Genomic DNA, 54,278 nt, shown 5'->3' with positions numbered 1-54,278 from the left:
ATGATCCTGCTGACCGTGGCGGCGGTGCTGGTGCAATGGCGGCTGATCCGGCGCTACCGTGCCTTCTACCGGCTCTGAGCAACCGTCGCGGTCTGCCCGGACGGTGGGCCTACCGCGCCGCTGGCCCGGGCACCGAGCTCGCGAAGGTAGCCGACAAGTTCCGGCGGTTCGTGCACCTCGAACGCGCAGCCGAGCGTCAGCAGGCGCCACGCCAACCACTCCAGCGTGTCGCTGTGGCTGTGCAGCCGGCAGCTGTCCGCGTCGATCGGCTCCAGGTCGGTGGGCGCGTCGCCGAGCCGGCCGGCGACCCGCTCGACCGGCGCGTGCAGGGTCGCCACCGCGCGGTAGACGGGGGTCCGTTCGACCAGCTTGCCGGCCACGTACGCGGCGGCGTCCGGAGCCGGCAGCGTACGGGGTGCGGTGCGTCGCCCGGTCGGCCGCTGCCCGGTGATCCGATCCACCCGGAAGATCCGCCAGTCGGCACGGTCGTTGTCGTAGCCGACCAGGTACCAGCGGCGGCCCGCCGACACCAGCTTGTGCGGCTCGACCAGCCGCTCGCTGTCGGCGCCGTCGTGCCGCCGGTAGCTGAACCGCAGTTGTTCGCGGCCGGTGACGGCGGCGGCCAGCGAGGTCAGGTGCTCGGGCTCCACCGTCGGCTGCTCCCAGGTGAGCAGCGGCACGGTGGCCCCGCCCAGTGCGCCGATCCGGTGGCGCAGCCGCGACGGCAGCACCTGCTCGACCTTTGCCAGCGCCCGTACGGAGGCGTCCTCGATCCCGGCGACCGCGTGTCGGGCCGCGGTACGCAGCCCCACGGCGATCGCCACCGCCTCTTCGTCGTCGAGCAGGAGCGGCGGCATGGCCTTGCCGGCGACGAGGCGGTAGCCGCCGAGCGTGCCCATCGTCGCCTGCACCGGATAGCCGAGGTCGCGCAGGCGCTCCACGTCCCGCCGGACGGTGCGCAGGCTCACGCCCAGCCGGCCGGCCAGTTCGCTGCCGGGCCACTCGCGTGGGGTCTGCAACAGCGACAGCAGGCTGAGCAATCGGGCGGCGGTGTCGGACATGGAGTTCAGGATGCCACCGATGTGTGCCAGGAACCGACCTACATCGGTCGTAGCGTGCTCGGCATGCAGCCATTCCGCATCGACATCGCCCAGACGGACCTCGACGACCTGCGCGACCGGCTCGCGCGCACCCGGTGGCCCCGGCAGTTGCCCGGGGCCGGCTGGAGCCGCGGGGTGCCGCGGGACTACCTGCGCGACCTCGCCGACTACTGGGCGAGCGGATACGACTGGCGGGTGCACGAGGCCCGGTTGAACGAGTTCCCCCAGTTCGTCACGGAGATCGACGGACTGGACGTGCACTTCCTGCACGTGCGCTCGGCGGAGCCCGGCGCGCTGCCGTTGATCCTGACCCACGGCTGGCCGAACTCCGTCGTCGAGTTCACCGAGTTGATCGGGCCGCTGACCGACCCGCGGGCACACGGCGGGGATCCGGCACACGCGTTCCACGTCGTGGTGCCCTCGGTACCAGGCTTCGGGTTCTCACAGGCGCCGCCCGACACCGGCTGCACGGTCAGCCGGGTCGCCCGGATGTGGGTGGAGTTGATGCGCCGCCTCGGCTACGACCGCTACGGCACCCAGGGCGGCGACCTCGGCGCGTACGTGGCGCCGGAGGTGGCCAGGATCGCGCCGGAGCACGTGATCGGCGTGCACGTCGACGGTGGATTCGGCTTCCCGACCGAGGCCGACGTGCCGGACATGGACGAGCAGGAGCGTGCGGTCTACGCGGAGATGCAGCAGTGGATGAGCGGCGGGGTGGATCACCACTCGCTGTTGCGGGCCGCGCCGCAGACCTTCTCGTACGCCTGGAACGACTCACCCGTCGGGCTGCTGGCCTGGATGACACAGAAGTTCAAGGAGTTCACCATCACGGCGCCGACGCCGGAGCGGGCGATCGCCCGGGATCAGATACTGACGAATGTGACGCTCTACTGGCTGACCGCCACCGCCGGCACCTCGTCCTGGTTCATGTACGACAGCACGCACTTCGCCTGGCCCCGGGGGCAGGCACTGGTGCCCAGCGGCGTCTACAGCGGCGGCCCGCCGCTGTTCCGCCGTCTCGCCGAGCGACACAACAAGATCGTCCACTGGCCGGCGGGAAACCCCGGCGGCCACTTCGTGGCGATGGAGGAGCCCCAGGCGCACGCCGCCGACATCCGGGCCTTCTTCGGGACCTTGCGGTGACCCGGCTGACCTGGTCGCAGGTGTGCGCCCGGCGCCTCGAGCGGCATGCGCTCGCGGCGCCGGCGCCCGCCCCGGTGGGTCCGCGTGCCGACCCGGTGGGTTCTGAGCCGGGTGCCGACCCGGTCGCCACCGTGGTGTCCGCGATGTGTGGCGCGCACGCCCAGATCGCCTCCGCCGCCGAGCTGTCCGTCGGGCTACGCGTCCCGGCCGCCACCCGCGCCCACGTGCGCCAGGCACTCTGGACGGATCGGACGCTGGTCAAGACCCGGGGGCCCCGCGGCACCGTGCACCTGCTCGCGGCGGCGGACCTGCCGATGTGGACCGGCGCGCTGGCCGCGACACCACCTCCGCCGAACGAGCAGGGCCACAATCTGCTCACCGCCGAGCAGACCAGGCAGGTGCTGGCGGCCATCGCGGACGCGCTGCGCGACGACGAGCTGACCACCGCGGAGCTGACCGAGCAGGTCGTCGCCCGCACCGGTCCCTGGGCCGGGGACCGGGTCATGGAGGCCTTCCAGGACAAGTGGCCGCGCTGGATCGTCGCGTCGGCGGCCGCGATGCGGGGCGGTGTCATGTGCTTCGGCCCGAACCGGGGCCGCCACACCACCTACACCAGCCCGGCGCGCTGGCTGCCCGGCTTCACGCCGATGAGCGGCCCGCAGGCCCTGGCCGAGATCGTCCGGCGCTATCTGTACGCGTACGGGCCGGCCACCCCGGCGCATTTCGCCCAGTGGCTCGCCGTGCCCAAGCCGTGGGCGGCGAAGCTCTTCGCGTCGCTCGACCTGGCGTCCGTCACGGTCGAGGGTGTCCAGGCGTGGGTGGCGGCCGGCGACACCGACTTCCCCGATGAGGGGCCGTCGGGACTGCGCCTGCTGCCCTACTTCGACGCGTACGCCGTCGGCTGTCACCCACGGGAGCTGCTCTTCCCCGGCAAGGCCACCGAGCGGGCCCTCGCCCGTGGCCAGGCTGGCAACTACCCGGTGCTGCTCGTGGACGGGACGGTGAGCGGGGTGTGGCACCAACGGCGCTCCGGCCGCACGATCACGGTGACCGTGGAGCCGTTCGCGGCCCTGAACGCCCGCCGGCGGCGGGCGTTGGACGAGCAGGTCGAGCGGATCGGCGAGATCCTGGAGGGCAGACCGTCGTTGACCATCGGTACGGTCGGCGTCGGCCCACATGCCTGACCGCCGCCTCCCGGAACCGTCGGACCGGGTCGGTCGTCCAACTCGTGGAGGTGTCGTGCGATGCGTCGAGCCGGGCTCCTGCTGACCGCCGTCGGTCTGGTGTGCTGGGTGACCGCCTGCGCCTCGTCCGACCTGCCCGAGGCGGGCCAGTCGCCGGCCGGGTCCACGGCTCCGGCCGAGACCACGCCACCGGCGGCCGCGAGCCCGTCACCGCCGGCCGGGTCGACACCGCCCCCGCCCCCGACGACTCGTCGACCCGTGCCGAGTCGACCGGCCGCCCCGCTGCCGTCCTCGGGCGGGGATGTGCCCGCGCCCCTGCCCTGGGGTGGGCGGACCCTGACCGGCACGGTCGAACGCGCCGGCGAATGCACGATGCTGCTGGTCGGAGAGCATCGCTGGGCGCTGACCGGGGCGGCGGCGGCCGACCTGCGACCCGGCGACCGGGTCACCGTGCACGGCAACGTGGCCCCCCGATCGGCGGCCTGCGGCGAGCGGGCTCTGCCCCGGGCGGTGGCCGTCAACCGGGTCGAACCGGCCTGACGCCGGATCTCCCCGCGAGCGGCGTCCGGTGAGAGCTTCGATCGCGGGCGAACCCGCGGGGGACAGGTGTAGGCGCGGGTATGCCGGGTAGCCGCCGGGGATGCAGCTGGTGGAGGAGTCGCCGTACCGGTTCCGGATCGACCGGCACGACCCGATGCGGGTGCCGGGTGTGGTCTTCGCGACCCGGGAGCTGCTGCCCGACTCGGGCGCGGACAAGTCCCTGGAGCAGGTGGCGAACGTGGCCACCCTGCCCGGCATCGTCGACGCCTCCTACGCCATGCCCGACGTGCACTGGGGCTACGGGTTCCCGATCGGCGGCGTCGCGGCCACCGACGTCGAGCACGGCGGCGTGGTGTCCCCGGGCGGGGTGGGCTTCGACATCTCCTGTGGCGTACGCCTGCTCGCCGCCGACCTGGACCGCGACGAGCTGGGACCCCGGCTGGACGCGTTGATGGACGGGCTGGCCGAGTCGACCCCGCGCGGGATGGGCAAGGGCGCGGTCTGGCACCTGTCGGATCGGGCGGAGCTCGACGGCGTGCTGCGCGGCGGCTCCCGGTACGCGGTGCAGCGCGGCTTCGGCGTCGAGCGGGACCTGGAGCGCTGCGAGGACTACGGCGCGGTGGACGACGCCAACCCGGCGCAGGTCAGCGAGCGGGCGGTGGAGCGGGGCGCCCGCCAGGTCGGCAGCCTCGGCTCCGGCAACCACTTCCTCGAGGTGCAGGCCGTCGCGGAGGTCTACGACGACAGCGTCGCCGCCGCGTTCGGGCTGCACCCCGGCCAGCTCTGCGTGATGATCCATTGCGGCTCGCGCGGGCTGGGCCACCAGATCTGCACCGACTACGTGCGGGGCATGGAGAAGGTGATGGCCCGCTACGGCATCGAGGTGCCGGACCGGCAGTTGGCCTGCGCGCCGGTCTCGTCCCACGAGGGCCGCGCCTACCTCGGCGCGATGGCCGCCGCGGCCAACTACGCGCGGGCCAACCGGCAGCTGCTGACCGACGCCGCCCGCAAGGTCTTCGCCCGCCAGACCGGGCGCGACCTCGACCTGGTGTACGACATCTCGCACAATCTCGCGAAGATCGAGAGCCATGACGTCGACGGCGTCCGGCGCGCCCTCTGCGTGCACCGCAAGGGCGCCACCCGGGCGCTGGCCCCGGGACACGAGGACCTCCCCGCCGACCTGCGCCCGGTGGGGCAGCCGGTGCTGATCCCCGGTTCGATGGGCACCGGCTCGTACGTGCTCACCGGCGTGCCCGGCTCACCCGCCTTCGCCTCCACCTGTCACGGCGCCGGCCGGGTGCAGAGCCGAAAGCAGGCGGTCAAGGCCGAGCGGGGCGCCGATCCGCGCCAGCAACTGGAGGCGCAGGACATCGCCGTACGGGGCGCGTCCCGCCGTGGCCTGGCCGAGGAGATGCCGGCGGCGTACAAGGACGTCTCGGCCGTGGTCGAGTCGGCCGAGGGCGCCGGACTGTGCCGAAAGGTCGCCCGGCTGGTCCCGGTCGGCGTGGTCAAGGGCTGACCGGCCCGGTCAGACGTCCACCGTCACCGCGCACGACCAGCCGGCGCCGTCCGGGCCGAAGCGCAGCTCGTGCAGGGCGACCGCCTTCGGCACCGCGCCGATGAGTTCCACCGCGTCGGTCTCCGTCATCCGCCAGCGCACCAGCAGACCGCCCGCCGGGTCGTCGGCCACCTCGGTGGTGACCGGCAGCTCGCCCGCCGTCTCCATCCGGTAGATCATTTCGTCGAGGACGCTCACCAGCAGGTCCTCGTCGTCGGCGGCGGGCACCTGGTATTCCCGTTCGGGCCCGGGCCGCACCCCGGCGGTGTCGGCGAAGGTCTCGACCAGCCCGGTGACCGCCTCGGCCAGGCACGCCGCCCGGGTCGGCGCCCACGCCTCGATCCGCACGTCGGCGGTGTGCGGTACGCGCCGGTGCCCGCGCCGCGCTGGCTGCTCCATGCCCCCGATCATGCGCCACGGCGGAGTCACCGGGTGGCTGGTCTACGGTCGTCGAATGCGAATCACCAAGTTCACCCACTCCTGCGTCCGGGTGGAGCACGACGGCGCGGTACTCGTCATCGACCCGGGAACCTGGAGCGAGCCGACCGCGTTGGCCGGCGCGGACGCCGTGCTGGTCACCCACGAGCACGCCGACCACGTCGACGTGCTGCGGCTGGCCGCCCTCGGCGTGCCGGTGTACGCCCCGGAGGGCGCCCGCCTGCCCGACCGGGCCCCGCTGCCGGTGACGCCGGTCCAGGCGGGGCAGCGGTTCACCGCCGCCGGGTTCCCGGTGACCGCGGTCGGCGGCCGGCACGCGGTCATCCACGATGGCCAGCCGGACTGTGCCAACCTCGGCTACCTGGTCGGCGACGGCCTCTACCACCCGGGTGACTCGCTGCACGTGCCGGACGAGCCGGTGCAGACCCTGCTGATCCCGGGTCACGGTTCCTGGATGCGGCTCGGTGAGGCGATCGACTTCGCCCGGCGGATCGGCCCGAGCCGGGCGTACACCATCCACGACGCGCAGATCAACGAGCGCGGCCTGGCCAGCGTGACCGGGTGGTTCGAGGAGACCATCCCCGGCTACCGCCACCTCACCCCGGGCGAGACCGCCTGACTCACCCGCGCGGCGGCGGGTCGGCCGCCCAGGCCGGGGTGCCCGGCACGTCGTACGCCGGGGCCGGCCCGGTCAGCACCGCGTGCCCGGTCGGCACGGACCAGGTCCCGGCCAACTCCGCCAGCAGCTCGTCGAGCAGGTGGGCGATGTCCGCGGCGGCCGTGGCGTGCAGAGCCTCCGTCACGATCAGCACGCTGGCGGTCTCCGCCCGGACCGCCGACAGGCCGCTCTGCCGGTTGGTCCAGCGCCGAGCGTGCGCCCGCCCCGCCGCGTCGGCGAAGATCACCTCGCCGGGCTCCGGCCGCTCGGTGCCGCCGGCGAAGGTGACGTACTCCTCGTCACCGCGGGCGGGCCGCACCGTCAGGTCGCCGGCGATCCGGTCGGTGTCCAGCACGGCGACCGGGATGCCGTACCCGACGGAGATCGCGTTGCAGAGGTCGACCAGCGGGTGCAGCCGGGGCAGGGTGCCGTCGAGCCGCAGCCGCCGCAGCAGCGCCTCGGCCGCGCACCGGTACTGGGTGGGCTTCAGACCCATCGCGGCGAAGGCGCGCCGCCACGCCTGGATCTCCGGAAACCCGCCCTCCGGGCCGGTCGCCAGTCGGGCCCGCGCGCGAGCGGTGAACTCCTCGACCCGGGCCGACACGTCGACGTGCGGGGTGATGCCGGTGACGGCCACGACCCCGGCGACGAGGTGCGGGTACGCCGCCCGGACCGGCGCGGAATGCTGGAACCGCACGGATGCTCCTAACGGCCGGAGAGGGCGAGTGAGATGCCGAGTGCGACGAACGTGCCGGCGACGCTGCGGCGCAGCCAGGCGGTGACCCGGGGCCGAGCCAGCACCCGGTCCCGGACCAGGGCGGCGGCCATCCCGTAGCCGCTGAACACCACGAGGGTGAGCAGCATGAACACCGCACCGGCCGCGAGCATGCCCCGGGTGGCGCCGGCGCCGGCCGGGTCGACGAACTGCGGCAGGAACGCGACGAAGAAGAGCGTCGGCTTCGGGTTGAGCAGGTTGATCAGCACCGCCTTGACGATCACCCGCAGCGCCGAGTGCGGCGTCGCGTCGGCCGCCGGGGTGAACGCGCTGCGGTCCCGGATGGTCGACCAGGCCAGGTAGAGCAGGTAGCCGACGCCGACGTAGGTGACCGCCCGGAAGGCGGTGGCGCTGGCCGAGAGCAGGGCGGCCAGCCCGGTGACCGACGCGAGGAGGTGCGGCACGGTGCCCAGCGTGCAGCCGACGGCGGCGACCACGCCGGCCCGGGCGCCTCGGGACAACCCGGCCGAGAGTGTGTAGACCACCCCGGTGCCCGGGGTGACGACCACGACGAGCGTGGTGACCAGGAACGCGATGCTCACGATGACCCTCCGGTGCGACGGCGGCGACGCCCTGGCGGGCTCACCCCCTCCCACTCTGATGGCAGGATGGTCTGATGAGCAGGGCCAAACCGCCGCTTCCCGAGAGGTCCATAACTGCCGGGTCGGACTTCCTGCACCTGGACGTCGCCGACGCGCCGCCCGGTGGGCGCGCCGACTGGCTCGCCGCCCGCCTGCGCGCGGCCATCGCCGACGGTCGGATCCCGGTGGGGGAGCGACTGCCCTCGTCCCGGGTGCTCGCCGGCGACCTCGGCGTCTCCCGGGGCGTGGTCACCGAGGCGTACCAGCGGCTGGTGGAGGAGGGTCGGGTGGCCGGCCGCGGGCGCGCCGGCACCGTCGTCGTCGCCGCCCCGCCGGCGCCCGCGCCGCCGCCCGGCCCGGCCGCCGCGCCCGCGCCGGCCACGCTGTTCCCGTCCGCGCCGAGCAGCGACATCTTCGACGCGGTACGCACCGCGCCCGCGCGGATCGATCTGACCCCGGGCGTACCGGATCTGGCCGCCTTTCCCCGCGCGGACTGGCTGCGCGCCGAACGGACCGTGCTGCGCCACCTCGCCGCGGCCGACTTCGGCTACGGCGACCCGCGCGGGGCGCCCACGCTACGGCGGGCCGTCGCCGGCTGGCTGGCCCGCAACCGGGGCATCGCGGTCGACCCCGCCGACGTGCTCGTCACCGCCGGTGTCTCCCAGGCGCTCGGCCTGCTCGCCCAGGTGCTGCGCCCGCACGGGATCGATCGGGTGGCGGTGGAGGAGCCGGGTTCGCTCGGCGTCCGGCAGCACCTGAACAACTGGGGTCTGGCCACCCCGCCGGTCGCCGTGGACGCCGCCGGCCTGCGGGTCGACGAGCTGGCGGCCAGCGGGGCGGGCGCGGTGATGCTCACTCCGGCCCACCAGTTCCCGACCGGCGTGGTGCTCGACGGCGAGCGCCGCCGCCGGCTCGTCGCCTGGGCACGAGCCGGCGGGCTGATCATCGAGGACGACTACGACGCCGAACACCGCTACGACCGGCCGCCCGTGCCCGCGCTGCGTGCCCTCCTGCCCGACCAGGTCTGCTACGCCGGCAGCGTCTCCAAACTGCTCGCCCCCGCGCTGCGGGTGGGTTGGCTACTGGTTCCGGCACGGCACCGGGACGCGGTGGTCGCCGCCAAACGTAACGCCGACCTCGGCAACTCGGTGCTGCCGCAGCTGGTGCTCGCCGAACTGATGACCTCCGGTGCGCTGGAGCGGCAGCTGCGGCTGCTCCGCCGCCGGCACGTCCGCCGCCGCGACGCGATGGTCGCCGCGCTGCGGCGTCGGCTGCCCGCCGCGACCGTGCACGGCGCGGCGGCCGGGCTGCACCTCATGGTCACCTTCGACGGCGACGTCCGGGACACCGAGCTGGCGGCGGCGGCGTTGGCCGGCGGGGTGAAGGTGCAGCCGCTCTCCTGGCACTGTCAGCGGCCCTACCGGCCGGGCCTGGTCCTCGGGTACGCGGCGAACACCCCGACCGACATCGAGGACGGCATCGCCACGATCGCCGCCGCCCTGCGCCGGCTGTCGTCCTGACCGACCCCGTCGGGCCGCCGTCGTTCCCTGCCGACGCCCCGGTGCTCAGCGGCGAAGCTCGTCGAGCAGCGCCAGCACCCGGGACCGGATCTCGTCGCGGACCTCACGTACGACGTCGATGGACTGGCCGGCGGGGTCGGTGAGCTGCCAGTCCTCGTAGCGCTTGCCGGGAAAGACGGGGCAGGCGTCCCCGCAGCCCATGGTGACGATGACGTCGCTGGCCTCGGCGGCGTCCCAGCTGAGCCGGGCCGGCGTCTGCTCGGTGATGTCGATGCCGGCCTCCCGCATCGCCTGCACGGCGACCGGGTTGATCTGGTCCGCGGGCTCGGAGCCGGCGGAGCGGACCTCGACGCTGTCGCCGGCGAGGTGGCGTAGCCAGCCGGCGGCCATCTGGGAACGGCCGGCATTGTGGACGCAGACGAAGAGGACGGAGGGCTTGTCGCGCATCGTGGTCTTTCCTGTCAGACGATGGTGGGACTGCGGCGTTCGAGGAGGATGACGTCGCGCCAGACGCCACCATGGCGTCCGAGGCGTTGCCGGGTGCCGACGACGCGGAAGCCGCAGGCGGCGTGCAGGGCGAGGCTGGCGGCGTTCTCTGGGAAGACGCCGGACTGGATCGTCCAGATGCCCGCCCGCTCGGTGGAGTCGATCAGAGCGTGCAGCAGGGCTCGTCCGACTCCCCGGCCGCTCGCCTCGGGGTGGACGTAGACCGAGTGCTCGACGACCCCGGCGTAGACACACCGGTCGGACACCGCCGAGCAGGCGATCCAACCGAGCGGGCGGCCGAGCCGGTCGACGGCCACCCACCGATGACCGGCCAACCGGCCGGCGGTGAAGCTTGCCCAGGTGGGCGGCTCGGTCTCGAAGGTGGCGTGGCCGGTGGCGATGCCGAGCCGGTAGATGTCCAGGACCGCGTCGGCGTGCTGGTCGCCCATGGGCACGACCGTGACGGCGGCCGGGTCGGTCTCCGGGTTCATCGCCGCCTCGCCTCCTCTGGCAGCTGGGGCACGACGACGGCGCCGGCGGTCTGCTCGGCCTGGGGGTACCAGGCGGCGAGCGCGGCGACCGCGACCAGGGCGCCGACGAGCTGGGCGGCGACGAAGCCGGGCACGGACGTCGGGGCGATGCCGGCGAACGTGTCGGTGAACGCTCGGCCGATGGTCACGGCGGGGTTGGCGAACGAGGTCGACGAGGTGAACCAGTAGGCAGCGCCGATGTAGGCGCCGACCGCCGCCGGCGCGGCGGCGCCCCGGCCGCTGCGGGCGAGCGCGAAGATGAGGACGATCAGGCCGGCGGTGGCCACCACCTCGGCCAGCCACAGGTTGCTCCCGGTGCGGTCGGTCCGCGACCAGGTGACGGCCGGTAGCCCGAACATGAGGTCGGCCAGGACCGCGCCGGTGACCGCGCCGCCGATCTGGGCCGGCACGTAGCCGGCAAGCTCGCGGCCGGTCAGGCCGGTCGCGGCACGCCGGCCGAGCCACCAGTCCACCGCGGAGACCACCGGGTTGAAGTGCGCGCCGGAGACGGGCCCGAACGTCAGGATCAGCGCGCCCAGGGCCAGCGCGGTGGCGATAGCGTTCTCCAGCAGCTGGAGCCCGATGTCGTTCGGGGAGAGCCTGGCGGCGGCGATCCCGGAGCCGACGACCGCGGCGACCAGCATGGCCGTGCCGGCGAACTCGGCGGACGCGCGCCGGGCCAGGGTGCGGCTCACCGGGCTGCCGCGTCGGCCGGCGCGTCCGCGGCGGAGAGCTCGAGCAGCGCGCCGAGCTGTCGGAACGCCTCCGGTCTGACCTTGTACCAGACCCAGGTGCCCCGGCGGTCGGAGTCGACCAGGCCGGCCTCGCGCAGCACCTTCAGGTGGTGGGAGATGGTCGGCCCGGAAAGGTCGAACGCGGGCGTCAGGTCGCAGACGCAGATCTCCGGGACCGAGGCGATCATCGACATCAACCGCAGCCGGACTGGGTCGCCGAGGGCCTTGAACATCGGCGCGACCAGCACTGCCTGCTCGGCGTCCATCGGGCGGACCGCGATCGGGGCGCAGCAGGCGACCGCTCGTAGGTCCACCACCGGAAGGTCTTGCTTTGACATTTCTCTACCTTGACAGATCTCGAAACAGGCTGCAACAGTGAGCTTGCTTCGATAATCATCTAGGCAAGGACGAAGCCATGATCAAGCTGTTTCGCCGCCGTCCCGTCGCCGGCGCCCAGGGCGTGACGCTGTGCGAGTCGTGCGGGCAGGTCTGCACCTCGGCCTGCCGCGCCGACGCCCGCTACGAGCGCAGCCGCACCGCCGTGCTGAGCCACCTCCACGTCCGCTGAACGAACCCGACAAGAGGAGTTCCGATGTCCCGTGTCCAGCTCGCCCTGCGCGTGTCCGACCTCGAAGGTTCCGTCGCCTTCTACGCCAAGCTCTTCGGCGTCGAGCCGGCCAAGCGTCGCCCCGGCTACGCCAACTTCGCCATCCAGAACCCGCCGCTGAAGCTCGTCCTGCTCGAAGGCGAGCTCGGCCAGCCCACGGTCATGGACCACCTGGGCGTCGAGGTGTCCGACACCGACGAGGTCAACGCCGCCACCAGGCGGCTCACCGACGCCGGCCTGATCACTCTGGAGGAGAACGACACCGAGTGCTGCTACGCCCTGCAGGACAAGGTCTGGGTACGCGGCCCCGGCAACGAGCCCTGGGAGGTCTACACCGTCAAGGCCGACTCCGGGCAGCTGAACAAGGCCGTGGAAGGGGAGTGCGTCTGCGGCACCCCGGACGGCGAGAAGATGCCGGTGACCAGTGGAGCCACGTCGAGCTGCTGCTGACGCGAGGTCTGCGCGCTGGCCGTGACCGACGGCGGCCAGCGCGCCCGACCGGTCCTGCCGTCAACGAAGGGCGGCGAGCGGAATGAGCACAACCGCGGCCACACCGACCGCCGCGGCGCCGACTGCCCACCACCAGAAGAAGCCGGAGAAGGCCGAGGCCAGCACCAGACCTGTTCCGAGCCCGGCCAGCGCACCGAGGCCGAACAGCGCGCGGGGTGGCAGACGCAGGGTCGGCAGGCGCCACACCACGAGAACTTCCAGCCACGTGCCGCCAAATGTCAGCGCGACGGCGCCGACGAAGTCCAGGACAGACAGGCCGTGCCCCGCACTGATAGGCACTTTGACCGGTCCTTCAAGGCTGGCCGGGACCACCAACACCACCAACCCGGCCAGCACCAGGAGGACGGCCGAAGCAAACTGTCGACGCAGGTGCCGGGGGCCCATTGGGTCAGGGTATCGACGCGTCGCAACGCCCTGCCTCACCCGTGCGCGAGCGGTATGCGTCGTTCCTAGACTGAGCACGTGCGCAGGAAGCTCGACGACGCCTGGTCCATCGACCTGACCGGCGCGTGGCAGCGGGAGCGTCCGGTGGCCGGGCTGACCACGTGGCGGACGCCCGGCCGGAGCATGCGGGTCGGCGGCGTCGTCTGGCGCTGCGCGAGCGCCGCCGACATCATCGCCTCGATCGACCTCGAACTGCCTGCCGATCCGGTGGGCAAGGTGGGGGAGGGCGGCAGCGGCGGTGTCGGCGCCCGGGCCGCGTGGCTCTACCGCGACACCGGCGACGCGCACTACACCCTCTACGGCTACAACTTCACCGATGGCGAGGGCCTGGAGACCGTGTTCGTCAGCGCCGACACCGCGGACACGGCGTGGGCCTTCGCCGCTTGGCGGTCGGTGACCCATGAGGGGTCGCAACACGCCGGCCGGTGAGGGCTGGCCGGTGGACAATGCCCGGATGAGAGAACGCCTTGCTCCTGTGTTGCGGGTCACCGACGCGAGCGCCGCCGCGGCCTGGTACGCCCGGCTGGGCTTCGGCACGCAGTGGGAGCACCGCTTCGCGCCCGAGTTGCCGCTCTATCTGAGCATCGCCCGGGGTGACATCGAGGTCCACCTGTCGGAGCATTCCGGGGACGCCCGGCCGGGGACCCTGCTGTACCTCTACGTCGACGACGTCGACGCGGCCGCGGCGGCATGCGGCGTCACCGACGTACAGCAGCAGGACTGGGGACGCGAGTTCGAGCTGACCGACCCCGACGGCAACCGGATCCGGGTCGGAACCGTCCAGGGGTGAACAAAGCCCGGTCGGGCGGGTGTGAGCTGGCTTACCTCCGGCCCGGGCGGGAATGAGATCGGCCGGTGAGGATTTGCAGCCAGGTGTGATCGCAGCACCGCCCCTTACCGGGGCCCACCCCGACCGACCGGAGGCGGCCCGATGACCGCCATTGCCGAAACGACCGAGGCGGACTCGTCGCCGCGGATGCCCGGCGACCTCATGACCTCCCGCCAGCGGCTGCGACTCGTCCTCGTGCTCGGCTCCCTGATCGCGATCGGGCCGCTGACCATCGACATGTACCTCCCGGCGCTGCCGACCATCGCCGCCGACCTGCACACCACGTCGGCGGCCGTGCAGCTGACGCTCACCGGGACGCTGGCGGGGCTCGCCTTCGGGCAACTGCTCATCGGCCCACTCTCCGACGCGGTGGGGCGGCGCCGGCCGCTGCTCGTCGGCACCGCGCTGCACATCCTGGCGTCGGTGCTCTGCGTCGTCGCGCCGAACATCGGGCTGATCGGGACGCTGCGGGTGTTGCAGGGCCTGGGCGCCGCCGCCGCGTCGGTGGTGGCGATGGCGGTCGTACGCGACCTGTTCAGCGGCGCCGCCTTCGCCAAGCTCTTCTCCCGCCTGATGCTGGTGATGGGTGTGGCGCCGATCCTCGCGCCCACCCTCGGCAGCCAGCTGCTGCGCTGGTCGCAGTGGCGAGGCGTCTTCGTGGCCCTAGCCGTGCTCGGCCTGGTGCTGCTCGTCGTCGCGGCCGTCGGGCTTCCCGAGACCCTGCCGGCGGCCCGGCGTCAGCGCGGCGGCGTCGGCGCCACCCTGCGCGTCTACGGCGGGCTGCTACGCGACCGCGTCTTCGTCGGGCTCGTGCTGGTCGCCGGCCTGGCGATGGCCGCGCTCTTCGCGTACGTGTCCGGGTCGTCGTTCGTCTTCCAGGAGCACTACGGACTCGACGAGCAGGAGTTCGGCATCGTCTTCGGCGCCGGCGCCGTCGGTCTGATCACGGCCACCCAGCTCAACGTACGGCTGCTGCGGCGGTACTCGCCGCAGCGGATCCTGGTCAGCGCGCTCGGCGCGGGCACCGTCGCCGGGCTCGCCCTGCTCCTGTTCGCCGCCACCGGAACGGGTGGCCTGGCGACCGTACTCGTGTCGCTCTGGACCGTGCTCGCCGCGGTGGGGCTCGCCCTGCCGAACGCTCCCGCGCTGGCGTTGTCCCGGCACGGCGAGGCGGCGGGCACCGCCGCGGCGCTCCTCGGCGCGGTGCAGTTCGCCGTCGGCGCGCTGGCCGCGCCACTGGTGGGCGTGCTCGGCACCGGAAGTGTGGCGATGGCCGTGGTGGTGGCCGGCGGCATGGTGGCGTCGATGATCGTCCTGGTCCTGGTGGTCCGGCCCGGCCAGCTCGGCGACATCGAGCCGGGCGCGGTCGCCGTGGCGGTGCACTGACGACGAGAGCCTCCGGTGCCGGTTGGCGACAACCGGCACCGGAGACCTCACGACCCGGCTGGCAGCACCGGATCAGGCGAGCGTCGCGCGGCGGTCAGTGGCAGTTGCCGGTACCGCTGTCGCTGTAGCTCTGCCCCGCCACCGGCACGAACTGCCAGTCGTAGCTGTTGGCGTGCAGGGTGAACTTCAGTACCCCGTACGCCGAGCTGTTGCGGGCCTCGCTGTTGGGCTGGATGGTGCCGAAGCTGTAGTGCCCGGCACCGCCCATCCCGGCGACGAAGCTGCGCAGACCGCGCGCGGCGTCGGCGCCACCGTTCGGGTTCATCGGGCCGAACCGCTCGTAGACGTGGTTGTGACCCCACACGGCGACATCGGCGTTGTAGTCGTAGAGCGCCTGGTAGAGCGGGCGCGTCGAGGTCGACGGCGCGTGGTTGGAGCTGGACGTGAAGAGCGGGTGGTGCCAGTAGGCCAGCGTGCACGGCTTCGTGCTGGCCGCCAGGTCGGACCGCAGCCACTGCTCCTGCGCCGAGCCGGCGGACATGCTGACGTTCGAGTTCAGCGACACCACGTGCCAGTTGCCGAGGTCGAAGGAGTAGTAGCCGCGCCCACTCGGGCCGGCCTGCGTCCCGAAGTAGTTGTAGTAGCCGGTCGCCCCCGACGTGTTGTAGTCGTGGTTGCCCGGCGACGGGCGGGTACGCGCCTTGTGCCGACCCCAGGTGGGGGCGTAGTAGCTGTTGAACTCGGACGCGGTGCCGTTGCTGTAGACGTTGTCGCCGGTGGTGAAGACCGTGCCGGAGATGTTGTCCAGCAGCGCGGCGGTGGCGGTGTCACCGGAGCCGGAGTCGGAGATGTCACCGGCGCCGACGAGGACCGGGTCGCCCGACGGGGGCGTCGTGGTACCGGTCGTGAGGACCAGCTGCGGCGCGTCGGCACCGCTCTCCCGCGAGTCGTAGTAGGCGCCGTCGGTGCTGGACGAGCTCGCACCGAAACTGACCGTGCCGTTGCCCTTGACCTGCGACGTCACGTTGACCTCGTACCAGCCGTCGGCGGTGACCGAGCCGATCGAGCCCAGCGTCGCGCCGTCGATCGTCGGCTGGTTGTTCCAGGTCGTGCCGGTCTCCGACCAGGTCGTGTTCGACATCGCGCGGAACGTGCCGCCGTTGTTGCTGCCGTCGTTGCCGCTGATCGTGCGCAGCCGCAGCTTGGCGCTGGTGACCGTGCCGCTGACCCCGCTCACGGTGAACCGCAGGAACATCCGCCGCACCGGCGAGTTGTCGACCGTGATCTGGCTCGACGTGCCGTAGTTGGTGGACGCGGCATCAGCCTGGACGTAGGTGTCGGCGACCGGCTTGACGGTGACGGTGGCCGCCGAGGCCGAGGTCGCGCCGGTCACGACGACGGCGGCGGTGGCGGCGAGCAGCACCGCGACCGTCCCCAACGTCACCGGCGGACGGGGGAATCGAATACCCATCCAAGAGCCCTTCTCTGGGGGTGTGTAGAGAGCGGATGGAATGTAGGGAGGTCGATGGGCCGGACGGCGACGGTCGGGTGAACGCCGAGTCCAAATAGGAGAACAGCTCGGAGTTGCCGAGATGTTCAACTGGCGCACGCCCAAGCGGCACGCGCGGTCCGTTGTGGCCGATTCGGCCAGGACGCACGATGGCTGACCGTCAACCGCGAACCGAAGGGCACGCTTGTGTACCTGTCGACCGTCTCCCGTCCGGCGACGGATCCGCCCGATCCCGGCCCGGCCCGGCCCGGACGGCGGATCGCCCTGGTCAGCGGCAACGTCATCGCCCTGGGCACGGTCAGCCTGATCACCGACGTCTCCGCCGAGATGGTCACCGCGGTCCTGCCGCTCTACCTGGTGCTGGGCCTGCAGCTCAGCCCGCTGGCCTTCGGGGTCATCGACGGCGTCTACACCGGTGCGACGGCACTGCTGCGGGTCGTCGGCGGCTTCGTCGCCGACCGCTTCCGGCGCCGCAAACTGGTCGCCGGCGTCGGCTACGCGCTCTCCGCGGTCGCCAAGCTCGGCCTGCTGCTCGCCGGCCGGTCGGTGCCGGCGATCGGTGCCGTCATCGCGATCGACCGGCTCGGCAAGGGCGTACGCAGCGCGCCGCGAGACGCCCTCATCACCCTGTCGACGCCGCCGGAGTCGCTGGGCCGGGCGTTCGGGGTGCACCGGATGATGGACAGCGTCGGCGCGTTCCTCGGGCCGCTGGTGGCGCTCGCGGTCCTGCTGGCCGTCGGCCAGTCCTACGACGCGGTCTTCGTCGCCAGCTTCTGCATCGCCGCCCTGGCCGTCGTCGTGCTCGTGCTCTTCGTCCGCGAGCGTCCACCGGGCACGGCGGCCGACGACAGCGACCAGGTGCGGGTGAGCGTCCGCGAGGCTCTCGGCCTGCTGCGCGAGCGGTCGACCCGCCGGATCGTGCTCGCCGCCGGCCTGCTCGGGCTGGCCACCATCGGCGACGGCTTCGTCTACCTGCTGCTGCAACGCCGGGAGGACCTGGATCTCAGATGGTTCCCGCTGCTGGCGGTCGGGACCAGCCTCGCGTACCTCGTGCTGGCGGCCCCGATCGGCATGCTCGCCGACCGGGTCGGACGGCTGCCGGTGGTGGTGGGCGGATACGCCGCCCTCGGCGCCACGTACCTGCTGCTCGCCGGCCCGGTCGGCGGCTGGCCACTGCTCGCGCTGGCGCTCGGACTCTACGGCCTCTTCTACGCCGCCACCGACGGCGTGCTCATCGCCCTCGCCGGGCCGGTGCTCCCGGCCCGGCTGCGAACCACGGGCATCGCCCTGGTCCAGACCGGGCAGGCGGTGGCGTACCTCGGCTCCTCGGTCCTGTTCGGGCTGGCCTGGCAGGCGTGGGGGCCGCAGACCGCTATCCAGGTCGCGGCCGCGACCGTCGCGGCCATCCTGCTCGTCACGGTGTTCCTGCTGGCCCCTGGTTTCCGCCTCGTCACCCGGAAGGTGTCCTGATGACCGCGCTGTCGACCCGAGCCAAGCTCGTCGTGGCGACCGCCTCGGCCGTGCTGCTGGGGGCCGTGGCGGCCGGCTACGCCGCCGTCGCCGCCGAACCGGCCCCGCCGCCGACCACCGTGGCCGGGGCCGCCGCGGTCACCCTGGAACCGGGCCCGCGCCTGCTCACCGTCACCGACCGGCGCGTCTCCTCGGTCTCCCTGGCCGACCCGTCCGGGCCGCGCACCGTCTCGACCCGGGAGTGCCTGCGGGTGTACGCCGCGGGCGGCACCGGCGTCTGCCTGGGGCCGGAGACCGCCTGGTCGTACCAGCTCGTGGTGCTCGACGCCGCGCTCGGCGCCACGCGCACCTTCGCCATTCCCGGTCTCCCCAACCGGGCCCGCGTGTCGGCCTCCGGCCGGATGGTCTCCTGGACCACGTTCGTCGGTGGCGACTCCTACACCTCCAGCGGCTTCTCCACCCGCACCGGCATCCTCGACACCCGCACCGGCGTCCCGGTGATGTCGCTGGAACACTTCGCCGTCACCCGCGACGGCAGGCCCTACCGCAGCGCCGACGTCAACTACTGGGGCGTCACCTTCGCCGCCGACGACAACCTCTTCTACGCGACCATGTCGACCGGTGGGAAGCGCTACCTGGTGCGGGGTGACTTCGCCGCCCGGACGGTCGAGACGGTGAAGGAGAACGTCGAGTGTCCGTCGCTGTCACCGGACGGCCGGCGGATCGCGTTCAAGGAGGCGATCGACGCCGACCCGGCGAAGGGCTGGCGCCTGTCGGTGCTCGACCTGGCCACGATGCGGGTGACCGCGACCGCCGAGACCGCCAGCGTCGACGACCAGCCGGCGTGGCTCGACGACGCGACGCTGGCGTACACGCTGCGCCAGAGCGACGGCCGGCCGGACGTGTGGGCGGTCCCGGCGGACGCGACAGGCGCGCCGAGGCTGCTGGTGCCCGGTGCCGAGTCCCCGTCGCCACTGATCTGACGGTGGTCCGCGGTCAGGTGTCGTCTCTGGCTCGGGTCAGCGGGAAGGCGGGTTCGGGTAGGTCCGGCACGGCGAGCCGGTCGGCCCGCTCGCGCAGGTGCCCGGCGATCTGGTCACTGGCCAGGGTGAAGCCGGCCGTGAAGTCGGCGTCGAGGGAGATGCCGGTGGCGGCCACGTGGTGATCCGCCTGCTGGCGCAGCTCTCGGGCGAGCGTGTTGCGCCAGCGGATCACCTCCTTGGTCAGGTGCGCCCGCTGAGTCGCCACCCGGCGCTGCGCCTCGGCCAGTTGCTCCTCCATCCGTTCGAGACGGTCCAAAGTCTCGTCGAGACGGTCGAGCTCGGCCAGGTCGGTCACGATCGCTCGCCCGAGGGCCGTGCGGTCCAGGCCCGGACCGGTGGCGTGGAACGGCTCGAGGGCGCCGGTCACCCGCGCCGTCCACTGCTCGTGCCGAGCGTCCCGCTGGCGGGGGAGCGCTGCCACGCTGTCGCGTAGCGCGGCCAGTACCGGGGTGGGCCGGTCGGCCGGCTCTGAGGACGGAGCAACCGCGGCCATGACGCCTCGGCGGGGGTTGCGCTCCGGCGTTCCCTCGAGATCTCTCGCCCGCTGCGCCATCTGCTTGACGAACCCGGCGTACGCGGCCCGGTAGCCGACCTGGTGTTCGCCCTCGCCGGTCACCGGTGCGTGGCCGATGCGCTCCGCCTCGAGCCGGAGCGCGTCGGCGATGGTGGTGTCCGGGTCACCGATCTCCAACGTCGGGTCCGTGGGGCCGTCCAGCACCCTGTCGCGCAGCGTGCGGAGCAGGCTTTCGGCGTGTCGGCAGCGTTGACGGGCGTTCGCCATCAGTTCCAGCTCCGGCACAGCGCGCCAGACTGCCCAGGCCGCGGGTGTCGCGTCGTCGGTCAGCGGCGCGTGCCGCCGAACTATCTCGCCGAGGGCCTGAACCGGTTCGGGTGTGTGCGTGGACGTCGCCGACGCCAGTCGCCGCAGCAGGGCCAGCAGCTCGGCCTGGCGCTCCGATCCGGCCGATGACTGGTCCCCGATCAGGCCCAGCAGGCCGGGCGGCCAGGGCGCCGGCAGCTCGCCCCGCGACGGCCGGCGCAGCGGGTGACGCGATCGGCGTCGGAACGGATTCCACCAGCCCATCGGACCAGCTTTGCACCCGGCGACGATCGTGCGCAATGTGTCCGGTACGGCCTCTTCGGGCGAATCGGCGGGGAACCGGCCCGGGCGGCGTTCGAGTTCGCCGCTCAGCAGCGGTCGCGGGGAGCCAGCCGGGTATCGGCCGGGGCGGCGCGGTCCAGATAGGTCGACTCGGCGAAGTCGAGGAAGCGTTGCGCGTCGGCCGCGTTGGAGGCCAGCCCGAAGGAGACGCGTACCGCGCCGCCGGTCAGCAGCCGCAGCGCGTCGAGGTACTGGTCGATGGACTCGACCTGGCGCGGCAGCGTACGACGCAGCGCCTCCGGGGTGATCCCGAACGCGCCCTCGCCCGCCCCCGGGTTGCAGAAACAGCCGGTACGCAGGGAGAAGCCGGCAGCCGACGACTCCCGCGCCACGAGCCGCTCGTCGACGAGCGCGCCGTCCGGGTGGCGGAGGTTGAACGCCACGGTGCCGCCCCGGCCCTCGCCCGTCGGCGGGCCGTAGACCTGGACCAGCGGTCGGCCGGTGCGGTGCCGCAGCGCGGTCAGCCGCTCCAGCAGCCAGCCGGTGAGCAGGCCGACCCGGGTGTGTACGAGGTCGACGCCGATCGAGTCGAGCCAGCGCACCCCGAACTCCACGTCGGGGATGCTGAGGAAGTTGAGGGTGCCGTCCTCGAACCCCGACTCGTCGTCCAGCGGCCGGTGCCAGTCGCCCTGCACGCTGACCGCCCGGATCGTGCCGCCGGCGAACCAGGGGCGCCGGAGTCGGGCCAGCGCGTCGCGTCGGGCCAGCAGCGCGCCGACGCCGGTGGGGTAGCCGAAGAGTTTGTACCAGCTGAGGCAGACGAACTGCGGTCGTACGACGCTGAGGTCCAGCCGGTTCGTCGGGGCGAACGCCGCGGCGTCGAGCAGCACGTCGTAGCCGTACCGCTGGGCAAGCTCCACCCAGCCCAGCGGGTGCTGCACCCCGGTGAAGTTGCTCTGCGCGGGGTAGGCGAAGAGCCCCGGACCGGTGGACCGTCGCCACCGTCGGGACCGGCCCGCGGCCAGCGCGGCGAGCAGGTCGGATTCGGTGACCCGCAGCTCCGGCCCGCTCAGCGGCACGTAGCGGACCGGTGCGCCGGCGGCCCGGGCGTACTCCCGGATGCCGTTGACCGAGTTGTGGTTGTCCCAGGTCAGCACCAGCGGGCTGGTCCGGTCGAAGGCGTACGCCTCGCCGACCAGCCGGCAGGCGCCACTGGCGTTCGGGGTGAAGATGACCGCGTACTCGGCCGGGTCGGCGCGGAAGAAGTCGAGCGCCGCCCGGCGGGCCGACTCGACTAGCGCTCCGGCCGCCGCCGAGGTGGGGTTCTCCGAGTGCGGGTTGCCGTACAGGCCCGAGAGCAGCCGCTCGTGGTGGGCGGTGAGCTGCGCCCGCGCGGCCACCCCGGCGCCGGCGTAGTCGAGGTAGACGTGACCGTTTCGGTCGAGGTGCCGGTACTCGGTGGCGCGCAGCTCGTCGATGCGCGCGGTGCCGGCGTACCCGGGGGCCGTGCTCGGGCCGCCGGCCGCGACCGGACGCGCCGGATCGCGGCTCGGGTCAGACCGCACGGCGGGACTCGGCCCGGACCAGCACCGCCCAGGTCGCGCCGAGGAAGAGCAGCACGAACCCGCCGAGGATCAGCCAGTTCAGCCAGACCGGGCGGGAGAAGCTGTCGCCGTACGTGGCGAGCAGCGGCGGGCCGAGCGGGGATCCGCCGTCGCGCCAGAGCCGCTGTACGCCGGCGGTGTGGCCGAGTCCCTCGAACGCCCACCGGTTGGACATCGCGTAGCTGAGCCACTGGCCGCCGGTAGCCATCGCCGGCACCGGCAGGATCGCGCCGACGAAGAGGACCTGCGGGAAGCAGAGCATGGGCAGCATGAGGGTCGCCTGGGCGGCGTCGGAGACGGCGGCGGAGCAGAGCAGCCCGAGGGCGAGCGCGGCGGCCGAGGAGAGCAGCAGCGTCGCGTACAGCGCCGCGAAGTCGGCGCCACCGACCGGCGGCAACCGGTCGATGCCGCGCAGCACCCCGAGCAGGGCCAGATCCACCAGGGCCAGCAGCGGAAGCAGCACCGCGACCTTCGCCAGCAGGTACGGCCCGAACCGCACCCCGGCCAGCCGCTCGCGGCGCAGGATCGGCAGCTCCGTGCAGATCTGCAGCAGCCCGTACGTCAGCCCGAAGAAGAACCCGCCGAACGCGATCCAGAACAGGATCATCACGGTCACGTTGGGGCTGGGCCGCGCCGGGTCGAACGCGCCGGGGCGGAAGAGCAGGGCGAACATGCCGAGCACCAGCAGCGGCGAGCCGAGCAGGATCGCCAGGGTGAGCCGGTTGCGGGCGACGATCTCGGTGTTGCGGGCGGTGAGCACCGCCCACTGCCGTGACCGGCCGAGGTGCCGCGACCGCCCCGCCCCGGCGACGCCCCGGGCCGCCGCACCGGCCGGCCGCTGCGGGTCGCTGCCCCGCCGATCCGGATCGGTGTCCGGCCGATCCGGTTCGTTGCCCGGCCGATCCGGAGCGGTGTCGCGCCGGGCGGCGAACCGGTCGGGCCAGGTCGCCGGATCGCCGGCCTCGTCGAGCCGCAGGTAGACCTCGGCGAGCGACCGTACGCCGAAGAACTCCCGGGCGGCGGCCGGCGGGCCGGCGAAGGCCAGCCGGCCCGCACGGGTGAGCACGACGACCCGGTCGCACAGCTCCACGTCGGTGACCTGATGGGTGGTGAGCACGACGGTCGCCCCCGCGTCGGCGAGCGTGCGCAGCACCCGCAGCAGATCCACGGCGATCGCCGGATCCAGCCCGGACGTGGGTTCGTCGAGGAAGAAGACGCCCGGCCGGGTCAGCAGCTCCACCGCGATGCTGGCCCGTTTGCGCTCCCCGCCGCTGAGCCGGCCGACCGGCACGCCGGCCCGGTCGCTCAACCCCAGCTCGCCGAGCACCTCGGCGACCCGCCGGGTCACCTCCGCCGGCGTGGTTCCCGGTGGTAGGCGCAGCCGGGCCGCGTAGCGCAGGGTCCGCTCCAGGGGCAGCTCGCGGTGGATGATGTCGTCCTGCGGTACGAACCCGATCGCCTCCGCCGGGCCGCCGCCGTCGTGCCGCACCGCGCCGGTGGCGGGACGCCGGACGCCGGCCAGGGTCTCCAGCAGCGTCGTCTTCCCGGCGCCGCTGGCGCCGAGAATGGCGACGACCTCGCCGGGGTCGATCGTCAGCGAGATGTCGTCCAGGATCCGGCGGCCGTCGCGGACGCGCTGGCCCAGGCCGTTCGCCGCGATACGTACGCCGGTGTGTGTGGGTGGCGCGAGCTTCTCGGTCGTCATGCGAGTGCGGCCAATCCCGTCGGTGGGTCGGGTGCTCGACCCGGGCCTGCCGAATATCGCACGACGTGACTGTTACGACGGTGGGTCAACTGTGGCGGGATGTTGACACCACGCCGGCCCGTCATGGTGGGCGACGGACCGGCGTGGTGCGGACGGTTACCGCGGGACGAGGATCAACTCACCGGCCCGACCCGGACGTTCTGGATGACGCCGACACCGTTGAAGACGTTCAGCCCGAACTGGCCGCTGGAGATGGTGTCGTCCACCGCGTCGATCACCGGGGTGGTCGCGCCGTCGAGGTAGACGCGCAGTCGGGGCCCGTCGGCGACCACCTTCAGGTGGTAGGTACGGCCCAGTTTGACGTCGAGCGGGGCGCTGGCGATGTCGCGACCGGGCCGCCAGAGCTTGACGACCTTCGCCGCCGAGTCGATGTTCGCGGTGTAGTGCCGGGTGGCGTCGCGGTTGGCGCGGAAGGTGAGCGCCGCGGCGATGCCGGAGTCCAGCCGCACGTCGGCCTCGTAGCTGAAGTTCTGGCCGGAGCGGGTGTTCAGGTAGAAGGCGTCGCCGCCGCTGCTGCCCTTCTTGCCGCCCGAGGCGTCGGACCAGACCCCCGAGTCCGCGTACCACTGCCCGCCCAGGTCGTCCACGAGCATGGATTCCCCGCCCCAGATCGACCCGAGGTCGTGGTAGGTCAGCCGTTCCAGGCGGACCTGGCCGTCGACGAAGAGCTCGACGTCGTCCTTGCCGGGCAGGCTGTCGAAGTTGACGTTGAGGCTCTGGTAGACGCGTCCGTCGTTGCCGAAGATCTCCAGCTGGCCGCGGTCGACCAGCAGCCGCACCTTCACCCGGTCGCCGATCGGCGACATCGGCACACCGCCGAGCGTCTTCGCCGCGGTGTCGTAGCCGACCTCGTGGTCGTACCAGCCGTTCTCGCCGGTCCCGATCCGGAAGCCGAAGCGGGACTGCTTGCGGTCGGCGACCCGGAACTCGGCCTCGATCTCGTAGGTGTCGGCCTCGATCCCGTCGAGCAGCGCGCCGGCCTGGCCGCTGTTGAGCGTGCGGCCCTGCCACGTCCGGGTGGACGTGCGCAGCCGGTCGATCTCGGCGATCGGGGTGCTGAGCACCCGCGGCGCGCCGTCCACCGTGGTCAGGCGCATCTCCACCGGGAAGGTGAGGTTGCCGGTCCAGGTGGGGCCGGCGTTCTCACCCTGCCACGCCATCGACACGATCCGGTTGTCCGGCATGTTGCCGAAGGTCAGACCGGCGTAGTAGCTGCCACCGGCATGGGTTCCACCGTGGTTGACCCGCTGCGGAGACGTCCAGTCGGTGCGGAAAGTGGTGCCGTCGAAGGCGCCGACCACGTACTCGCCGCTGGCGTCGCTGAGCACCCACTTCATCTTCGACCGGTTGCCGTCGAGCGGCATCGCCACCATGTCCGGGCACTCGAAGAGCCAGTCGGCCTTGTAGCGCGACGCGAAGGTCCAGTCGAGCAGGTTGTCGGAGGTGTAGAAGTCGACGCCGTTGCCGCCGTGGTCGGACCAGACGACCATGCCCCAGTGCCTGGACGCTTCGTCCCAGAAGACCTTCGGGTCACGGCTGGTGCCCTGCGGCACCGCCACCCGCCGACCGCCGTCGTACGTCTTGAAGGTGTTCCCGCCGTCGTTGGAGTAGAAGACCGTCACGCCGTTGGTGCCGGAGTAGACGATGATCGGGTCCTCGTCGCCGGCCTTGAGGCCGCTGACGTTCTTCGCGTCGACGACGCCGCCGCCGGAGAAGAGGTCGCCGGGGTGCACGCCCGGCTCGAGCGCGATCGGCTTCTGCTTCCAGTGCACCAGGTCCGTGCTGGTCGCGTGTCCCCAGTGCATGGTGTCCCACTGCAGGCCGTGCGGGTTGTGCTGGTAGTACAGGTGGTAGACGCCGTCGTAGTAGAGCGGCGCGTTGACGTCGTTGATCCACCCGCCGCGGGCGCTGAAGTGGTACTGCCCCCGGTTGTCCTCCTGGTAGTTGGTGGCGGGGTAGGGGAACTCCGGGTAGTCCTGTTGTGTTCCGGCGGACGCCCCCGGGGCCATCACGCCGGCGAGGCCCACGGCGGCCGCCAGGACCGCCGTCATTGTCATCGCCGCGTACCGAACTCTCACACGCATACGTCCCAGCTCCCAGGTCGGTGGTGGTCAGAACGGAGCAGGTCGGTCCCGACGCCGGAGTCGCGCCTTGACAACCTTGTCGAGAGAGTCTGGGCGGCCGTTAAATGCGTGTCAATACTTCCATTCAGCATTGTTAAGCCCGCGCGTCCTCACCTGCACCGTCGGCACGACAAGGTTGTCAAAGCGGTCGACCGGCACCGGGTACGCTGTCACCTCGTGCCGACGACGTAGTCCGAGGCGGGCCGCACGCTGCCGAAACAGAGGGAAGATGAGCCGAAACGGCGATCCGGTCGCCACGCCCTACCGACCGCGGCCGACCCTGCACGACGTCGCCGCCATGGCCGGCGTCAGCATCAAGACCGCCTCCCGCGTGGTCAACGGCGAGAACGGCGTGACGCCGGCCAAGGTCGCCGCGGTCCGCCGAGCGGTCCTTCAGCTGGACTACCGGCCGAACGTCTCGGCCAGCGCGCTGCGGCGGGCCAGCGGCCGGACGGCGGCCATCGGCATGGTGCTCGAAGATCTCGCCAACCCGTTCTCCAGCGCCCTGCTGCGCGCGGTCGAGGACGCCGCCAACAGCCGGCAGGTACTGATCCTCGCCGGAAGCGTCGACGAGGACCAGGAGCGGGAGCGCAGCCTGGTCCGCGCGTTCAGCGAGCGACGGGTGGACGGGCTGATCATCGCGCCGGTCGGCGAGGACCAGGGATATCTGCGTGCCGAGCTGGAGGCCGGCACACCGCTCGTCTTCGTCGACCGCCTGCCCCAGGGACTGCCCGCGGACTGCGTCCTCTCCGACAACGAGGGCGGCGCCCGGGCGGCGGTGCACCACCTCGCCGACACCGGCCACCGCCGGATCGCCTACCTCGGCGACCTGCAGATCGTCCCCACCGCGCAGCAGCGGTTCGCCGGATACCAACGCGCCTGCCTTGAGCGCGGCCTGCCGTGGAACCCGGCCCACCACGTGCACGACCTGCACACCATCGACGAGGCGGCGACGGCGACGACCAGGCTGCTGCGCTCCGACGAGCCACCCACGGCGCTCTTCGCCAGTCAGAACCTGGTGACCATCGGCGCCATCACCGCGCTGCAACAGCTCGGCCTCGAGGACACCGTGGCGCTCGTCGGCTTCGACGACTTCCCGATGGCAGACCTGCTCAAGCCGCGGGTGAGCGTCATCGCCCAGGACCCGTTCCAGATGGGCCGGGTGGCCGCGGAGCTGCTCTTCCAGCGGCTCGACGGCGACCGCGACGCGCCCCGGCGGATGGTGCTGCCGACGACGACGATCCTGCGCGGATCCGGCGAGATCACACCCGCGTCGCCCTAGGCGCCGCCGGGCCGGATGAGGCACATGCCGCCGGGGCCGGGCTGGTCCATCGTGGCCAGCGCGTCGGGCGTCTCGGCGAGGTCGATGGTTCTGGTGACCAGCTCGGCTGGGCGCAGGACGCCCGCGGCGACCAGCCCGAGCAGCTCCGGGTAGGCGTGCGCGGCCATGCCGTGACTGCCCCGCAGCTCCAACTCGTACGCGATGACGAGCTCCATCGGCAGCGCCGGGCGGCCTTGGGCGGCGGGGAGCAGCCCGACCTGCACGTGCCGGCCGCGCCGCCGCAGGCTCTCGATGGAGGCGGCGCAGGTGGCGTGACTGCCCAACGCGTCGAGGGAGAGGTGAGCGCCACCGGCGGTCGCCTCCCGGACAGCCGCGGCGACCGCGCCCGGTGCGGGAAGGGCGCGGCCGTCCAGGCAGACCGTGGCGCCGAAGCGTCGCGCGAGCGCGAGCGCGCCGGGGGCGACGTCGACCGCGACCACCCGCGCGCCGCAGGCCGCCGCGATCATCACCGCGGAGAGCCCGACCCCGCCGCAGCCGTGCACCGCGACCCACTCGCCGGCGGCCACCCGCCCCTGGGCGACCACCGCCCGGAACGCCGTGGCGAAGCGGCAGCCGAGCGCCGCCGCCGCCGGGTAGTCCAGTTCGTCGGGGAGCCGGACCAGGTTGACGTCCGCGTTCCGCACCGCCACGTACTCGGCGAACGATCCCCATTCGGTGAAGCCCGGCTGGGTCTGCCGCTCGCACACCTGCTGGTCGCCCGCGAGGCAGGCGGGGCACCGGCCACACGCGCAGACGAAGGGTGCGGTGACCCGGTCTCCGGGCCGCCAGCCGTGTACGTCGGCGCCGACCGCCGTGACGACGCCGGCGAACTCGTGGCCCGGGACGTGGGGCGGGCGGATGTCCGGGTCGTGTCCCTGCCAGCCGTGCCAGTCGCTGCGGCACAACCCGGTCGCCTCGACGCGGATGATCGCGCCCCCGGGCGGCGGCGCCGGCTCCGCAACGTCGCGGACCTCAGGTCGGACACCGAACTCGTCGAAGATCACGGCTCGCATGCGCGCGATCCTCACATACGCCACCTGGCTGGGCCTACCCCGTCGGCCACCCCGGCCTGCACCACGGCCCGAATGATCCAGCGCTCGGCACTGCCGATCCGTTTCGCGGCCGGGGTAGTTTCCTCATGTTTCGCGAATTTCCGCCGTTCAGCAGGCATTCGCCCGGTGCTGCCCGGCGCCGCCATGGCTACGGTGTCCCGCATGCGTCACGTCTGGACCATGATCACCGCCATTGTCGTCGCGCCGCTGGCGTGGTTGCTGCTCGCGTACGGGCAGGACCGGACCCTGCAGGCCTTCGCCAACGAGGAGAGCACCGGAGCGCTCGCCACCGGGGCGTTCGTCTGGCCGGCGGTGTGCCTGGCCGCCGCGGGGCTGCTGCTGGGCCTGATCGCCACGCTGCGGGTCTCTCCGCTCGGCGCCGTGCTCACCGGGCTCGCCTACACGGCCAGCTACCTGGCCCTGCTGGTGGACCCGGACGCGGTCCTGGGCCTCTTCCCGAAGAGCCTGTCCCTCGCCGGTCGCAGCGTCGACCCGACGATGCCGCTGCGTACCGGCGGCGCGCTGCTGCTCGGCGCGCTGCTGCTGATCGGTATCGCCAGCGTCGGCAGGTGGCGGCGGTGGCCGACGCCCGCGGTCGCCGAGGCGGAGCCCGACATCGAGGTCACCCAGCCCGAGGACCGCCCGCTCGGCGTCGACGGCCTCGGATTCGCAGCCGAACCGACACCGGCTTCCACCGCCTCGCTGGCGCGCGCGTTCGACCGCGCCGGTCGGCCCTGACCACCGCCCCCGGACGCCGACCTGGACTCGCGTCAGGGCTTCCCGTCGTGGGACCGGCCGGGACCGCGCCGGGTACCGCGACGCCAGAAGGGGGTCAGGAGGACCAGGACGACGAGGATTAGGACGGCGCCGAGGCCGAGCCCGACGGGCAGCACCAATGAGGCGGAGTCCTCGGCCGGCTCCGAACGCTCGCCCTTGACCGGCACCACCGCACGGTCGTACTTCTTCTCCTCCGGCGCGACCAGGTGGCCGACCGACGCGCCGGGCCGCAGTGCGAAACCCCAGTTGAGCAGGGCGCTCGCCTCACCCAGGCTGCCCAGCGGTGCGGTCTCCGCGCCGAGCAGCGTCACTGCCAGGCGTCGACCGTCGCGTTCGGCCACCCCGACGTACGTCTGCCGGGCGAGGTCGGTGAAGCCGGTCTTCCCGCCGAGCGTGCCCGGGTAGCGGCCGAGCAGCGTGAGGTCGTGGGTGATCGCGAACCCGGGCGTGCCCGGCTGCGCCGGTATCTGGGCCACAGTGGTGGCGATGTACCGCCGGAAGTCCTCGCGGGCGAAGGTGGCCCGCGCGATCAGCGCGAGGTCGTATGCGCTGGTGTACTGACCGGGTCCGTCCAGCCCGGAGGGTGTGGCCGCATGGGTCTGGTTGGCCCGCAGCCGATGGGCCTCGTCGTTCATCGCCCGCACGCCGCCCGGCCGCCCGTCGGCTCCGCCGCCGACGCGGGCGAGCACGTTGGCCGCGTCGTTGCCTGATTTGAGCAGGAGCCCCAGCCACAGGCTCTCGACCGAGTAACGGCCGCCGGCGCTCACCCCCATCAGCGAGCTGGCCGGGTCGAGGTCGCGCAGATCCGCCCGGGACACCTCCACCATCTGGGTCGGGTCGAGGCGGGGCATCAGCGCCGCCGCCAGCAGCAGCTTCTGCACGCTGGCCGGCGTCCGGTGCTCGTGCGGCCCGCAGCCACCGAGCACCTCGCCGCTGTTGAGGTCCGCGACCAGCCAGGAGGTGGCGGTCACCGCCGGCGCCATCGGTGCACCCGGCGGAATGGCCAGCCCCGCCGTCGCCAGCGCCGGCCCGCCGACCGCCGCCGCCGCGGGGTCGACCGGTGGCGGCGACGGAAGAGCCGGCGGCGGCTCGGGCGCTTTCACGGCCGGGCACCGCAGCTGCGGCGCGGCCGTCGCCCGCGTCGGTGGCGCGACGCCCACCACGGCTGAGGACAGAATGACGCTGAGCGTTACGGCGGTAACCCTTGAGGTGGTCACGTTAACGAACGGTAATCGTCGGCGCGGCCGGTGCGGCCCGATTACAGAAAGCGCGGCACGGTAACGCATCAGAGTCGCGACTCAGCTCGGTCGACGGCCCCGGGCGCGGACAAACCAGACGTGAAACGCATCGCCGGAAGCTTGCGACGAGTGCGCGCTGAGGCCACGAATCCGGGGCGTCCGCGCGGGCCGTTTGCCCATTTCACGCACCTGCTGACGCTGTCAGTGAGCCTTTTGACGCCCCCGCATCGCTTGCTCCGGGTTCGTCGCCGCTGGTGTCGGCGGTAGCGAAGCACCGGGTGCCGCACTCGGTATGCCTCGCATTCCCTTTCTCGAAGCGGAACGGGCGGTGCATCAGCGCGGCAAATGACGATCATGTTGGACGGTGCAAGGATCCGGGACTACGCCGCGTTACGAAGGTCTGTCTTGTTGCTGGCGTCAACGGCGGGCTCCGCCGCACTCGGCGCGGGTCTAGGATGCGGGTCATGGATCGGCGTCCGACGATCTACGACGTCGCGCGCGAGGCGGGCGTGGCCGCGTCCACCGTGTCCCGGGCCTACTCACGGCCGGGGCGGGTCAACGCGGACACGGCCCGCAAGGTGTTCCAGGCAGCTGAACAGCTCGGTTACCGCTCCGGCCAGCTCGACGGCCAGCAGCCGGCCGGCCGGCCGCCGCAGAAGGCGATCGGCCTGGTGATCGCCGACGTCACCAACCCGTTCTACGGCGACATCATCAAGGGCGCGTACGAAGCCGCCCGGGAGGCCGGCTACCAGCTGATCCTCACCCACACAAACGAGTCGCCGGAGGTGGAGCGGACGACCATCGAACACGAACTGGCCCAGGTCGACGGCATCGTCATCGCCAGTTCCCGGATGACCGACTCGGCGTTGCGGATGGTGGCCAAGCAGAAGGCGGTCGTCCTGCTGAACCGCATCATCCCCGAGGCGAACTGCGTGCTGAGCGACGCCGAGCGCGGCATCCACCGAGCCGTGGAGCACCTCGCGGCGCTCGGCCACGACCGGATCACCTACGTCGCCGGGCCGGAGACCAGCTGGTCGGACGGGGTCCGCTGGCGGGCGTTGCGGGAGGCCACGGCCGAGCGGGAGCTCGAGACGAAGCGGATCGGCCCGCACGAGCCCACCGTTCTCGCCGGCTTCGGCGCGGCCCGGCGGCTGGCCGAACTCGACGCGACGGCCGTGCTCGCGTACAACGATCAGCTCGCCATCGGCATCATGAAGGGGCTGCGCAAGCTGGACATCGGCGTGCCCGAGGACGTCAGCGTGGTGGGCTTCGACAACATCATCCTCGACGAGCTGGTCGAGCCGCAGCTGACCACGATCGCGTCGCCGCTGTACCGGATGGGCCTCACCGGCGTGCAGAACTGCATCGCGGTCGCGCAGGGCGCCCGGACCAGCGGCCAGCCGCTGGTCCTGCCGGTCCGCCTGGTCGTGCGCCAGTCGACCGCGCGGCGCAGGCGCAGGGGCACCTCCCCGGCGCGCGGGACGACCAGGGTGTCCGGGCCGGCCGGGCGGGCCGCGACGCCGCTCGGGGCCGGGTCGCGGTAGCCCCGGATCAGCGCACGGCAGTTTGGTGCTGACCCGCGCGCATCATCCGACCCGCGCGGCCACGGCATGCTGGGCCCAGTGGTACGACATGCGGTGCGACTCCAGCTTCGACGCCACACTCGGCTCGTCCACCTCGATCATGAAGTCGCCGTCGTAGTCGTCCGGAATGGCGGCCAGCACGGCGTCGAAGTCGACCACGCCCAGGCCGGGCTCGGCCCAGAGGCGCTTCGTCGCCTGCACCTCGTGGTACGCCATGCCGCTGCGCGCCGACGGGGCGAGCAGGTCGGGGAAGCAGTCCTTGATGTGGATGCCGCCGATGCGGTCCGCGTACCGCGCGATGAACGCCGAGGGGTCGACGCCGGCCCAGGTCAGGTGGCCGGTGTCCGGGCCGAACCCGATCACGTCCGGCCCGAGATCGTCGAGCAGTCGGATGATCTCGTCCGCGGTCTCGAAGACGCCGCCGACGTGTGAGTGGTGCAGCGGGCGCAGGCCCTCGGTTTGCAGCACCCGGCAGATCGCGCCGCAGTTGTCGATGGCCCGAGCCAGCCGGCCCGCGTCGAAGCCGGCGCCGACGGCCGGCTGCGCGATCCGGGCCGGGACCGACATCGAGGAGATCATCGTACGGTCGAGACCCAGGGCTGTCTGGGTGGCGGCGAACCGCTTGGCCCGCTCCACCTCCTCGGCCATGTCGACGGTCTCGTCGAAGGCGGAGTTGAACAGGCTGAGTGACGGCGCCAGGCCGTACCCACCGATCCAGTCCAGGTATTCGACCGGACCCATGTCCTCGGGCACGTCGGCCTTGACCGCGGTGAAGCCGATCTCCTGGAAGTCGCGGAAGGCCGCGTCGAAGACCTCCCGCGTCTTGCCCGCCCGGCTCCAGTAGGGAATGGGGTTGGCGGCGATCCGGTTCACGAGAGGCTCACCGGCCGTCCGGTCCGGGCCGACTCGTACGCCCCGGTGATGACGGCGATCGACTGGCGGTTGGTCTCCAGGTCGACGCGGAGCTTCTCGGTGCCGTTCAGGGCGCCGAGGAAGTTGAGGTACTGCAACCGGTGCGCGTCGGACAGCTGCCCCGGATCGCTGCCGGCGGTCGGCACGGCCCGGTTCTCCGTCGTACCCATCAGCTTCTCCTCCCGGTCCGTGCCGCCGGCGGTGACCTGGAAGAAGGCGAGCTGGTCGTTGTCGATGACCGCCGAGCCCCGATCGCCGTGCACCTGCATCCGCGCGCTCAGTCCCGGGTACGCCGCGGTGCTCGCGTGCAGCACGCCGAGCGCCCCGCTGTCGAAACGCACCACGCCGACCGCGACGTCCTCCACCTCGATCCGCTCGTGTGCCAGCGTGCCGGCGTACGCGAACACCTCGACCGGCCGGCCCAGCGCGGCGACGAGCAGGTCGACCGTGTGCACGCCCTGGTTCATCAGCGCGCCACCGCCGTCCAGCTCCCAGGTGCCCCGCCAGTCGCCGGAGTCGTAGTAGCTCTGCCCGCGCCACCAGTCGATGGAGGCGATGCCGGAGGTGAGCCGGCCGAGCTCGCCCCGGCCGATCGCCGCGAGCGTCGTCTCGGTGGCCGGGTCGAACCGGTGCTGCGAGATCACCGTCACGAGGGTGCCGGCCTTCTGCCGCGCGGTGATGATCTCGTCGGTCTTCGCCACGGTGATCTCGGCCGGCTTCTCCACGATGACGTGCTTGCCGGCGTCGAGGGCCTCGACGGCGACTTCGCCGTGCCGGCCGGTCGGCGTGCACACCACCACGACGTCGATCTCCTCGGCGGCCAGCGCCGCGCTCAGCGAGCCGTACGGTCGGCCGCCGCGCGACGCGGCGAGCTGCTCCGCGCGCTGCCGCTCGACGTCGGCTACCGCGACCAGCTCCACCCGCTCAGCGAGCTGACTCATCACCAGACCGTGGTGGTTGCCGATCACGCCGGCGCCCACCAGGGCGAACTTCGTCCGTGTGCTCACGCGTACTCAATCCCCTCGGTTGTCAGAAGGTCCGTGAACGCCTGCCACGCCCGGCGGAACTGCTCGGGTCCGGAGAATCCGCCGGTGGCGTGCCCGGTCGCCAGGTGCGGTTCGAGGGAGAAGAACCCGTCGAAGCCGTCGTGACGCAGCGCGCGGAGGGTGCGGGCCACCTCCCCGTCACCGTGGCCCGCGGGCACCACCGTGCCGTCCGCCGCGAGGGCGTCCTTGATCTGCACGTACTCCAGGTGCTTGCGCAGGATGGCGTACCCGTCGGTGTACGGCCGGACGCCGACCTGGACGAAGTTCGCCGGATCCCAGGCGAGCCGCAGGTGCGGCGAGCCGACCGACCGCACGAGGTCGAGGCACCGCTCCGGGATGTCGCCGTAGATCTCCTTCTCGTTCTCGTGCAGCAGGATAAGGTCGGCGTTCTCGGCGACCCGGGCGAGGGCCCGCATCCGGTCGATCACCTCGGCCCGGTGCTCGGCCGGATCGGTGTCGGGACGCAGGAAGAACGAGAAGATCCGGACGTACGGCGCGTCGAAGAAGCGGGCCACTTCGGCGGCGTGGCGCATCCGCTCCAGGTGCGGCGGAAAGTCCTCGTCGATGGAGATCTTGCCGATCGGCGAGCCGATGCTGGAGACCTTCAGGCCGTGCGCCGCCAGGGTCTCCTTCATCCGGGTGAGCTGTGCTGGTGCGAGGTCCAGGATGTTGACGTCCCAGGCGCTGCGTATTTCGACGTAGTTCAACCCCAGCCCCGCCGACACCGCGCACTGCTCGGTGAAGTCGGGGGAGATCTCGTCGGAAAATCCGGACAGCGTCCACATCGGCGGTGGCCCTTCCTTGCTCAGGTGTGCTGTCGATAGACCTGATCGATCAGGCGGAGAGACCTGGTCCCCTCCTCGACGCCGAGCCAGAACGGTGCCGGCTCGGACAGCTGTCGGTAGAAGTCGGCGATGAGCAGCTCGTGCGACGCGCCCCAGTAGGCGCGGCCACCGGGGCCGGTGCGTCGTTCGGCGACCACCTCGGTGCGCCCGTCCGGGTAGCTGACCGTCAGGTCCCCGCGGATCAGCAGGGTCGCCCGCTCGGTGACGATCTCGATGCTCACCGGTGCGTCGTGGACGTTGGTCACGGTCGCGAAGAGCACGCTGCGCGCCCCGCCCGCGTGCTCGAGCAGCAGATGGGCGGTGTCCTCGACGTCGATGTCGCCGCCGAACCCGTACCGGCCGGCGTTGCCACGCACCTCGACCACGTCGCCGAGCAGCCACTCCATCAGGTCCAGCGTGTGGATGGCCTGGTTGATCAGCACCCCGCCGCCGCTGCGCGCGGTCCGGCCGCGCCAGGGTCGGGCCCGGTAGTACTCCCGGTCGCGGTGCCACAGCACGGTGGCCGAGCCGCCGCGCACGGCGCCCAGCTCGCCGGACGCGAGCAGCGTACGGGCGGCCTGGGTGGTCAGGTTGTACCGGTTCTGCAGGCAGACACCGACCTTGACCTCGGGATGATCCTTGGCCGCGGAGATCAGCCGCTCGGCCTGCGCGACGGTGTGGGCCACCGGCTTCTCCAGCAGCACGTGCACGCCGCGCTCCAGGGCGTCGATCGCGATCGGCACGTGCTGGTCGTGTGGAGTGCAGATGTGCACCACGTCGGGGCGTAGGTCGTCGAGGAGATCGCGGTGCTTGACGTACCCCGTCGGGGCCCGACCCGGCTCGGTGTCGCAGACACCCACGAGCTCGATGCCCAGCCGTTCGATCGCGGCGAGATGCACCACCGACACGTCGCCGCAACCGATCACCGCCGCGGTCGCCACTACTTCACCCCGCCGGCGGTCAGGCCCCCGACCAGGTAGCGCTGGAAGGCCAGGTACAGCAGCACGACCGGTGCCGCGCAGATCAGCGAGGCCGCCATCATCTGCGAGTACACCGGCAGCGCGCCGCCCTCCTGCGTCGAGCCGAAGATCTGCAGCGCCACCGCCGCGGTCTGCGTCTCGGGCCGGGTCAGCACCGAGGCGAACAGCACGTCGTTCCAGCCGAGCAGGAAGGCGAAGATGCCCGAGACGACGATCGCCGGCAGGCTCAGCGGGAAGACGATGCGCCACAGGATGACCAGGGTGGACGCGCCCTCGGTGCGGGCGGCCTCCTCCAGCTCGCGCGGCATGCCGCGCAGGTAGGTGACCATCACCCAGGTCGAGAACGGCAGGGCGAACGTGAGGTACGCGACGAAGAGGCCCCACCGGGTGCCGATCACCGTGAGGCCGAGGTAGTTGCCGGCCGAGGAGAACAGCACGAACACCGGCAGCAGCATCAGCGTGCCCGGGATGCTCTGCAGGCCCACCAGGCCGCGCAGGATGGTCAGCCGCCCGAAGAACGCGTAGCGGACCAGCACGTACGCGGTGGTGGTGCCGAGCAGGGCGGAGGCCACCGCGGTGAGCGCGCAGACGACGAGGCTGTTGACGATGCCGGTGGACAGTTCGGCGGTGGTCCAGATCTGGGTGTAGCTCTCGCCGGAGAAGGTGCTCGGCCAGAACTCACCGCCGGCCACGCCCACGTCGGTGTTGAGCGACGCCAGCACGATGTAGAGGATCGGCGCCAGCACCATGGCGCAGAGCAGCACCGTCAGGGTGACCAGCAACGGCCGGGGGAGCAGCCGCTGGGCCTCGGCCGAGGCGGTCATCGTCGGGCTCCTTCCTCGTGCACGTCCAGCCGCACCGCCCGCAGATAGGCGAACAACGGGATGGCGATCAGGATCAGCGAGACCACGGCCATGGCCGCGCTGAGCCCGAACCGCAGGCTCTGGAAGCTGGTGACGTACACCAGCATCGGCATCACGTTGACGTCGTCCGGCGCGGGCGCGCCGAACAGCACGAACGGCAGCGTGAAGTTGTTGATGTGGTTCAGCGTGGCCAGCAGGCAGGCGAGCAGCACCGGCCCGCGCAGGTACGGCAGGATGACCCGACGCAGCTTCGACCACCAGGTCACCCCGTCGACCGCCGACGCCTCGTGCACCTCGATGTCCACCGACTGCAGGGCGGCCAGCGCCATCAGGTAGATGAACGGCCACGCCGCCCAGATCTCCACCAGCACCAGCGTCCAGTACGACTTCGGGCCGCTGAGCCAGAGCCCGCCGTCCACGCCGGCCTTCGCGAGCGTCGCGTTGACGATGCCGTCCGGTTGCAGCATCGTGCGCCACACCGTGGCGACCACGAACGACGGCAGCACGTACGGGATCAGGAACACCGCCCGCACGATCGCCCGGCCGCGGTAGGGGTTCTGGGTGACCAGCGCGGCGGCGATCCCGATCGGCACGGTGGCGACAGTGGCCAGCACGGCGAACGAGACGCTGATCCAGACCGAGTGCAGCAGGCCGGATCCGACCGACTCGACGTAGTTGTCCAGCCCGATGAACGGTGCCTCGATCCACCGGCGCAGGGTGTACTGGTCGAGGTCGATCGCCGAGATCCACAGCGCCAGGACCAGCGGGATCAGGATGACCAGGACCATCAGCACCCCGCCGGGGGTGAGGAGCCACAACGGACGCTGTCGCTCCGTCACGCCCCGGCGGCGCCGCTGGGGCGGCGGCTTCGCCGTCCGCACCTCGGGCGTGAGGGTGCTGTTGACACCCATCTACTTGACCCGGTCCAGTGCCGACTGTGCGGCCTTCTGCGCCGTGGCCAGCCGGCTGTCGATCTGCTCGGGGCTGATCGGGCCGTTGGAGAGGTCCGGGATCGACTGCACCACCGCGTTGGTGAGCGCCAGCTGGATGTCCGCCCAGGCGCCGGTGAACGGGGTGGACACGGACTTCTGCTGCGCCTGGACGACCACCTGCAACTTCGGGTCCGACAGCAACGTCTGCGCCGCGGCGGCGTTCGCCGGCAGTTGGCCCAGCCGCTGGTAGAGGTCCAGCTGTGCGTCCTGGTCGGTGATCAGCTTGACGAACTGGAACGCCAGGTCCTTGTTCTTGGAGTAGTCCGCCACCAGCAGGTTGTCACCGGAGAGGATGCTCGCGGCCTCCACGCCGTTCGCCGGCCGGGTGGTGGCGCCCGGCGGCACGGTGGGGAGCAGGGCGAACTTCCACTTGCCCTTGACCGCGCCGGCGTCGAGCGCCTTCGCCGCGAGCGCGGAGGTCAGCGCCATGTAGCCGGTCCTGCCCTTGGCGAACTCGCCGATCGCCTGCGAGTTGGACCAGCCGACCGCGGCCGGGTTGACCACCCGGTCGGTGGCGAGCCAGCCGAAGTAGGTCTCATAGGCCTTCTGCACCGCCGGGTCCTGGATCCGCGCCGTCTTGCCGTCCACGAGCGGGTTGCCGGCCTGGATCGACATGCCCCAGATGAACTTCCACGGGTCGAAGTTGTCCTTGTACGCCACGGCCAGCCCGTGCTGGTCTCCCTTGGTCAGCCGCTTGGCGTGCTGGGTCAGCTCGTCCCAGGTGGTCGCCGGCTTGTCGATACCGGCCGCGGTGAGCAGTTCGGTGTTGTAGACCATGACGAACGGGCGGCCCACCCACGGGATGCCGACCTGGTTCTGCTCGTCCGGCCCGGAGATGCCCAGCGACGAGGGGATGAACTTGTCCTTGCCGCCGATCTTCTTCCACTCCTCGTCGCCGAGAGTGACGAACGCCTTGGTGGAGTACGCGGTCGGGGTGAACGTGGTGCCGACCGCGTAGACGTCCGGGCCGCTGCCGGAGACCACCGAGGTCTGGATCTTGGTCAGCTCGTCGTTGGCGGTGGCGAACGTCTCCCACTTGACCTCGGCGCCGGTCTGCGACTTGAACCTTTGGGCGATCGACTCCTGCCACGCCTGCTGTTCCGCGGGGTACTGGGTGTTCGCCCCGATCAGCACGTTGAGCGTCTTGCCGGAGCCGCTGGACTCGTCGCCGCCACCACAGGCAGCGAGCGCGGCGACCAGCGCGGTCGCACCGGCCACCGCCACCGCCGCTCGCATCTTCCGGTATCGCATCTGCTGCTCTCCTAGGGGTGTGCCGGTGCGGAGTGAGCCGCATCACTGTTACCGGATGGTTTCCGCATGCCGACGATCGACGCAACGAGTTGCCAGTTGTTGCCACGCCGCCCGAGGCAACAGGTGGCAACCGCTTGCGAACCGATTGCGGTCCGCCCACGCTCGGGCTCATGGCCGCTCTGACGTTGCATCCCGATCGGTTGTTGCCCACCGACCCGGGAGTGCGCTCAATCGCCCGCCGCCTGTACGAGGTGGTCCGCGAACTCCCGATCGTCTCGCCGCACGGGCACGTCGATCCCCGGATGCTGCGTGACGACACCCCGTTCGCGGACCCCACCAGCCTGTTCCTCCAGCCGGACCACTACGTGACCCGGCTGCTGCACGCCGGCGGTGTGCCACTGGCGGCGCTCGGGGTGGGGGAGGAGCCGCTGCCCGAGGACCGGGCGCGGGAGGCCTGGCGGTTGCTGTGCGCCCACTGGGATCTGTTCCGCGGCACCCCCGTGCGCTACTGGTTCGACAGCGAACTGGTGGAGATCTTCGGCGTGACCGAGCGGCCGTGCGCGCATAACGCGGACGCGTTGTACGACCTGATCGCGGGGCAGCTGAGTCAGCCGAGCCATCGCCCGCGAACCCTGCTGCGCCGCTTCGGCATCGACTTCCTGGCCACCACGGACGACCCGGCCGACGACCTCGCCGCGCACGCGGCGCTGCGCGACGCCCCGGACGTCGACGCCACGGTGGCGCCCACCTTCCGCCCCGACAGGTACCTGGAGATCGGCCGGCCGGGGTGGCCGGAGAAGGTCAAGGAGCTGGGCGGCGACGTCGGCGACTACGCCGGGTACCTCGCCGCGCTGGAGGAGCGCCGTCGGTACTTCGTCGCGCACGGCGCGGTCTCCGCCGACCACAGCCACGCCGACGCGGGCACCGAGCCGCTGGAGCGGCACGAGGCGGAGCGCATCTACCGCGCGGCCCGCGCCGGCACGGTCTCGCCGGCGGAGGCGACCGCGTTCCGCCGGCACATGACCTTCGAGATGGCGCGCATGTCGTGCGACGACGGCCTGGTCATGACGCTGCACCCGGGCATCTACCGCAACCACCACCCGGCCACCGCGAACCGGTTCGGCGCGGACACCGGACACGACATCCCGACCGCCGTCGAGTTCACCCACGCGCTGCAACCACTGCTCGCCCGGTTCGGCACCCACCCGGGATTCCACCTGGTGCTGTTCACCGTGGACGCGGAGGTCTACAACCGGGAGATCGCGCCGCTCGCCGGCTTCTACCCGGCGGTGTACGCCGGAGCGCCGTGGTGGTTTCTGGACAACCCGTCCGAGATCCGCTGCTACCAGGCGGCGGTCACCGAGATCGCCGGGTTCTCCCGACTGTCCGGGTTCATCGACGATACCCGCGCGTTCTGCTCCATCCCGGCCCGGCACGACATGTCCCGCCGCCTCGACGCGGGGTTCCTCGCCGGGCTGGTCGCGGCGCACCGGCTGGACGAGGACGAGGCCCTCGACACGCTCACCGCCCTGGTCAGCGACCAGCCGCGCAAGGTCTTCAAGCTGTGACGCCGCACCGGGACGACAGGCCGCCGGTCCGCATCGTCCACCTCGGGCTGGGCGGCTTCTTCCGGGCGCACCAGGCCTGGTACACCGGGGCCGCGCCGGACTCGGCGCGATGGGGGATCGCCGCGTTCACCGGCCGGTCGCGGATGCTGGCCGACCAGCTGACCGAGCAGGACGGGCTCTACACGCTCGTGGTCCGCGGGCCGGACCGCGACGAGATGGCCGTGCAGACCGCGGTGTCGGCCGCGCATCCGGGCACCGACCTGCGCTCGTGGTGCGCGTACCTGTCCGAGCCGGACGTCGCGGTCGTCACGCTGACGGTCACCGAGGCGGCGTACCGGCGGCACCGCGACGGCGGCCTGGACCTCGACGCTCCGGACGTCCGGGCCGACGTCAGCGCGCTACGTCACGGCATCGGGGTGACCACCGTGCCCGGCCGTCTCGTCGCCGGTCTGGCCGCGCGGCGTATCGCCGGCGCCGGGCCCCTCGCCGTGGTCTCCTGCGACAACCTGCCGGGCAACGGCGAGGCCACGGCCCGGGTGGTGCACGACCTGGCCGCAGCGGCCGAACCGGGGCTGGACGGGTGGATCGCCGAGAACGTCTCCTTCGTGACCACCATGGTGGACCGGATCACGCCCCGGACCACGCCGGAGGACGTGCGCGCGGTGGCCGAGCTGACCGGGCACGAGGACGCCGTGCCGGTGGTCACCGAGCCGTTCTCCGAATGGGTGCTCAGCGGCGACTTCCCGGCCGGCCGCCCGATGTGGGAAGCGGCAGGCGCTCGGTTCGCCGACGACATCACCCCGTACGAGACGCGCAAGCTGCTGCTGCTCAACGGTGGGCACAGCCTGCTGGCATACGCCGGCAGCGCGCGCGGGCACGACACCATCGCGGCCGCGGTCGCCGACCCGGTCTGCCGCAGCTGGCTGGACCAGTGGTGGGACGAGGCCGCGCGGCACGTGCCGCTGCCCGCCGTCGAGCTGGCCGACTACCGGACGACCCTGCTTCGGCGCTTCGCGAACCCGCGAATCCGGCACACGCTGGCGCAGATCGCCACGGACGGCTCGCAGAAGCTACCGATCCGGCTGCTGCCGGTGCTGCGCGGCGAGCGGACCGCCGGCCGGATGCCCGCCGGAGGCGCGCGGATCCTGGCCGCCTGGATCGGGCACCTGCGCGGGACCGGCGCGCCGGTGAACGACGCCGGCGCCGGCCCGTACCAGCAACGGGCGGGATCGGCGCAAGACGTGCTGGCGCTGCTCGCGCCGGACCTGGCCGGCGACACGGACCTCATCCATGCGATCGACGAGGCGGGCGCACACCTACCGTTGCGCCCGTGAACCGTTTGGCCGCCGGACGCGGATAACAGGTGGTGCTTCCCGACTCCGCGAAAGGCCCTACATGAAACACCTGCGGCGAGCAAAGGATGTCGATGTCGGTGCGGTGGCGGACGCAGCGATCATCGCTCGGTCCGTGCAGGAACCGGAGATCTTCTCGGCGATCTTCGACCGGCACGCGCCGCACATCCATCGCTACCTCGCCCGGCGTCTCGGCGTGCCGGCCGCGGACGACCTGGTCGACGAGACGTTCCTCGCGGCGTTCCGTCGTCGGGATCGATTCGACGTCACCCATCCGAACGCCCGGCCGTGGCTGTACGGGATCGCCACCAACATCGTCGGCCAGCACCGGCGGAACGAGGAGCGGGAGTACCGACTGCGGCAGGCGTACGTCCCCCTGACGAGCGAGGCGTCACACGCCGACCGGGTCGCCACCGCGGTGACGGCGCAATCGCTACGCCGGCTCCTCCTCGACGCGTTGGCGCTGCTCTCCGACGGAGACCGCGACGTGTTGCTGCTGATCGCCTGGGAGGAGTTGACGTACGACGAGGTCGCCGCCGCCCTGGCGATCCCGGTCGGCACCGTGCGATCACGACTCAACCGAGCCCGCCGGTTGCTCCGTGAGCAGTTGGGCGGCGAACCGGCCAGCACGATCGAGGAGGCACTGAGCAATGGATGAGATGCGACTGCTCCAGCAGGTCGGCGACGAGACCGGGCTGCCGACGGCCGAGCGGTTGGCGCCGGCCCGCACGCGGCTGACGACCGTGATGACCGCGATGGCCGCGCCGTCTCCCGCACTCACGACCTCCACCGTCTCCCCGACGCCTCCTCGTTCGCGGAGACCGGTCTGGCGACTCGTGCTCACCGGGGTGGCGGCGGCGGGCGTGGCGGCGTCGCTGGCTTCGGTTCTGGTGCTTGCGCCGGACCCGCTCGGTGGCAGCACGCCGGCCGCCCGGGCGGATGCAGCCCAGGTTCTCCGGAACGCGGCGGCCGCCGCGCTGGAAGTGCCCGACGTCAGTCCCCGACCGGGCCAGTTCGTCTATTCACGCAGCCAGGAGGGCCCGGGAATCCGGGAGAGTTGGCAGTCGGTGGACGGAACCCGGGATGGTCTGGTCATCGAGACCTCTGCCGCCGGCCGCACGGAAATGGTCGTGCCCGGGTGCCGGAACGGGCGGGCCGCGGTGGTCAAGGGCGAACAGGTGGTGCCGGGCAAGACCGAGCGGTGCATCCCCGCACCCGCCTACCGCGCCGACATGCCCACCGACGCCGCCGCCATGCGGGCCTTCCTGACCGAGCATCGCAGCGGTGAACCAGGCGACGCCAATGCCGCCGGCAAGGACGTCCTCTACTACCTCACCGACAGCTACCTGCGCCCTCGATCCCGTGCGGCGCTCTACGAGGCGGCGGCGACGACGCCGGACCTGCAGGCTGTGGAGCACGTCAAGGATGGCGCGGGCCGATCGGGCATCGGGATCACCTGGCCGTCGACGGGCGGCCCGGGCCAGGTCGTGCTCGTCTTCCACCCCGAGACCTACGCCTTCCTCGGCGTGGGCGGGTCGGCCGGGTCGTCGGCCGTGCTGGCCCTCGCCGTCGTCGACCGGGTCGGTCAGACACCCTGAGTTTCCGCTGACCGGGCGGGCGCCTCGGCGCGCCCGCCCGGTGGCCGCCCGCTCGGTGCCGAGCTGAGCGGCGGTCGTTGCCGCGGTCGAGCGAAGGCTGCCGTCGTCACCGAGGCGGTGTCGGTGCTAGGACTTCCACCCGGGATCGCGGCCGGTGAGCCCGAGGACCCGGTCGAACAGGGGAGCGTCGGCGGGCAGGGAGACCGACGGCCCGAACAGGCCGGGAGTGCCGTCGCTGCTCGCCTGCTGGGACACCAGGCCGTGGACCGTCTCGACAGTACGGTCGTCGACGTCGTATGGCTGCCCGGTCGAGCTGGCGAGATCCCATCCGTGGATGACCAGCTCGTTCAGCGCGACGACACCCATGATCTCGGCCGGCAGCACCACCCCGCCGACCGCAACGTCGCCCTTCCAGGCGGCTGGCTCACGCCATGCGGCAACCAGCTCGTCGAGCTGCGCCGGCAGCCGGGTGCGCCACCGCGGGTCGTGCTCCGCCGCGGCGGGATCGTCCGGGCCGGTCGGCGCGGGGTCGGGCCCCTTCTCGGCGGCTATCCGGAACGCGACCGTCAGCCCCATGAGATGGTGGAGCAGGTCGGCGACCGTCCATCTCCCGCACGGGGTGGGGCGGCCGAGTTGGTCGTCGGTCACCCCGCCCAGCAGCGCGGCCAGCGCGCGGGCCGCCGGCTCGAAGTCAACGGTGTCCTTACTGTCGATCATCGGTCTCTCCTCAATCGTGGACACGTCCGCACGCTACGCGCCGGGACCGACAGGACAGTTCGCATCGCGCAGCGCCACTGCGGTGCGGTGGTCCGGCTGGGTTGCCGGATTCAGTCTTCCCACGGGTACGGGTTGAGGGGCTCGACGTCCCGAAGCCACGCCGGACGTATTCCTCCGGAGTCGGCTGTCGCGCCCCATCCGCACGCCGGGCCGGCCTCCTGGCGGCACCTCTCCCGGGGTGGACGCGCTAGTCCGCGACGTGAATGACGATTTTTCCGCGGAGTTTGGCCGTTTCGAGCGCCTCATAACCCGAGCGGGTCTCCGTGAGGGGCAGCACCCGGTCCACCACCGGCTTCAGTCGGCCGTTGTCGACGAGTTCGGCGATGGAACGCAACGCGTTCGGGTCGGGCGCGACGATAAAGTACACCCCGCGGGCGTCGTGCCGGGCCGCCTCCTGCTGGTCGGGAGGCGTGGAGGGGCTGACCAGGACGCCGCCCGCCTTCAGGACCGACCAGGACCGCGACTGCGTGGGGCCGCCGACGAGATCGATGACGACGTCCACGTCGCGGACGTGATCCTCGAAGCGGTCGTGCGCGTAGTCGATGGCCTGCTCGGCGCCCAGGCCTTTGACGAACTCCAGGTCGGCCGCCGCTGCCGTGGCGCTCACCCGAGCACCGAGACTGGCCGCGATCTGCACCACCTGGCTCCCCACGCCACCGGCGCCGCCCTGCACCAGCACATGTTGGCCGGCTTGCAGACCGGCGTGGTTCACCAGCGCCTGCCAAGCAGCCAGCGCGGACAGTGGGAGCGCCGCGGCATGGTCGTGGTCGACGGTGGCGGGTTTGGCCGCCACGACGGCCGCGGGCAGGGTGACGTACTCGGCGGCGGCGCCATCGCGGGTGAAGGGGATCAGCCCGTAGACGGCCTCCCCTTCGGTAGGGCTCTCGACTCCCGCCCGGGATACCGCGACGACGCCGGAGAACTCGTGCGACGGGATGATCGGCGTACGTTCGGGCCCTGAGCCGTCGGAGCTGTTCGTCCAGGTCGCCGACCAGGTGAGCTCGTGGGGGGTCATGGAAGCTGCCTTGACGGCCACCAGCACCTCACCGGGCCCCGGCTCGGGCCGCGGCGCCTGCTCGTACACGAGCTGTTCCGGGCCGCCCCTGGTGTGAGCTCGCACGGCGTACATCGTGCTCATCCGACGACGTCTCCTTCCCGACCGCATCCAGGTCAGCCCGCGTGCGGCGCCCCCGGCGGAGCCCGCTCCAGGTTGACCCCCCGCATTATCTGGGTGCTGAGCAGCCGGACGCCGGACTTCCGCGATCCTGGCAGTCTCAGCCCTCGGCGTCGTGGCTGGCCGCCGGCAGGCTCGCCACGCCACGGCCCAGCGCGGTCCTGAATTCCCGGTAGAGGTCCGGGCCGAGCGCGTCGGAGAGGTTCTGCTCGATCAGGTTGACCAGGGCGTCGGAGACCTCCATGAGCTCGAGACCACGGTCCGTCGGGATGATCAGCTTTGCCCGGCGGTCGGCCGGGTCCGGCGCGCGCCGGACGTAGCCGAGCCGCTCCAGCTCGTCGAGGATCGCGCCCATCGTCTGCTTGTTCCGCCCGGCGAGCCGGGCCAGTTCGCCGGGTCGGGTGCCCTCGGCGTCCAGGTACGCGAGGACCGCGCCGTGGCGGGGCCTGACGTCGCCGAACCCCTGCTCGGCCGCCCGAGTGAAGATCTCGCGCTGGACCCGTGCGGAGAGTTGGACGGCCAGGATCCCGAGGTCGGGGTCCTGTTCCTTGCGTGTGCTGCGTCTCATAACTTAGTCCAATCATTGGACGGTCCATTACTTGGACTATATCGTCGTCGGCGCCACAGCGGCCGAATCGCGGCCCGCCCAACGGGAGGACGGACAGCCATGACCATTCTGATTACCGGAACGACCGGCACCGTGTCCGGGGAGGTGCTGCGGGAGCTTGCCGGCAAGCAGCCGGTGCGGGCCCTCGTTCGCGACAAGTCGCGCGTGCCTGACGTCGACGGCGTCGACTACGTCGTCGGTGACCTGGACCGTCCCTCCACGCTGGCAGCAGCGTTCGACGGAGTGACGAAGCTGTGGCTGCTGACCGCGATGGGCCCGCTCGCGCCGAGTCAGAGCATGAACGCGCTGTGGGCGGCTCGCCACGCCGGCGTGCGGCACGTCGTCCGGCTCTCCGCGATCGGCGCGGCGCACGATGCTCCCACCCGCAACGGCCGGCTGCACGCGCTCTCCGACGCCGAACTGCAGCACTCGGGTATCGCGTGGACGATCCTGCGACCGAGCAACTTCATGCAGAACCTGTTCGGAACCCTGGCCGGGGACCAGCTCTACGGGGTCTTCGGCGAGGGACGGGTCGGTGTCGTCGACGTACGGGACATCGCGGCGGTCGCGGCCGAGATCCTCGCCGCGCCTGAACGACACGAGGGCAGGATCTACACGCCCACCGGTCCGGAGAGCATCTCGCTGTACCAGGTGGCGGAGGAGTTCACCCGTACGCTCGGACGCCCGGTGCGGTACGTACCGCAGAGCCCGGAACAGACCCGCGGCGGCCTGCTTCAGGCCGGGCTCGACGAGTGGACGGCGGAGGCGCTCACCGAATACCGGGTTGCCTACGGCTCCGGGTGGGGCGACTTCACCAACGACCATGTCGCCAGCGTCACCGGCCGGTCGCCGCGGAGCATCGCCGAGTTCGTCCGCGACCACCACGAGCGCTTCGCCACCGCCTGATCCGGGCCACGGCCCCGAGTTGCCGCCTCCCCGGAAGCGGGCCCGGCGTGGCCTGTGCGCAGGCTGCCGCCGGGCCCGCTGGGGGCCGCGTCCATCTCGCCAACCGTCAGGCGGTGCCGGGCTCGGGCACCGCACAGCCGTCCGGGGTGCAGATGCCGTCGGCTTCGGAGACGACGGGCAGCGGCTGCGGCGTGGGGTGAGCTTCGGCCCATGCCTTCGTGATCGCGGCGAGCAGGTCTTCGGTGCCGATGGCGCCGGGGACGGCGAAACGGCGGTCGAAGACGAGGAAGGGCGCGCCGCGGGCGCCGAGGCGCTCGGCCTCGCGCTGGTCGGCGGCGACTCGGGCCCGATAGCGGCGGCTACGTAGAGCCTCGGCGGCACCGGCCGGGTCCAGGCCCACCTCGGCGGCGAAGTCGAGGACCTCCTCGGTGGTCCACAGTTTGCGGGCCTGCCCGAAGTGCGCGCGGAACATGGCGGTCCAGATCTCGTTGCCACGGCCCTGGTCGGTGGCGTAGGCGAGCAGTTCGTGAGCCAGGTCGGTCGGGCCCAGCGTGCGATCGACCGCGTGATAGGGCGTCAGGCCCTCCGCCTCGGCGGCTCGCTCGATCGGGCGCAGGACGCGGTCCACGGTCGACGCGGGGGCGCCAGCCATCTCGATCAGCTCGCTCTGGCTGACGCCCTCGCGCGGCAGGTCCGGGTGTAGCTGGAACGACCGGTGGATCACCTGGACCTGCTCGCTGTGCCCGAACCGGTTCAGCGCCTGGTGCAGGCGGTGGTCCATCAGCCCGCAGTACGGGCAGACGACGTCCGACCAGAACTCGATCTTCATGGGGTCCTCTCTCATTTCTTACTCGCTGTTCGTAACCCCATCGTGCATTAGAATCGGGGCGCCACAAAAGGCACATTCATGTGCGTAGCGACCGACTGGCGGAGAGGCGGCGAGCATGAGCGCGGAGGATCTTCGACGGAGACGGACCAACGTCCGGGCGAACGTCCGGGCCGTGCCGGGGCCCTGTGCGCACTGGAACGACGAGGACGCCGACTTCATCCGCGAGGTCCTGGATCTTGTCGGCGACAAGTGGAGCGTATTGATCATCGGTACGCTCGCCGACCGCCCCATCCGCTACTCGGACCTGGCCGACGCGATCCCCGGCATCTCCCAGCGCATGCTCACGCTGACCTTGAAGCACCTGCAGCGCACCGGACTCGTCACGCGGACCTCCTACCCTGAGGTCCCGCCCCGCGTCGAGTACGCCCTCACCGAACTCGGCACCTCGCTCCTGTCCACCGTCCTGGCGCTGGCCGCCTGGTCAGCCGAGCATCACACCGAGATCCGCCGCCATCAGACCGAATACGACAGCGCCAGCGCAACGGAGAAGCACGGACTGCGACGCGTCACGGACGGTCTCACCACCGCCGACAGCGGTGAGTTGCCAACCCGTCGACTGTCCTGATCGGTCTGCCGGCCGGCCGCGGCGTGCTGCTCGCGGAACTCGACGGCATCCGGCTGTCCCGCCGCCTGCGCCGTCTGGTGCTCGACGCGGCCGACCTCAGCCCGGACGCGGTCCGGAGCTGGGCGATCGACGGTTCACTACCGTCGGGCGCCGACGCCGGACCGTGGCTGATCAGGCTCGCCGGGGCGGTGCAGGTGCTCCTCGAGGAGTGAGTGTCACATACCTATCGCTTCCGGATGCCGTCTGCCGTGGCTAGAACGTGCGTAGCCATTGGCGGAGACGGTCGAGAGGCTCACGGGCCTCGAGCGGCGGGACGGCCCGGCGCAGTTCCTCGACCGTGGCGGGGCGGGCATTCAGCGCGGCCTGCCGCAGCAGCGTGCGGTCGGCCCGCAGCCCGCCCGTGATCCGCACGTTCACCTCATCGCGCCGCATGACATACCCGTGGCTGTCCTCGTTCCGGACGTAGGTGAGCCCGGCGCCGTCCGGAGTGCACTCGGTGGTGCGGAAGCAGATGTCGTCGCTGCCCGCAAAGCTCACGTCCAGCGAGATGGAGACGCTCTGCGCGCCGTTGCCGGTCTGGTCGGCGGGCGCGTAGAGCATGCCGGGCGGGATCCCGGTGACCTGCCCGACGTATCCGGGGATCGTCGCGGCGTAGTACCCGCCGGTCTGCGTCTGGGCATCGCCAAGCTCTTCGGGTGTGGCCAGGCGCAGGCTCAGCGCCGCGGCCCGCAGCAGGTCGTGGTCGACCGCCGGGGTTCCGACGACCGTGACGTACCGGCGGCCGACGGACACCTGGTAGCCGTGCTGGATCTCGTTGTGCCGGTAGACCAGACCGTCCTTCTCGACCGTGCAGGACCCCCAGGTCAGTCGCGAGTCCTGGGCGGTCGGCTGCGCACACATCTGCTCGCCCGCGCTGAGCCGGTCGTACGCGTTGATGCTGATGTACCGGTCCGGCGGGACCGCGTCCGGGTCCTCGGGGCGGAAGCGCGAGCCGCCCAGCCGGTTGCCGTAGTCGCGATCGTCTGTGGGCAGGTAGCCGGGGATGGCGACCGCGTAGGCGGTCTCCCGGTGGACGCCGGCGACGACCAGCCGTCGTTCGAACTCGTCCGGCGGCTCCTGGCGCAGCACCGCCACGGTGGCGCCGACCAGCACCACGCTCAGCCCGAGCGCGATGGCGCTGAACCGCCAGCCGCGCAGGAACAGCCCGGCCGCCAGGACGAACGGAACGCCGCCGAGAAGGAACCTCAACGGCGGGTTGCTGCTCACCCCGAGCCCGGCGACGTCGGTGACGGCCCACCCGGCGGCCCAGCCGACCGTGCCCAGGCCCGTGACGAGCAGCGCCCAGAGCACTCGACGACCGCCGGTCGCCCCCAGGACCGACACGTCACGCGTGGCTGCGATCACCATGATCAGGTAAGCCAGGACGGCCAACCCGGCCACGAGGGCCATGACGGCTATCAGGCCCGCGGCACCGGCGAGCGCCGCGACCAGCAGCGCCTGCCACATCGTCGGCAGTGCGACCGCCCCCACCGCCCAGACCGCGCCGAGTTGGATCGCGACAACCACCGGCTTCGACGCCTTGAACTGGAGCACCCTCCAATCCTGCCCAGCCGGCCGTGATCGCGTAGCCCGCCGCATACCCGGTCCCGGCTGAGTACGGGTACTCAGCGAGCCGCCAAGACCGTCAGACAGTTGGCCGCACCGTCATGCGCCCCTCGGCTCGCTGCCCTACTCGATCGGGGCCGGCCGTACGAATCCGGTCACCATGGCGGCGAGCCCTTCGGCGAACCAGCGGTCGTAGTATTCGGTGGCCTCCGGCGTCTCGACCGCGGTGGCCGAGGTCCCCGGTGGTGTGCCGACCTGGGCGAGGGCGTGTCCGAGCACGAAGACGGCCACCGACTGGACCGCGGTCAGCGCGTGCGTCCGGGGTACGCCTTCCGTGTCGGCGCGGTCGAGGACGACCTGGATGAGTGCGAGTCCGGTGTGGACGTCCATCGGATGGGTCGCCAGCAGTGGTACCGCACGAGGGTGATTGAGCAGCATCTGGCGGTAGGCGGTCGCGAAGGCGGTGAGGCTCTCGGCCCAGGACCGGCCCGGATCGAGATCGGTGATCGCCTCGGTCGCCAGGTGGTTGACGACGGCGGCGAGGACGGCTTCCCGGTTGGGCAGGTGACGGTAGAGCGACATCGCCGCGACTCCCAGTTCGGCGCCGAGGCGACGCATGGTCAGCGCCTCCAGGCCATCGGCGTCGATCACCGCGAGAGCCGCGGAGACGATGTCGTCGCGGCTCAGCTGTGGCGGGCGACCGCTGCTGCGGCGGGCCGGCCGGGGTTCTCCTGTCGTGGCCATCTCCTCATCGTGACAAGAACGGTGGCGGTCAGCATCGCCAGGGTGAGCAGCCCGACGACGGCGTGTTGCAGATCGACGACGACGTCATGGCCGGCGGTGGGCCAGAACCGCAGGGTCTGGGCGTAGTACTCCTGGAACTCCACCCGCTGGGTGGGGTTGGCGCCGCCGAAGTACGGGATCCACCAGCTGGTCACGTGCCCGATGAGGCAGAGCGCGCTCAGCGCGACCGCCGCGATGCGGGACCAGTGCCGATCGAGCGCCATACCCGCCGCGATCAGCAGCGGGAAGGGGTAGTTCGCGATGGCCGCGATCGCGCGATCTCCGGCGGGAATGGCGGCGAGGTCGTTGAGCGGAAACATCGGCACCCAGTCGGTGAGCGCGAGCCACGCGAGCCAGGCGAGTGGAGCGGCGACGGCGAGCTTCTTCATCGGACCTCCCGAGTTTGCGTACGACGTAAGCTTACGATGTAAGCAAATTAGCCCGGGAGGGCCGGCAAGTCAAGACGTACGGGGTGCGGCATCGCTCGCCGGGGCAGCGCCACGCGACGGTTACCTGGCAGCGAGACGGCGAGGGTCAGCTCGATGAGCAGCGTCGATCACTCACACCCCGCCGGAGAGGTAGTCCTTACGGCGCTGCGGTTCGAACTTCTCGATCGCGTACCGCAGCATCACCCGCGGCATGGCCCGGTACCGTCCGGCGAGGAACTCCTCCTCCGCCGCTCGGTCACGGTTGCCCACCTCGCGCAGCATCCAGCCCACCGCCTTGTGGACGAGGTCGTGCGGGTCGTGCAGGAGCCGTTCGCTGAGGCGGAAGGTCCAATGGAAGTCGCCGGCTCTGATGAAGGCGAAAGTCGCCATGATGGCGATGCGCCGGTCCCAGACCAGGTCTGACCCGGCCAACCGGTCGAGCACGCTCCGGTCCTTGTCGATCAGCCAGGGGCCGACGATGTACGGCGCGGACGAGTCGACCAGATCCCAGTTGTTGACGCGGTCGGTGTTGGCCAGGAGAACGCCGAATATCTGACCCCGTTCCTTCTCGTCTCCCTTGGCGAACTTTCGCACCAGGATGAACAGGGACGTCAGGCGCTCCTCGTGCACGCCGCTGGTCAGCAGCTCGGCCGTGTCGGCCAGGGAGAGGTCACGCCAGTACCGGGCGGCCACTTTGCGCTGCTCCGGCACGGAGACGCCGATGGCCCGGTCGCCCTCGCCGTACCCGCCGGGAACCATCTGCAGAAATCGGCTCAGTCCCTGCGCGCGACGTGGATCGGCGAGGCTGGCGAGTTCCTGACGGACGTCGGCGGTCGTGGCCATGACTCTGCAACCTACCGCGACGCCAGGCCCTTCATCGCGAACTCGCGGACGGGCCGTGCGCGGGGGAGTGGTCAGGTGGACACTGTCCACTAGGCTCTGCGCGTGTTCACCCTCGTCGAGAAGCTGGCGGAGATCTTCGCCAACTACGGTGCACGCCTGCTGGATCGCCGCAGGACGGGGCGAGACTCGGACGTGGCGCGCCACCTGCTCGGCATCGTGCTTCTGTTGCAGGACCTGTGTCTGCGTGGCGACCGCGTGCTGGCCCTGGCCGGGCAGCTCGGCGACGGCGCCGCCGACGCGGCGACGGAGGCCGAATTCGGCCAGGTGATGGCCGAGCAGGTCGAGTCCGTCGGGAAGCTGCGCCAGGCGATCGGTGACTCGCGCATGCTGCTCAACACCGTCGACGCGGGTCTCTACCTCGAGCTGGCACCCTTCCTGGACGTCAAGTCGGGCCTGCTGACCCGGTGGGAGCAGCAGCGCCGGACGAGCACGTTCTCGACCACCACGCTGTTCTTCCTACCGGCGGCGGCAGTGGACCGGGTGGCGGGCGTGGGGAAGGAGGGCGAAGCCCTCGCCGTGCTGTCGTCGGACCGGGCCGACTACGTCATGATCCTGGCCGAGACGCTGCGCGAGACGCGTACGGGCGAGGTGCGGGACATTCGCCGGGTCAACCCGGAGCAGGCACAGCGGCTGCGCAGCGACATCGACGGCGCCCGGGCCGAGCTGGCCCGCGCGCGCGAGCTGTGTGCGCAGGTGGCGTCGTCGGTGGAGCAGACCGTAGGCGCCGATGCGATGGCCAATCTGCGCCGGTCGTTGCTGCGCGGTGCTGAGAAAGCCCGGCCTGCGCAGTGACGATCTCCAGCCAGCCTGTCGACGCCGGCGGCGTCAGGTGAGGTCGCGGGTGACCCGGTAGAGCTCCGGGTCGCGAGGGTAGACGCCGACCCGGGCCAGGGCGTACGCCCCGATGCCGGTGGCGCGCAGGGTGACCCGCTGGAGGCCGAGCAGGGCAGCCAGCTGCTCGGTGTTGAACATCAGGCGCTGGAACAGGCCATTGCCCACCCGGTCGGGAATTCGGATCTCGTCGATGGCAAGGTCGCGGTCGGCGAAGACGAACGAGGTCTGCAGGAACGCCCGACGGCCGTCGCTCAACGGGATCCACAGGTCGATGTTGCCACCGCCGTCGGGGTAGAGGGCCACATCTGCGGTGGCGTCGGACACGCCGCGGGTGAGGGTGGCGTGGAAGGTCGCCGGGGTGATCGGCACCCAGCGCCGCCACGCCGCGACGAACTCGTCGTCCAGGCCCACCACGCTCATGCCGGGCTCCAGACGCTGGAAGTCGACCACGTCGACGCGGGCCGCGTCGGGGCGCTCGTCGCGAACCGAGGTCAGGGTCGAGGGCAGATCCGGCAGCTGTGTCGCCTCGGCCAGCAGGCCGTCCCACAGCGGATCCGGGCGCCACGGCGGCAGGAACACGCTGTCACCGACCTGCCGCCAAGCCCGGTCCCACCAGCCCACCGCGGCCACCGGCCGCAGCCCGAAGCGGGCCGCGCCCAGAATGAAGCAGCGCACCAGTAGGAACGTCCCCGCGAGCGTGTCGTAGTTGATGTGCCCTGCCTGCACCCGACGGCCCTGCGCCTCGGCCTCGCGGAGCATCTCCGTGTACGCGACGAGCGGCGGCATCTCGGCGACGGCGTACCGCATCCGGGTGTCCAGGACCGTGTCCGGGCTCGCGGGCTGAAACACCACGTCGGTCCCGGTGATGATGAGCGGCCACAACTCCCCGCCAGCGCCGACCGCGAATTCGAGCGCCGGTGCGCCGTCGGGTGCGTAGATCGGCCTGACCCGCCGTACGTCGTCGGCGACGAAGTGGACGCTGTCGCCGAGCGCCGGTACGTGGACCGTCATCCGGTTCTGCAGCGCGGTCGCTCGCACCTCGGGAACGAACGTCAATGCGGCGGAAATCTCGTCGGGGGTCACGCCGAGTCATCGTACGTTTTCCCGGCCCCGATCACTGCCCTCGGCCTTCGACGACGCCACGTCCATCGTCGTAGCGACGGGGATCCGGTGGACCGGTCACCCTGCCTGATGGACCTACGGCGCGGGCCCACGGAGAGGGGTTCGCCCCGGAGCGCGTATCCCGTCCAGCAGGATGGTGACGACTCGACGCCACCCGTCCGGCCCCGCGTCGACGCCGAGGCAGTGGTCGGTGTCCAGCGGCGCGCGGGAGCAGATCAGCGTCCTCCCAGGTGACGTCCGCACGCAGGTGGCCCGCCGCGCGCGCCCGCTCGGTCAGCTGGGCGACGGCATGCTGCAGTGCGGCTGTCCGCTGCGCGAGCTCGGGCGTGGGTGGCCTCTCGCACGCTGCGGTGACCTCGGCCAGGCCGCGACTGTCCCGGTGGGCTCCAGCCAGCTCCATCACGAACTCCGCCAGCCCGTCCCACGCGTCGGCGCGCTCCAGGCAGACCTGAGCGGTCTCGCACAGCTCGTCGTAGAGGCCGAGCACCACGTTGTCGAGCAGCGCCTCCTTGGTGCCGAAGCGCCGGTACAACGTGCCCACGCCCACGCCCGCCGCCGTCGCGATGTCCAGGGCTGAGGCGTCGAGCCCGCGGTGCTCGCCGCGCCCGCCCCGGACCGGGCGGAGGTAAACGCCGCCGGCTACTTCGGCGCACCGAAGTTCACCTCCGACGTCGACGCGGCCCGGATC

At 71.9% G+C, this 54,278-nt stretch carries 58 protein-coding genes (1 of these 58 running past the window's edge); 25 read left to right on the top strand and 33 right to left on the bottom strand.

Annotated elements, in window-relative coordinates; translation table 11 throughout:
• On the top strand, positions 1–78 hold the final stretch of the coding sequence (locus AB0C04_RS15315; protein ID WP_357053957.1) for a sugar ABC transporter permease. The gene continues 792 nt to the left of window position 1, outside the view; 78 of the gene's 870 nt are visible here — the last part of the coding sequence; its start codon lies beyond the left edge, outside the window; it ends in the stop codon at positions 76–78.
• On the opposite strand, the gene AB0C04_RS15310 is transcribed toward AB0C04_RS15315, so the two are convergent.
• Positions 66–1,061: a YafY family protein gene (locus tag AB0C04_RS15310; RefSeq protein WP_357053954.1), complete on the bottom strand. Its 996-nt coding sequence runs from the start codon at positions 1,059–1,061 to the stop codon at positions 66–68. The genes AB0C04_RS15315 and AB0C04_RS15310 overlap by 13 nt on opposite strands.
• A gap of 63 nt (positions 1,062–1,124) precedes the next feature.
• On the opposite strand from AB0C04_RS15310, the gene AB0C04_RS15305 reads away from it, so the two are divergent.
• The 4 genes from AB0C04_RS15305 to AB0C04_RS15290 all read left to right on the top strand — a co-directional run bounded on the left by AB0C04_RS15305 (position 1,125) and on the right by AB0C04_RS15290 (position 5,486).
• The gene (locus AB0C04_RS15305) at positions 1,125–2,243 is read left to right on the top strand and encodes an epoxide hydrolase (protein ID WP_357053951.1); all 1,119 of its coding nucleotides are present in this window, start codon (positions 1,125–1,127) and stop codon (positions 2,241–2,243) included.
• A 95-nt stretch (positions 2,244–2,338) separates the two neighbouring features.
• Positions 2,339–3,427, top strand: a complete 1,089-nt coding sequence (locus AB0C04_RS15300) for a winged helix DNA-binding domain-containing protein (RefSeq protein WP_357053948.1) — start codon at positions 2,339–2,341, stop codon at positions 3,425–3,427.
• 60 nt (positions 3,428–3,487) lie between these two features.
• Positions 3,488–3,967, top strand: a complete 480-nt coding sequence (locus AB0C04_RS15295) for a DUF5818 domain-containing protein (RefSeq protein ID WP_357053945.1) — start codon at positions 3,488–3,490, stop codon at positions 3,965–3,967.
• Between the two features lie 100 nt (positions 3,968–4,067).
• Positions 4,068–5,486 (top strand): RtcB family protein, encoded by a 1,419-nt coding sequence (locus AB0C04_RS15290; protein ID WP_357053942.1) that lies wholly within the window; start codon positions 4,068–4,070, stop codon positions 5,484–5,486.
• 9 nt (positions 5,487–5,495) lie between these two features.
• Here AB0C04_RS15290 and AB0C04_RS15285 read toward each other — a convergent pair whose 3' ends face one another.
• Positions 5,496–5,936, bottom strand: coding sequence for an archease (locus tag AB0C04_RS15285; protein ID WP_357055244.1), 441 nt, complete (start codon positions 5,934–5,936; stop codon positions 5,496–5,498).
• A 43-nt stretch (positions 5,937–5,979) separates the two neighbouring features.
• Here AB0C04_RS15285 and AB0C04_RS15280 point away from each other — a divergent pair, with 43 nt between their 5' ends.
• Positions 5,980–6,582 (top strand): MBL fold metallo-hydrolase, encoded by a 603-nt coding sequence (locus AB0C04_RS15280; RefSeq protein WP_357053939.1) that lies wholly within the window; start codon positions 5,980–5,982, stop codon positions 6,580–6,582.
• Between the two features lies 1 nt (position 6,583).
• On the opposite strand, the gene AB0C04_RS15275 is transcribed toward AB0C04_RS15280, so the two are convergent.
• Both AB0C04_RS15275 and AB0C04_RS15270 read right to left on the bottom strand, forming a co-directional pair.
• Positions 6,584–7,318, bottom strand: coding sequence for a phenylalanine--tRNA ligase beta subunit-related protein (locus tag AB0C04_RS15275; RefSeq protein ID WP_357053936.1), 735 nt, complete (start codon positions 7,316–7,318; stop codon positions 6,584–6,586).
• Positions 7,319–7,326: 8 nt separating this feature from the next.
• Positions 7,327–7,938, bottom strand: coding sequence for a LysE family translocator (locus AB0C04_RS15270; protein ID WP_357053933.1), 612 nt, complete (start codon positions 7,936–7,938; stop codon positions 7,327–7,329).
• A 74-nt stretch (positions 7,939–8,012) separates the two neighbouring features.
• Between AB0C04_RS15270 and AB0C04_RS15265 the strand changes: the two genes are divergently transcribed.
• Entirely contained in the window at positions 8,013–9,497 is a 1,485-nt protein-coding gene (locus AB0C04_RS15265; RefSeq protein ID WP_357053930.1) for a PLP-dependent aminotransferase family protein, read from the top strand.
• A gap of 45 nt (positions 9,498–9,542) precedes the next feature.
• On the opposite strand, the gene AB0C04_RS15260 is transcribed toward AB0C04_RS15265, so the two are convergent.
• The 4 genes from AB0C04_RS15260 to AB0C04_RS15245 are packed head-to-tail and all read right to left on the bottom strand — an operon-like array spanning position 9,543 to position 11,585.
• Positions 9,543–9,944 carry an arsenate reductase ArsC gene (locus AB0C04_RS15260; RefSeq protein ID WP_357053927.1) on the bottom strand — a complete coding sequence of 134 codons (402 nt, stop codon included), beginning with the start codon at positions 9,942–9,944 and terminating at the stop codon, positions 9,543–9,545.
• Positions 9,945–9,958: 14 nt separating this feature from the next.
• On the bottom strand, positions 9,959–10,432 hold the full coding sequence (locus tag AB0C04_RS15255; RefSeq protein WP_357055241.1) for an N-acetyltransferase family protein: 474 nt from the start codon (positions 10,430–10,432) through the stop codon (positions 9,959–9,961).
• 38 nt (positions 10,433–10,470) lie between these two features.
• Positions 10,471–11,208 carry an aquaporin gene (locus AB0C04_RS15250; RefSeq protein WP_357053924.1) on the bottom strand — a complete coding sequence of 246 codons (738 nt, stop codon included), beginning with the start codon at positions 11,206–11,208 and terminating at the stop codon, positions 10,471–10,473.
• On the bottom strand, positions 11,205–11,585 hold the full coding sequence (locus AB0C04_RS15245; protein ID WP_357053921.1) for a metalloregulator ArsR/SmtB family transcription factor: 381 nt from the start codon (positions 11,583–11,585) through the stop codon (positions 11,205–11,207). The genes AB0C04_RS15250 and AB0C04_RS15245 overlap by 4 nt, the downstream gene beginning before the upstream one ends.
• Before the next feature lie 77 nt (positions 11,586–11,662).
• On the opposite strand from AB0C04_RS15245, the gene AB0C04_RS15240 reads away from it, so the two are divergent.
• Both AB0C04_RS15240 and AB0C04_RS15235 read left to right on the top strand, forming a co-directional pair.
• Positions 11,663–11,815 carry a hypothetical protein gene (locus AB0C04_RS15240; protein WP_357053918.1) on the top strand — a complete coding sequence of 51 codons (153 nt, stop codon included), beginning with the start codon at positions 11,663–11,665 and terminating at the stop codon, positions 11,813–11,815.
• A gap of 24 nt (positions 11,816–11,839) precedes the next feature.
• Positions 11,840–12,304: an ArsI/CadI family heavy metal resistance metalloenzyme gene (locus AB0C04_RS15235; protein WP_357053915.1), complete on the top strand. Its 465-nt coding sequence runs from the start codon at positions 11,840–11,842 to the stop codon at positions 12,302–12,304.
• A gap of 60 nt (positions 12,305–12,364) precedes the next feature.
• On the opposite strand, the gene AB0C04_RS15230 is transcribed toward AB0C04_RS15235, so the two are convergent.
• Positions 12,365–12,748, bottom strand: a complete 384-nt coding sequence (locus tag AB0C04_RS15230) for a hypothetical protein (protein ID WP_357053913.1) — start codon at positions 12,746–12,748, stop codon at positions 12,365–12,367.
• Positions 12,749–12,826: 78 nt separating this feature from the next.
• On the opposite strand from AB0C04_RS15230, the gene AB0C04_RS15225 reads away from it, so the two are divergent.
• From AB0C04_RS15225 to AB0C04_RS15215, 3 genes are all read left to right on the top strand, one after another.
• Complete coding sequence (locus AB0C04_RS15225) at positions 12,827–13,237, top strand: hypothetical protein (protein WP_357053910.1); 411 nt, start codon at positions 12,827–12,829, stop codon at positions 13,235–13,237.
• Between the two features lie 25 nt (positions 13,238–13,262).
• The gene (locus AB0C04_RS15220) at positions 13,263–13,598 is read left to right on the top strand and encodes a glyoxalase superfamily protein (protein WP_357053907.1); all 336 of its coding nucleotides are present in this window, start codon (positions 13,263–13,265) and stop codon (positions 13,596–13,598) included.
• A 141-nt stretch (positions 13,599–13,739) separates the two neighbouring features.
• Entirely contained in the window at positions 13,740–15,023 is a 1,284-nt protein-coding gene (locus AB0C04_RS15215) for a multidrug effflux MFS transporter (protein WP_357053904.1), read from the top strand.
• Positions 15,024–15,117: 94 nt separating this feature from the next.
• Here AB0C04_RS15215 and AB0C04_RS15210 read toward each other — a convergent pair whose 3' ends face one another.
• Positions 15,118–16,467 carry a DNRLRE domain-containing protein gene (locus AB0C04_RS15210; protein ID WP_357053901.1) on the bottom strand — a complete coding sequence of 450 codons (1,350 nt, stop codon included), beginning with the start codon at positions 16,465–16,467 and terminating at the stop codon, positions 15,118–15,120.
• 252 nt (positions 16,468–16,719) lie between these two features.
• Between AB0C04_RS15210 and AB0C04_RS15205 the strand changes: the two genes are divergently transcribed.
• Together AB0C04_RS15205 and AB0C04_RS15200 are read left to right on the top strand one after the other, a co-directional pair.
• On the top strand, positions 16,720–18,003 hold the full coding sequence (locus tag AB0C04_RS15205) for an MFS transporter (RefSeq protein ID WP_357053898.1): 1,284 nt from the start codon (positions 16,720–16,722) through the stop codon (positions 18,001–18,003).
• A complete protein-coding gene (locus tag AB0C04_RS15200) occupies positions 18,003–18,986 on the top strand; it encodes a hypothetical protein (protein WP_357053895.1) in 984 nt (327 codons plus the stop codon). The genes AB0C04_RS15205 and AB0C04_RS15200 overlap by 1 nt, the downstream gene beginning before the upstream one ends.
• 13 nt (positions 18,987–18,999) lie before the next feature.
• Here AB0C04_RS15200 and AB0C04_RS15195 read toward each other — a convergent pair whose 3' ends face one another.
• The 4 genes from AB0C04_RS15195 to AB0C04_RS15180 form a co-directional block, all read right to left on the bottom strand.
• Positions 19,000–20,130: a hypothetical protein gene (locus AB0C04_RS15195; RefSeq protein ID WP_357053892.1), complete on the bottom strand. Its 1,131-nt coding sequence runs from the start codon at positions 20,128–20,130 to the stop codon at positions 19,000–19,002.
• Positions 20,131–20,234: 104 nt separating this feature from the next.
• Positions 20,235–21,713 carry an aminotransferase class V-fold PLP-dependent enzyme gene (locus AB0C04_RS15190; protein ID WP_357053889.1) on the bottom strand — a complete coding sequence of 493 codons (1,479 nt, stop codon included), beginning with the start codon at positions 21,711–21,713 and terminating at the stop codon, positions 20,235–20,237.
• Positions 21,703–23,457 carry an ATP-binding cassette domain-containing protein gene (locus AB0C04_RS15185; RefSeq protein WP_357053886.1) on the bottom strand — a complete coding sequence of 585 codons (1,755 nt, stop codon included), beginning with the start codon at positions 23,455–23,457 and terminating at the stop codon, positions 21,703–21,705. The genes AB0C04_RS15190 and AB0C04_RS15185 overlap by 11 nt, the downstream gene beginning before the upstream one ends.
• Positions 23,458–23,630: 173 nt before the next feature.
• Entirely contained in the window at positions 23,631–25,601 is a 1,971-nt protein-coding gene (locus AB0C04_RS15180) for a glycoside hydrolase family 32 protein (protein ID WP_357053883.1), read from the bottom strand.
• A 268-nt stretch (positions 25,602–25,869) separates the two neighbouring features.
• Between AB0C04_RS15180 and AB0C04_RS15175 the strand changes: the two genes are divergently transcribed.
• Positions 25,870–26,922, top strand: a complete 1,053-nt coding sequence (locus AB0C04_RS15175) for a LacI family DNA-binding transcriptional regulator (protein WP_357053880.1) — start codon at positions 25,870–25,872, stop codon at positions 26,920–26,922.
• On the opposite strand, the gene AB0C04_RS15170 is transcribed toward AB0C04_RS15175, so the two are convergent.
• The gene (locus AB0C04_RS15170; RefSeq protein ID WP_357053877.1) at positions 26,919–27,974 is read right to left on the bottom strand and encodes a zinc-dependent alcohol dehydrogenase family protein; all 1,056 of its coding nucleotides are present in this window, start codon (positions 27,972–27,974) and stop codon (positions 26,919–26,921) included. The two genes, AB0C04_RS15175 and AB0C04_RS15170, sit on opposite strands and share 4 nt — an antisense overlap.
• Positions 27,975–28,175: 201 nt before the next feature.
• On the opposite strand from AB0C04_RS15170, the gene AB0C04_RS15165 reads away from it, so the two are divergent.
• A complete protein-coding gene (locus AB0C04_RS15165) occupies positions 28,176–28,751 on the top strand; it encodes a hypothetical protein (protein ID WP_357053874.1) in 576 nt (191 codons plus the stop codon).
• 32 nt (positions 28,752–28,783) lie between these two features.
• Here AB0C04_RS15165 and AB0C04_RS15160 read toward each other — a convergent pair whose 3' ends face one another.
• The gene (locus AB0C04_RS15160) at positions 28,784–30,007 is read right to left on the bottom strand and encodes a D-alanyl-D-alanine carboxypeptidase (RefSeq protein ID WP_357053871.1); all 1,224 of its coding nucleotides are present in this window, start codon (positions 30,005–30,007) and stop codon (positions 28,784–28,786) included.
• A 485-nt stretch (positions 30,008–30,492) separates the two neighbouring features.
• Between AB0C04_RS15160 and AB0C04_RS15155 the strand changes: the two genes are divergently transcribed.
• Positions 30,493–31,572, top strand: coding sequence for a LacI family DNA-binding transcriptional regulator (locus AB0C04_RS15155; protein ID WP_357053868.1), 1,080 nt, complete (start codon positions 30,493–30,495; stop codon positions 31,570–31,572).
• A 42-nt stretch (positions 31,573–31,614) separates the two neighbouring features.
• On the opposite strand, the gene AB0C04_RS15150 is transcribed toward AB0C04_RS15155, so the two are convergent.
• Genes AB0C04_RS15150 through AB0C04_RS15120 form a run of 7 tightly spaced genes read right to left on the bottom strand, consistent with a single transcriptional unit; the run spans position 31,615 to position 38,479 of the window.
• Positions 31,615–32,484 carry a sugar phosphate isomerase/epimerase gene (locus AB0C04_RS15150; protein ID WP_357053863.1) on the bottom strand — a complete coding sequence of 290 codons (870 nt, stop codon included), beginning with the start codon at positions 32,482–32,484 and terminating at the stop codon, positions 31,615–31,617.
• Positions 32,481–33,530: a Gfo/Idh/MocA family oxidoreductase gene (locus AB0C04_RS15145; protein ID WP_357053860.1), complete on the bottom strand. Its 1,050-nt coding sequence runs from the start codon at positions 33,528–33,530 to the stop codon at positions 32,481–32,483. The genes AB0C04_RS15150 and AB0C04_RS15145 overlap by 4 nt, the downstream gene beginning before the upstream one ends.
• Positions 33,527–34,354 carry a sugar phosphate isomerase/epimerase family protein gene (locus tag AB0C04_RS15140; protein WP_357053857.1) on the bottom strand — a complete coding sequence of 276 codons (828 nt, stop codon included), beginning with the start codon at positions 34,352–34,354 and terminating at the stop codon, positions 33,527–33,529. Before AB0C04_RS15140 ends, AB0C04_RS15145 begins: the two co-directional genes overlap by 4 nt.
• A gap of 20 nt (positions 34,355–34,374) precedes the next feature.
• On the bottom strand, positions 34,375–35,334 hold the full coding sequence (locus AB0C04_RS15135; RefSeq protein ID WP_357053854.1) for a Gfo/Idh/MocA family oxidoreductase: 960 nt from the start codon (positions 35,332–35,334) through the stop codon (positions 34,375–34,377).
• Positions 35,334–36,197 carry a carbohydrate ABC transporter permease gene (locus AB0C04_RS15130; protein WP_357053852.1) on the bottom strand — a complete coding sequence of 288 codons (864 nt, stop codon included), beginning with the start codon at positions 36,195–36,197 and terminating at the stop codon, positions 35,334–35,336. The genes AB0C04_RS15135 and AB0C04_RS15130 overlap by 1 nt, the downstream gene beginning before the upstream one ends.
• Positions 36,194–37,147 carry a sugar ABC transporter permease gene (locus AB0C04_RS15125; RefSeq protein ID WP_357053849.1) on the bottom strand — a complete coding sequence of 318 codons (954 nt, stop codon included), beginning with the start codon at positions 37,145–37,147 and terminating at the stop codon, positions 36,194–36,196. Before AB0C04_RS15125 ends, AB0C04_RS15130 begins: the two co-directional genes overlap by 4 nt.
• Positions 37,148–38,479 carry an extracellular solute-binding protein gene (locus AB0C04_RS15120; RefSeq protein WP_357053846.1) on the bottom strand — a complete coding sequence of 444 codons (1,332 nt, stop codon included), beginning with the start codon at positions 38,477–38,479 and terminating at the stop codon, positions 37,148–37,150.
• Positions 38,480–38,649: 170 nt separating this feature from the next.
• Here AB0C04_RS15120 and uxaC point away from each other — a divergent pair, with 170 nt between their 5' ends.
• The 4 genes from uxaC to AB0C04_RS15100 all read left to right on the top strand — a co-directional run bounded on the left by uxaC (position 38,650) and on the right by AB0C04_RS15100 (position 42,997).
• The gene (gene uxaC, locus AB0C04_RS15115; protein WP_357053843.1) at positions 38,650–40,047 is read left to right on the top strand and encodes a glucuronate isomerase; all 1,398 of its coding nucleotides are present in this window, start codon (positions 38,650–38,652) and stop codon (positions 40,045–40,047) included.
• Entirely contained in the window at positions 40,044–41,381 is a 1,338-nt protein-coding gene (locus AB0C04_RS15110; protein WP_357053840.1) for a mannitol dehydrogenase family protein, read from the top strand. The genes uxaC and AB0C04_RS15110 overlap by 4 nt, the downstream gene beginning before the upstream one ends.
• Positions 41,382–41,442: 61 nt before the next feature.
• Entirely contained in the window at positions 41,443–42,057 is a 615-nt protein-coding gene (locus AB0C04_RS15105) for an RNA polymerase sigma factor (RefSeq protein WP_357053837.1), read from the top strand.
• Entirely contained in the window at positions 42,050–42,997 is a 948-nt protein-coding gene (locus tag AB0C04_RS15100) for a CU044_5270 family protein (RefSeq protein WP_357053834.1), read from the top strand. The genes AB0C04_RS15105 and AB0C04_RS15100 overlap by 8 nt, the downstream gene beginning before the upstream one ends.
• Before the next feature lie 126 nt (positions 42,998–43,123).
• On the opposite strand, the gene AB0C04_RS15095 is transcribed toward AB0C04_RS15100, so the two are convergent.
• From AB0C04_RS15095 to AB0C04_RS15085, 3 genes are all read right to left on the bottom strand, one after another.
• Positions 43,124–43,714: a TIGR03086 family metal-binding protein gene (locus AB0C04_RS15095; RefSeq protein WP_357053831.1), complete on the bottom strand. Its 591-nt coding sequence runs from the start codon at positions 43,712–43,714 to the stop codon at positions 43,124–43,126.
• A gap of 247 nt (positions 43,715–43,961) precedes the next feature.
• Entirely contained in the window at positions 43,962–44,912 is a 951-nt protein-coding gene (locus tag AB0C04_RS15090) for an NADP-dependent oxidoreductase (protein ID WP_357053828.1), read from the bottom strand.
• A 136-nt stretch (positions 44,913–45,048) separates the two neighbouring features.
• Entirely contained in the window at positions 45,049–45,516 is a 468-nt protein-coding gene (locus AB0C04_RS15085) for a MarR family transcriptional regulator (RefSeq protein WP_357053825.1), read from the bottom strand.
• 99 nt (positions 45,517–45,615) lie between these two features.
• Between AB0C04_RS15085 and AB0C04_RS15080 the strand changes: the two genes are divergently transcribed.
• Entirely contained in the window at positions 45,616–46,461 is an 846-nt protein-coding gene (locus AB0C04_RS15080) for an NAD(P)H-binding protein (RefSeq protein WP_357053822.1), read from the top strand.
• Between the two features lie 106 nt (positions 46,462–46,567).
• Here AB0C04_RS15080 and AB0C04_RS15075 read toward each other — a convergent pair whose 3' ends face one another.
• Positions 46,568–47,305: a DsbA family oxidoreductase gene (locus tag AB0C04_RS15075; RefSeq protein ID WP_357053819.1), complete on the bottom strand. Its 738-nt coding sequence runs from the start codon at positions 47,303–47,305 to the stop codon at positions 46,568–46,570.
• A gap of 100 nt (positions 47,306–47,405) precedes the next feature.
• Between AB0C04_RS15075 and AB0C04_RS15070 the strand changes: the two genes are divergently transcribed.
• Together AB0C04_RS15070 and AB0C04_RS15065 are read left to right on the top strand one after the other, a co-directional pair.
• Entirely contained in the window at positions 47,406–47,915 is a 510-nt protein-coding gene (locus tag AB0C04_RS15070) for a helix-turn-helix domain-containing protein (protein WP_357053816.1), read from the top strand.
• Between the two features lie 23 nt (positions 47,916–47,938).
• The gene (locus AB0C04_RS15065) at positions 47,939–48,127 is read left to right on the top strand and encodes a hypothetical protein (protein WP_357053813.1); all 189 of its coding nucleotides are present in this window, start codon (positions 47,939–47,941) and stop codon (positions 48,125–48,127) included.
• Between the two features lie 40 nt (positions 48,128–48,167).
• Here the strand turns inward: AB0C04_RS15065 and AB0C04_RS15060 are convergent, their stop codons facing one another.
• The 4 genes from AB0C04_RS15060 to AB0C04_RS15045 all read right to left on the bottom strand — a co-directional run bounded on the left by AB0C04_RS15060 (position 48,168) and on the right by AB0C04_RS15045 (position 51,574).
• Positions 48,168–49,508: a hypothetical protein gene (locus AB0C04_RS15060; protein WP_357053810.1), complete on the bottom strand. Its 1,341-nt coding sequence runs from the start codon at positions 49,506–49,508 to the stop codon at positions 48,168–48,170.
• Between the two features lie 135 nt (positions 49,509–49,643).
• Entirely contained in the window at positions 49,644–50,264 is a 621-nt protein-coding gene (locus tag AB0C04_RS15055; protein WP_357053807.1) for a TetR/AcrR family transcriptional regulator C-terminal domain-containing protein, read from the bottom strand.
• Complete coding sequence (locus tag AB0C04_RS15050; RefSeq protein WP_357053804.1) at positions 50,204–50,692, bottom strand: hypothetical protein; 489 nt, start codon at positions 50,690–50,692, stop codon at positions 50,204–50,206. The genes AB0C04_RS15055 and AB0C04_RS15050 overlap by 61 nt, the downstream gene beginning before the upstream one ends.
• Before the next feature lie 171 nt (positions 50,693–50,863).
• Complete coding sequence (locus AB0C04_RS15045) at positions 50,864–51,574, bottom strand: DNA alkylation repair protein (RefSeq protein WP_357053801.1); 711 nt, start codon at positions 51,572–51,574, stop codon at positions 50,864–50,866.
• Between the two features lie 102 nt (positions 51,575–51,676).
• Between AB0C04_RS15045 and AB0C04_RS15040 the strand changes: the two genes are divergently transcribed.
• Positions 51,677–52,426 (top strand): hypothetical protein, encoded by a 750-nt coding sequence (locus tag AB0C04_RS15040; RefSeq protein ID WP_357053798.1) that lies wholly within the window; start codon positions 51,677–51,679, stop codon positions 52,424–52,426.
• 33 nt (positions 52,427–52,459) lie between these two features.
• Here AB0C04_RS15040 and AB0C04_RS15035 read toward each other — a convergent pair whose 3' ends face one another.
• Together AB0C04_RS15035 and AB0C04_RS15030 are read right to left on the bottom strand one after the other, a co-directional pair.
• The gene (locus tag AB0C04_RS15035; protein WP_357053795.1) at positions 52,460–53,551 is read right to left on the bottom strand and encodes a hypothetical protein; all 1,092 of its coding nucleotides are present in this window, start codon (positions 53,549–53,551) and stop codon (positions 52,460–52,462) included.
• Positions 53,552–53,582: 31 nt separating this feature from the next.
• Entirely contained in the window at positions 53,583–54,137 is a 555-nt protein-coding gene (locus tag AB0C04_RS15030; RefSeq protein WP_357053792.1) for a TetR/AcrR family transcriptional regulator, read from the bottom strand.
• Positions 54,138–54,278 lie beyond the last annotated feature (141 nt).

The sequence above is a fragment of the Micromonospora sp. NPDC048909 genome (assembly GCF_040649635.1).
Taxonomy (GTDB): domain Bacteria; phylum Actinomycetota; class Actinomycetes; order Mycobacteriales; family Micromonosporaceae; genus Micromonospora.
This window is presented reverse-complemented; position numbering and strand designations above follow the sequence as displayed.

Coding starts and splice junctions, on each gene's coding strand:
- AB0C04_RS15310 (WP_357053954.1), bottom strand. CDS start 1,061: ATGTCCGACACCGCCGCCCGATTGCTCAGCCTGCTGTCGCTGTTGCAG.
- AB0C04_RS15305 (WP_357053951.1), top strand. CDS start 1,125: ATGCAGCCATTCCGCATCGACATCGCCCAGACGGACCTCGACGACCTG.
- AB0C04_RS15295 (WP_357053945.1), top strand. CDS start 3,488: ATGCGTCGAGCCGGGCTCCTGCTGACCGCCGTCGGTCTGGTGTGCTGG.
- AB0C04_RS15290 (WP_357053942.1), top strand. CDS start 4,068: ATGCAGCTGGTGGAGGAGTCGCCGTACCGGTTCCGGATCGACCGGCAC.
- AB0C04_RS15285 (WP_357055244.1), bottom strand. CDS start 5,936: ATGATCGGGGGCATGGAGCAGCCAGCGCGGCGCGGGCACCGGCGCGTA.
- AB0C04_RS15280 (WP_357053939.1), top strand. CDS start 5,980: ATGCGAATCACCAAGTTCACCCACTCCTGCGTCCGGGTGGAGCACGAC.
- AB0C04_RS15265 (WP_357053930.1), top strand. CDS start 8,013: ATGAGCAGGGCCAAACCGCCGCTTCCCGAGAGGTCCATAACTGCCGGG.
- AB0C04_RS15260 (WP_357053927.1), bottom strand. CDS start 9,944: ATGCGCGACAAGCCCTCCGTCCTCTTCGTCTGCGTCCACAATGCCGGC.
- AB0C04_RS15255 (WP_357055241.1), bottom strand. CDS start 10,432: ATGGGCGACCAGCACGCCGACGCGGTCCTGGACATCTACCGGCTCGGC.
- AB0C04_RS15245 (WP_357053921.1), bottom strand. CDS start 11,585: ATGTCAAAGCAAGACCTTCCGGTGGTGGACCTACGAGCGGTCGCCTGC.
- AB0C04_RS15240 (WP_357053918.1), top strand. CDS start 11,663: ATGATCAAGCTGTTTCGCCGCCGTCCCGTCGCCGGCGCCCAGGGCGTG.
- AB0C04_RS15235 (WP_357053915.1), top strand. CDS start 11,840: ATGTCCCGTGTCCAGCTCGCCCTGCGCGTGTCCGACCTCGAAGGTTCC.
- AB0C04_RS15230 (WP_357053913.1), bottom strand. CDS start 12,748: ATGGGCCCCCGGCACCTGCGTCGACAGTTTGCTTCGGCCGTCCTCCTG.
- AB0C04_RS15220 (WP_357053907.1), top strand. CDS start 13,263: ATGAGAGAACGCCTTGCTCCTGTGTTGCGGGTCACCGACGCGAGCGCC.
- AB0C04_RS15215 (WP_357053904.1), top strand. CDS start 13,740: ATGACCGCCATTGCCGAAACGACCGAGGCGGACTCGTCGCCGCGGATG.
- AB0C04_RS15200 (WP_357053895.1), top strand. CDS start 18,003: ATGACCGCGCTGTCGACCCGAGCCAAGCTCGTCGTGGCGACCGCCTCG.
- AB0C04_RS15195 (WP_357053892.1), bottom strand. CDS start 20,130: ATGGGCTGGTGGAATCCGTTCCGACGCCGATCGCGTCACCCGCTGCGC.
- AB0C04_RS15185 (WP_357053886.1), bottom strand. CDS start 23,457: ATGACGACCGAGAAGCTCGCGCCACCCACACACACCGGCGTACGTATC.
- AB0C04_RS15180 (WP_357053883.1), bottom strand. CDS start 25,601: ATGCGTGTGAGAGTTCGGTACGCGGCGATGACAATGACGGCGGTCCTG.
- AB0C04_RS15175 (WP_357053880.1), top strand. CDS start 25,870: ATGAGCCGAAACGGCGATCCGGTCGCCACGCCCTACCGACCGCGGCCG.
- AB0C04_RS15170 (WP_357053877.1), bottom strand. CDS start 27,974: ATGCGAGCCGTGATCTTCGACGAGTTCGGTGTCCGACCTGAGGTCCGC.
- AB0C04_RS15165 (WP_357053874.1), top strand. CDS start 28,176: ATGCGTCACGTCTGGACCATGATCACCGCCATTGTCGTCGCGCCGCTG.
- AB0C04_RS15155 (WP_357053868.1), top strand. CDS start 30,493: ATGGATCGGCGTCCGACGATCTACGACGTCGCGCGCGAGGCGGGCGTG.
- AB0C04_RS15140 (WP_357053857.1), bottom strand. CDS start 34,354: ATGTGGACGCTGTCCGGATTTTCCGACGAGATCTCCCCCGACTTCACC.
- AB0C04_RS15130 (WP_357053852.1), bottom strand. CDS start 36,197: ATGACCGCCTCGGCCGAGGCCCAGCGGCTGCTCCCCCGGCCGTTGCTG.
- AB0C04_RS15125 (WP_357053849.1), bottom strand. CDS start 37,147: ATGGGTGTCAACAGCACCCTCACGCCCGAGGTGCGGACGGCGAAGCCG.
- AB0C04_RS15120 (WP_357053846.1), bottom strand. CDS start 38,479: ATGCGATACCGGAAGATGCGAGCGGCGGTGGCGGTGGCCGGTGCGACC.
- uxaC (WP_357053843.1), top strand. CDS start 38,650: ATGGCCGCTCTGACGTTGCATCCCGATCGGTTGTTGCCCACCGACCCG.
- AB0C04_RS15105 (WP_357053837.1), top strand. CDS start 41,443: ATGAAACACCTGCGGCGAGCAAAGGATGTCGATGTCGGTGCGGTGGCG.
- AB0C04_RS15100 (WP_357053834.1), top strand. CDS start 42,050: ATGGATGAGATGCGACTGCTCCAGCAGGTCGGCGACGAGACCGGGCTG.
- AB0C04_RS15095 (WP_357053831.1), bottom strand. CDS start 43,714: ATGATCGACAGTAAGGACACCGTTGACTTCGAGCCGGCGGCCCGCGCG.
- AB0C04_RS15090 (WP_357053828.1), bottom strand. CDS start 44,912: ATGAGCACGATGTACGCCGTGCGAGCTCACACCAGGGGCGGCCCGGAA.
- AB0C04_RS15085 (WP_357053825.1), bottom strand. CDS start 45,516: ATGAGACGCAGCACACGCAAGGAACAGGACCCCGACCTCGGGATCCTG.
- AB0C04_RS15080 (WP_357053822.1), top strand. CDS start 45,616: ATGACCATTCTGATTACCGGAACGACCGGCACCGTGTCCGGGGAGGTG.
- AB0C04_RS15075 (WP_357053819.1), bottom strand. CDS start 47,305: ATGAGAGAGGACCCCATGAAGATCGAGTTCTGGTCGGACGTCGTCTGC.
- AB0C04_RS15070 (WP_357053816.1), top strand. CDS start 47,406: ATGAGCGCGGAGGATCTTCGACGGAGACGGACCAACGTCCGGGCGAAC.
- AB0C04_RS15055 (WP_357053807.1), bottom strand. CDS start 50,264: ATGGCCACGACAGGAGAACCCCGGCCGGCCCGCCGCAGCAGCGGTCGC.
- AB0C04_RS15050 (WP_357053804.1), bottom strand. CDS start 50,692: ATGAAGAAGCTCGCCGTCGCCGCTCCACTCGCCTGGCTCGCGTGGCTC.
- AB0C04_RS15045 (WP_357053801.1), bottom strand. CDS start 51,574: ATGGCCACGACCGCCGACGTCCGTCAGGAACTCGCCAGCCTCGCCGAT.